This window comes from Streptomyces sp. NPDC001922, assembly GCF_042891165.1.
Taxonomy (GTDB): domain Bacteria; phylum Actinomycetota; class Actinomycetes; order Streptomycetales; family Streptomycetaceae; genus Streptomyces.
The window spans coordinates 1-56,246 of sequence record NZ_JBIASV010000002.1 but is presented as its reverse complement, the minus strand read 5'-3'; the positions used below and the strand labels follow the sequence as shown (position 1 = coordinate 56,246).

General features: G+C 71.9%; 53 protein-coding genes and 1 pseudogene (1 of these 54 running past the window's edge). 35 read left to right on the top strand and 19 right to left on the bottom strand.

Annotation, left to right across the window (positions count from 1 at the left end; all coding sequences use genetic code 11):
• Positions 1-8 carry the 3' end of an RDD family protein gene (locus ACFYYR_RS03730; RefSeq protein ID WP_388846544.1) on the top strand. Its footprint begins 448 nt before the window's first position, so only the last 8 of its 456 coding nucleotides appear in the window; the start codon falls outside the window, past its left edge; the stop codon is at positions 6-8.
• A 147-nt stretch (positions 9-155) separates the two neighbouring features.
• Here ACFYYR_RS03730 and ACFYYR_RS03725 read toward each other — a convergent pair whose 3' ends face one another.
• The 3 genes from ACFYYR_RS03725 to ACFYYR_RS03715 all read right to left on the bottom strand — a co-directional run bounded on the left by ACFYYR_RS03725 (position 156) and on the right by ACFYYR_RS03715 (position 2,940).
• The gene (locus tag ACFYYR_RS03725; protein ID WP_388846542.1) at positions 156-920 is read right to left on the bottom strand and encodes a MerR family transcriptional regulator; all 765 of its coding nucleotides are present in this window, start codon (positions 918-920) and stop codon (positions 156-158) included.
• Positions 921-1,066: 146 nt separating this feature from the next.
• A complete protein-coding gene (locus ACFYYR_RS03720; protein WP_388846540.1) occupies positions 1,067-2,200 on the bottom strand; it encodes an aminotransferase class I/II-fold pyridoxal phosphate-dependent enzyme in 1,134 nt (377 codons plus the stop codon).
• Entirely contained in the window at positions 2,197-2,940 is a 744-nt protein-coding gene (locus ACFYYR_RS03715; protein ID WP_388846538.1) for a transcriptional regulator, read from the bottom strand. The genes ACFYYR_RS03720 and ACFYYR_RS03715 overlap by 4 nt, the downstream gene beginning before the upstream one ends.
• A gap of 244 nt (positions 2,941-3,184) precedes the next feature.
• Between ACFYYR_RS03715 and ACFYYR_RS03710 the strand changes: the two genes are divergently transcribed.
• On the top strand, positions 3,185-3,664 hold the full coding sequence (locus ACFYYR_RS03710; protein WP_388846536.1) for a hypothetical protein: 480 nt from the start codon (positions 3,185-3,187) through the stop codon (positions 3,662-3,664).
• Positions 3,665-3,793: 129 nt separating this feature from the next.
• Complete coding sequence (locus ACFYYR_RS03705; protein WP_388847248.1) at positions 3,794-4,612, top strand: oxygenase MpaB family protein; 819 nt, start codon at positions 3,794-3,796, stop codon at positions 4,610-4,612.
• Between the two features lie 119 nt (positions 4,613-4,731).
• Here the strand turns inward: ACFYYR_RS03705 and ACFYYR_RS03700 are convergent, their stop codons facing one another.
• Entirely contained in the window at positions 4,732-6,255 is a 1,524-nt protein-coding gene (locus ACFYYR_RS03700) for a M1 family metallopeptidase (RefSeq protein ID WP_388846534.1), read from the bottom strand.
• Between the two features lie 257 nt (positions 6,256-6,512).
• On the opposite strand from ACFYYR_RS03700, the gene ACFYYR_RS03695 reads away from it, so the two are divergent.
• From ACFYYR_RS03695 to ACFYYR_RS03680, 4 genes are all read left to right on the top strand, one after another.
• Positions 6,513-8,525 (top strand): Xaa-Pro dipeptidyl-peptidase, encoded by a 2,013-nt coding sequence (locus ACFYYR_RS03695; protein WP_388847246.1) that lies wholly within the window; start codon positions 6,513-6,515, stop codon positions 8,523-8,525.
• Entirely contained in the window at positions 8,522-9,829 is a 1,308-nt protein-coding gene (locus ACFYYR_RS03690; RefSeq protein WP_388846532.1) for a M14 family metallocarboxypeptidase, read from the top strand. Before ACFYYR_RS03695 ends, ACFYYR_RS03690 begins: the two co-directional genes overlap by 4 nt.
• Before the next feature lie 172 nt (positions 9,830-10,001).
• The gene (locus ACFYYR_RS03685) at positions 10,002-11,681 is read left to right on the top strand and encodes a BCCT family transporter (protein ID WP_388847244.1); all 1,680 of its coding nucleotides are present in this window, start codon (positions 10,002-10,004) and stop codon (positions 11,679-11,681) included.
• Between the two features lie 267 nt (positions 11,682-11,948).
• Positions 11,949-12,491 carry an MOSC domain-containing protein gene (locus tag ACFYYR_RS03680; protein ID WP_388846530.1) on the top strand — a complete coding sequence of 181 codons (543 nt, stop codon included), beginning with the start codon at positions 11,949-11,951 and terminating at the stop codon, positions 12,489-12,491.
• 112 nt (positions 12,492-12,603) lie between these two features.
• Here the strand turns inward: ACFYYR_RS03680 and ACFYYR_RS03675 are convergent, their stop codons facing one another.
• From ACFYYR_RS03675 to ACFYYR_RS03660, 4 genes are all read right to left on the bottom strand, one after another.
• Complete coding sequence (locus ACFYYR_RS03675; protein WP_388846528.1) at positions 12,604-13,776, bottom strand: methyltransferase domain-containing protein; 1,173 nt, start codon at positions 13,774-13,776, stop codon at positions 12,604-12,606.
• The gene (locus tag ACFYYR_RS03670) at positions 13,773-13,910 is read right to left on the bottom strand and encodes a hypothetical protein (protein ID WP_388846526.1); all 138 of its coding nucleotides are present in this window, start codon (positions 13,908-13,910) and stop codon (positions 13,773-13,775) included. The genes ACFYYR_RS03675 and ACFYYR_RS03670 overlap by 4 nt, the downstream gene beginning before the upstream one ends.
• A 129-nt stretch (positions 13,911-14,039) precedes the next feature.
• Positions 14,040-14,231 carry a hypothetical protein gene (locus tag ACFYYR_RS03665; RefSeq protein ID WP_388846524.1) on the bottom strand — a complete coding sequence of 64 codons (192 nt, stop codon included), beginning with the start codon at positions 14,229-14,231 and terminating at the stop codon, positions 14,040-14,042.
• A gap of 101 nt (positions 14,232-14,332) precedes the next feature.
• Positions 14,333-14,614: a DUF6415 family natural product biosynthesis protein gene (locus ACFYYR_RS03660; RefSeq protein WP_388846522.1), complete on the bottom strand. Its 282-nt coding sequence runs from the start codon at positions 14,612-14,614 to the stop codon at positions 14,333-14,335.
• A 233-nt stretch (positions 14,615-14,847) separates the two neighbouring features.
• Between ACFYYR_RS03660 and ACFYYR_RS03655 the strand changes: the two are divergent.
• A pseudogene (locus ACFYYR_RS03655) lies at positions 14,848-15,165 on the top strand (transposase); the annotation flags it as partial.
• An 83-nt stretch (positions 15,166-15,248) separates the two neighbouring features.
• On the opposite strand, the gene ACFYYR_RS03650 reads toward ACFYYR_RS03655, so the two are convergent.
• The 3 genes from ACFYYR_RS03650 to ACFYYR_RS03640 form a co-directional block, all read right to left on the bottom strand.
• On the bottom strand, positions 15,249-15,596 hold the full coding sequence (locus ACFYYR_RS03650; RefSeq protein WP_388846520.1) for a hypothetical protein: 348 nt from the start codon (positions 15,594-15,596) through the stop codon (positions 15,249-15,251).
• A gap of 1,457 nt (positions 15,597-17,053) precedes the next feature.
• Positions 17,054-18,280: a multiprotein-bridging factor 1 family protein gene (locus ACFYYR_RS03645; RefSeq protein WP_388846518.1), complete on the bottom strand. Its 1,227-nt coding sequence runs from the start codon at positions 18,278-18,280 to the stop codon at positions 17,054-17,056.
• 443 nt (positions 18,281-18,723) lie between these two features.
• The gene (locus ACFYYR_RS03640; protein WP_388846516.1) at positions 18,724-19,197 is read right to left on the bottom strand and encodes an ArsI/CadI family heavy metal resistance metalloenzyme; all 474 of its coding nucleotides are present in this window, start codon (positions 19,195-19,197) and stop codon (positions 18,724-18,726) included.
• An 80-nt stretch (positions 19,198-19,277) separates the two neighbouring features.
• Here ACFYYR_RS03640 and ACFYYR_RS03635 point away from each other — a divergent pair, with 80 nt between their 5' ends.
• The 4 genes from ACFYYR_RS03635 to ACFYYR_RS03620 are packed head-to-tail and all read left to right on the top strand — an operon-like array spanning position 19,278 to position 21,499.
• Positions 19,278-19,679 (top strand): ArsR/SmtB family transcription factor, encoded by a 402-nt coding sequence (locus tag ACFYYR_RS03635; RefSeq protein WP_388846514.1) that lies wholly within the window; start codon positions 19,278-19,280, stop codon positions 19,677-19,679.
• Positions 19,680-19,708: 29 nt separating this feature from the next.
• Positions 19,709-20,794, top strand: coding sequence for an ACR3 family arsenite efflux transporter (gene arsB / locus ACFYYR_RS03630; protein ID WP_388846512.1), 1,086 nt, complete (start codon positions 19,709-19,711; stop codon positions 20,792-20,794).
• On the top strand, positions 20,787-21,197 hold the full coding sequence (locus ACFYYR_RS03625; RefSeq protein ID WP_388846510.1) for an arsenate reductase ArsC: 411 nt from the start codon (positions 20,787-20,789) through the stop codon (positions 21,195-21,197). The genes arsB and ACFYYR_RS03625 overlap by 8 nt, the downstream gene beginning before the upstream one ends.
• Positions 21,198-21,244: 47 nt before the next feature.
• Positions 21,245-21,499 carry a hypothetical protein gene (locus ACFYYR_RS03620; protein ID WP_388847295.1) on the top strand — a complete coding sequence of 85 codons (255 nt, stop codon included), beginning with the start codon at positions 21,245-21,247 and terminating at the stop codon, positions 21,497-21,499.
• A gap of 147 nt (positions 21,500-21,646) precedes the next feature.
• On the opposite strand, the gene ACFYYR_RS03615 is transcribed toward ACFYYR_RS03620, so the two are convergent.
• Positions 21,647-22,690 (bottom strand): SGNH/GDSL hydrolase family protein, encoded by a 1,044-nt coding sequence (locus ACFYYR_RS03615; protein ID WP_388846508.1) that lies wholly within the window; start codon positions 22,688-22,690, stop codon positions 21,647-21,649.
• A 576-nt stretch (positions 22,691-23,266) separates the two neighbouring features.
• On the opposite strand from ACFYYR_RS03615, the gene ACFYYR_RS03610 reads away from it, so the two are divergent.
• The 5 genes from ACFYYR_RS03610 to ACFYYR_RS03590 all read left to right on the top strand — a co-directional run bounded on the left by ACFYYR_RS03610 (position 23,267) and on the right by ACFYYR_RS03590 (position 28,172).
• The gene (locus ACFYYR_RS03610; protein WP_388846506.1) at positions 23,267-24,364 is read left to right on the top strand and encodes an oxidoreductase; all 1,098 of its coding nucleotides are present in this window, start codon (positions 23,267-23,269) and stop codon (positions 24,362-24,364) included.
• Between the two features lie 36 nt (positions 24,365-24,400).
• Positions 24,401-26,038, top strand: a complete 1,638-nt coding sequence (locus tag ACFYYR_RS03605; protein ID WP_388846505.1) for an ABC-F family ATP-binding cassette domain-containing protein — start codon at positions 24,401-24,403, stop codon at positions 26,036-26,038.
• Positions 26,039-26,357: 319 nt separating this feature from the next.
• The gene (locus tag ACFYYR_RS03600) at positions 26,358-26,981 is read left to right on the top strand and encodes a GNAT family N-acetyltransferase (protein ID WP_388846503.1); all 624 of its coding nucleotides are present in this window, start codon (positions 26,358-26,360) and stop codon (positions 26,979-26,981) included.
• 7 nt (positions 26,982-26,988) lie between these two features.
• Complete coding sequence (locus ACFYYR_RS03595; protein ID WP_388846501.1) at positions 26,989-27,669, top strand: hypothetical protein; 681 nt, start codon at positions 26,989-26,991, stop codon at positions 27,667-27,669.
• Positions 27,642-28,172, top strand: coding sequence for a hypothetical protein (locus tag ACFYYR_RS03590; protein WP_388846499.1), 531 nt, complete (start codon positions 27,642-27,644; stop codon positions 28,170-28,172). Before ACFYYR_RS03595 ends, ACFYYR_RS03590 begins: the two co-directional genes overlap by 28 nt.
• A gap of 173 nt (positions 28,173-28,345) precedes the next feature.
• On the opposite strand, the gene ACFYYR_RS03585 is transcribed toward ACFYYR_RS03590, so the two are convergent.
• The 3 genes from ACFYYR_RS03585 to ACFYYR_RS03575 form a co-directional block, all read right to left on the bottom strand.
• Complete coding sequence (locus ACFYYR_RS03585) at positions 28,346-30,787, bottom strand: Tex family protein (RefSeq protein ID WP_388846497.1); 2,442 nt, start codon at positions 30,785-30,787, stop codon at positions 28,346-28,348.
• A gap of 197 nt (positions 30,788-30,984) precedes the next feature.
• The gene (locus tag ACFYYR_RS03580; RefSeq protein ID WP_351514305.1) at positions 30,985-31,116 is read right to left on the bottom strand and encodes an LPFR motif small protein; all 132 of its coding nucleotides are present in this window, start codon (positions 31,114-31,116) and stop codon (positions 30,985-30,987) included.
• A gap of 129 nt (positions 31,117-31,245) precedes the next feature.
• A complete protein-coding gene (locus ACFYYR_RS03575; protein ID WP_388846495.1) occupies positions 31,246-32,112 on the bottom strand; it encodes a hypothetical protein in 867 nt (288 codons plus the stop codon).
• Between the two features lie 108 nt (positions 32,113-32,220).
• On the opposite strand from ACFYYR_RS03575, the gene ACFYYR_RS03570 reads away from it, so the two are divergent.
• Positions 32,221-33,309 carry a DJ-1/PfpI family protein gene (locus ACFYYR_RS03570; RefSeq protein WP_388846493.1) on the top strand — a complete coding sequence of 363 codons (1,089 nt, stop codon included), beginning with the start codon at positions 32,221-32,223 and terminating at the stop codon, positions 33,307-33,309.
• A gap of 2 nt (positions 33,310-33,311) precedes the next feature.
• Entirely contained in the window at positions 33,312-33,953 is a 642-nt protein-coding gene (locus tag ACFYYR_RS03565) for a DJ-1/PfpI family protein (protein WP_388846491.1), read from the top strand.
• Between the two features lie 159 nt (positions 33,954-34,112).
• On the opposite strand, the gene ACFYYR_RS03560 is transcribed toward ACFYYR_RS03565, so the two are convergent.
• On the bottom strand, positions 34,113-34,862 hold the full coding sequence (locus ACFYYR_RS03560; RefSeq protein WP_388846489.1) for an enoyl-CoA hydratase/isomerase family protein: 750 nt from the start codon (positions 34,860-34,862) through the stop codon (positions 34,113-34,115).
• Between the two features lie 391 nt (positions 34,863-35,253).
• Here ACFYYR_RS03560 and ACFYYR_RS03555 point away from each other — a divergent pair, with 391 nt between their 5' ends.
• A complete protein-coding gene (locus ACFYYR_RS03555) occupies positions 35,254-35,766 on the top strand; it encodes an ATP-binding protein (protein ID WP_388846487.1) in 513 nt (170 codons plus the stop codon).
• Positions 35,767-35,847: 81 nt separating this feature from the next.
• Here the strand turns inward: ACFYYR_RS03555 and idi are convergent, their stop codons facing one another.
• From idi to galE, 3 genes are all read right to left on the bottom strand, one after another.
• The gene (gene idi / locus ACFYYR_RS03550; RefSeq protein WP_388846485.1) at positions 35,848-36,441 is read right to left on the bottom strand and encodes an isopentenyl-diphosphate Delta-isomerase; all 594 of its coding nucleotides are present in this window, start codon (positions 36,439-36,441) and stop codon (positions 35,848-35,850) included.
• Between the two features lie 226 nt (positions 36,442-36,667).
• A complete protein-coding gene (locus ACFYYR_RS03545) occupies positions 36,668-37,612 on the bottom strand; it encodes a cation diffusion facilitator family transporter (protein WP_388846483.1) in 945 nt (314 codons plus the stop codon).
• Between the two features lie 424 nt (positions 37,613-38,036).
• On the bottom strand, positions 38,037-39,023 hold the full coding sequence (gene galE, locus ACFYYR_RS03540; protein ID WP_388846481.1) for a UDP-glucose 4-epimerase GalE: 987 nt from the start codon (positions 39,021-39,023) through the stop codon (positions 38,037-38,039).
• Between the two features lie 264 nt (positions 39,024-39,287).
• On the opposite strand from galE, the gene ACFYYR_RS03535 reads away from it, so the two are divergent.
• From ACFYYR_RS03535 to ACFYYR_RS03465, 15 genes are all read left to right on the top strand, one after another.
• Positions 39,288-41,123, top strand: coding sequence for a DUF5941 domain-containing protein (locus tag ACFYYR_RS03535; RefSeq protein ID WP_388847242.1), 1,836 nt, complete (start codon positions 39,288-39,290; stop codon positions 41,121-41,123).
• Positions 41,120-41,857, top strand: coding sequence for a sugar phosphate nucleotidyltransferase (locus tag ACFYYR_RS03530; RefSeq protein WP_388846479.1), 738 nt, complete (start codon positions 41,120-41,122; stop codon positions 41,855-41,857). Before ACFYYR_RS03535 ends, ACFYYR_RS03530 begins: the two co-directional genes overlap by 4 nt.
• The gene (locus ACFYYR_RS03525) at positions 41,845-42,906 is read left to right on the top strand and encodes an iron-containing alcohol dehydrogenase family protein (protein WP_388846477.1); all 1,062 of its coding nucleotides are present in this window, start codon (positions 41,845-41,847) and stop codon (positions 42,904-42,906) included. The genes ACFYYR_RS03530 and ACFYYR_RS03525 overlap by 13 nt, the downstream gene beginning before the upstream one ends.
• A complete protein-coding gene (locus tag ACFYYR_RS03520; RefSeq protein WP_388846475.1) occupies positions 42,884-43,669 on the top strand; it encodes a CDP-alcohol phosphatidyltransferase family protein in 786 nt (261 codons plus the stop codon). The genes ACFYYR_RS03525 and ACFYYR_RS03520 overlap by 23 nt, the downstream gene beginning before the upstream one ends.
• 11 nt (positions 43,670-43,680) lie before the next feature.
• The gene (locus ACFYYR_RS03515) at positions 43,681-44,589 is read left to right on the top strand and encodes a glycosyltransferase (RefSeq protein WP_351514282.1); all 909 of its coding nucleotides are present in this window, start codon (positions 43,681-43,683) and stop codon (positions 44,587-44,589) included.
• Positions 44,590-44,694: 105 nt separating this feature from the next.
• On the top strand, positions 44,695-45,624 hold the full coding sequence (locus tag ACFYYR_RS03510) for an ABC transporter permease (RefSeq protein ID WP_388846473.1): 930 nt from the start codon (positions 44,695-44,697) through the stop codon (positions 45,622-45,624).
• Entirely contained in the window at positions 45,617-46,399 is a 783-nt protein-coding gene (locus ACFYYR_RS03505; RefSeq protein WP_388846471.1) for an ABC transporter ATP-binding protein, read from the top strand. The genes ACFYYR_RS03510 and ACFYYR_RS03505 overlap by 8 nt, the downstream gene beginning before the upstream one ends.
• A 518-nt stretch (positions 46,400-46,917) precedes the next feature.
• On the top strand, positions 46,918-47,814 hold the full coding sequence (hpnC, locus tag ACFYYR_RS03500) for a squalene synthase HpnC (protein WP_388846469.1): 897 nt from the start codon (positions 46,918-46,920) through the stop codon (positions 47,812-47,814).
• 9 nt (positions 47,815-47,823) lie between these two features.
• Positions 47,824-48,765 carry a presqualene diphosphate synthase HpnD gene (gene hpnD / locus ACFYYR_RS03495; RefSeq protein WP_388846467.1) on the top strand — a complete coding sequence of 314 codons (942 nt, stop codon included), beginning with the start codon at positions 47,824-47,826 and terminating at the stop codon, positions 48,763-48,765.
• 136 nt (positions 48,766-48,901) lie between these two features.
• On the top strand, positions 48,902-50,380 hold the full coding sequence (gene hpnE / locus ACFYYR_RS03490; RefSeq protein ID WP_388846465.1) for a hydroxysqualene dehydroxylase HpnE: 1,479 nt from the start codon (positions 48,902-48,904) through the stop codon (positions 50,378-50,380).
• Positions 50,377-51,522: a polyprenyl synthetase family protein gene (locus tag ACFYYR_RS03485; protein WP_388846463.1), complete on the top strand. Its 1,146-nt coding sequence runs from the start codon at positions 50,377-50,379 to the stop codon at positions 51,520-51,522. The genes hpnE and ACFYYR_RS03485 overlap by 4 nt, the downstream gene beginning before the upstream one ends.
• Before the next feature lie 157 nt (positions 51,523-51,679).
• A complete protein-coding gene (gene shc, locus ACFYYR_RS03480) occupies positions 51,680-53,737 on the top strand; it encodes a squalene--hopene cyclase (RefSeq protein WP_388846461.1) in 2,058 nt (685 codons plus the stop codon).
• Positions 53,734-54,414, top strand: coding sequence for a 1-hydroxy-2-methyl-2-butenyl 4-diphosphate reductase (locus tag ACFYYR_RS03475; protein WP_388847240.1), 681 nt, complete (start codon positions 53,734-53,736; stop codon positions 54,412-54,414). The genes shc and ACFYYR_RS03475 overlap by 4 nt, the downstream gene beginning before the upstream one ends.
• A 5-nt stretch (positions 54,415-54,419) precedes the next feature.
• Positions 54,420-55,442 (top strand): adenosyl-hopene transferase HpnH, encoded by a 1,023-nt coding sequence (gene hpnH, locus ACFYYR_RS03470; RefSeq protein ID WP_388846459.1) that lies wholly within the window; start codon positions 54,420-54,422, stop codon positions 55,440-55,442.
• Between the two features lie 75 nt (positions 55,443-55,517).
• The coding region (locus tag ACFYYR_RS03465; RefSeq protein ID WP_388846457.1) for a 1-deoxy-D-xylulose-5-phosphate synthase N-terminal domain-containing protein at positions 55,518-56,246 on the top strand (729 nt) is incomplete at its 3' end.

Below are 56,246 nucleotides of genomic sequence, written 5' to 3'. Positions count from 1 at the left end.
CCTCCTGACGGCGTTTCCCGTGCCTTCCGCCCGGCACCCCGGCGGAAGGCACGGAGGGGTTCCGGCGGGATCCCCGCAGAGCGGGAGGGCGGCGGCCGGACAGAGCGGGCGGAGGGCCCGTCCCGGCGCTCCGGCGCCGGAGCCTCCCGGGGTGCTCAGTGCTTGCGCTCGGAGCCCTCCGTGCCCAGCCAGCCGCGGAGTTCCTCCTTCATCGAGCGCTGGAAGGCCGTGACCAGCGCCTGGACCACCAGCGGCTGCATGTGGGCCGACAGGGACTTCGTCCGGGCCACGCGCTCCGGATCCGGCGTCCCCTCCTGGGCCGGGCCCCACACCTCCTGCCGGAAGAGGTGGCTCAACTCGCGTGCCGCGGAGCGGGTGTGCTCCACCATCACCGCCCGGGCGGTCAGGATCGCCTCCGGCGATATCGGTACGTCCAGCAGCTGCACGCCGAGGTGGAGCAGGCCCGGGTCGGCCTGGAACACGTCCGGTTCCTCGGTCCGGACCAGGATGCTCATCGCCGTGAGCCGGTCGAGGTCCTCCTCCGTCAGGGCGCGTCCCGCCCTCCGTTCCAGCTGCTCCCGGGTCGTCCGCTCCGCGCTGTCCGGTACCCAGGACGCCACGAGCGCCCGGTGGATGGCGAGGTCGTGCGGGCTGAGGTCCGGCGGCAGCTGCTCCAGATAGCGTTCGATGGCGGCCAGCGTCATGCCCTGGTGCTGGAGCTCCTCGATCAGGGCGAGCCGGGAGAGGTGCTCGGGCCCGTACCGGCCCACCCGGCGCGGGCCTATGGCGGGCGGCGGCAGCAGACCGCGGGTGCTGTAGAAGCGGACGGTGCGGACGGTGACGCCCGCGCGGGCCGCCAGTTCGTCGACGGTGAGGGAGGGCTCCCCCGAGCCGACGTCCGGAGTGGTCTGCTGGGTCATCCGACGTACCCTTCATCTGCTGCACCGAACGAGTGCAACAGTATTGCTGTCTCACCGCCGATGTGAAACCGGTCGGCGGGGGACGGATCCGGCCCCGGGCCGGCGGCCCGCGACCGGCACCGTCCCGCTCCCCGGGCCGCCGGGTCTCACCGCCGGGCGCGCAGCCACTCCGCGAAGGTGTCCAGGGCCGGCTGCGGATCGCGCCGCCCGATGCCGATGCGGAACCGGTCGGTGGGTGTGGCGGTGAGCTCCGACCGGTAGATGCTCGCCGGCAACAGCAGGACACCGGCCTGCTCGACGAGCTCGGTGCAGAACGCCTCCACGCCGTCCGCGCCGAGATAGCGGGGGAACGCCACACAGCCGCCGTCGGGGGCCCGCCACTCGAACAGGTCGCCGAACTCGGCGAAGAAGGCGTCGAAGGCGGGGAGGTTGCCGGCGATCAGGGCCCGGTTGCGGTCCAGGATGCGGTCGCGGGCCCGCAGGGCGATCCGAGCGAGGAGCTCGCTCGGTGCGGAGTTGCAGATGGTGGTGTAGTGCTTGGCGCGCTCCAGCCGGGAGCGGAGTTCCCGGTCGCGGCAGGCGATCCAGCCGACCCGCAGGCCGGGGAGCCCCAGCGACTTCGAGGTGACGTTCAGCGACAGCGCCCGCTCCGACAGGTCGGCCGCCTGCGGAAGGGTGCGGGCGGTGTCGCGCTCCAGGCCGCGGTAGACCTCGTCGCTGAAGAGATGGATGCCGCGCTCGTCGCAGAGCTCGGCCAGGCGCGCGAAGTCCTCGGCACCGATCACCTTTCCCGTCGGGTTGTTGGGGAAGTTGACCGAGACGACCCGGGTGGTGGGGCGGAGGGCCGCCGCCACCCGGTCCAGGTCCAGCGCCCAGTCCTCCTGCGGGTCCAGGGCGACCCCGGTGACGTCGCACAGCGACAGCGGGACCGTCTCCGCGGCCTGGTAGTTGGGCGTGATCACCACGGCGTGGTCGCCGGGCTCCAGCAGCACCTGCATCGCCAGGTACAGCGCCTCCTCGGCACCGGCGAAGCAGATCACGTCGTCGGCGTCGGCGTGGGTGTACGTCTCGGCGATCACCCGGCGCAGCTCCGGGTCGCCGAAGGTCTCGGTGTAGCCCAGGGAGAGGGTCTCCCAGGCGCGCCGGTCCTCCTCGCCCGCCAGCGACAGCAGCTCGGCCATCGTCATCGTCTGCACGTCGGAGGCGGTCAGATGGTGGCGGGCGGTGAACTCCCAGCGGGAGAAGTAGGTTTCCAGACGGAAGTCCGGCAGCCGGGTCATGGGGAGTCCTTCCGGGCCTTGAGGTCGGCGAGCAGGGCATAGACGGTGGACCGGGAGGCCTTCAGCTCCCGGGCGACGACGGGGACCGCCCGGCGCACGGCGAAGACGCCGGCCCGGTCGAGTTCGGCGAGCACGGTGAGCCGGTCCTCGCGCCCGAGGCGCTCCACCGGCCGGCCGCGCTCGCGCACGAACGTGCCGATGATCTGCTGCACGCGCTCGGTCCAGTCCTGCTCGAAGAGCGGCTCCGGCCGCGGCGCGGTGGGCGCGGCGAAGCCCGCGAGCACGGCCGCCGCCCGGTCCAGCGGCGTCCGGTCCAGATTGACGCAGAGCACGGCGGACGGCTCGCCGTCGGTGGTGCGCAGGACCGCGCTGACGGACGACAGCCGCCGCCCGTCGGCCAGCAGCTTCTCGTACGGCCCGTAGACGTCGTGCGCCGACGGGTCCAGCGCGTCGAGCTCGCCGAGCAGCGACGGGTCGCCGGGCTTGCGCGGGCCCATCGGGTTCCACAGGGCCAGCACCCGGTCGGTCCCGGCGTCGTGCAGGACCACCTCCGCGTACGGGCCGAGGAGCAGGGCCACGGCCTGGCACACGGGGGCCCAGAGGCGGACCCGGGGGTCCGGGTGGTCGGCGTGGCCGGTGCCGGTGGGGCTCGTGGTCCCGGCCGGGGCGCCGGCCGGGGTGCCGGGGGCCGGGGCCGCGTCGTGGTACGCGGGGTCCGGCGGGCTGCTCTCCGTCGTCATGGCTGGATCGTATGTCCAATCTGGATTTTCTGTCCAGGCGGTCCGGGGCGGGGTGGCTGCTGGGGGGTGCGGCTGCGGGGAGGCGGTTCCGGGCCCCGGCGCTCGGACATCCGCCTGGTGCGTGCCTTCCGCGCTCGGGTGTCCGGGTGGAAGCCGGCGTCGGGGAAGGTAACTACCGTTACTGGCCGAAAAGTTGTCGCGTTCAGGTGTTCGATGCGGGGAGTCGGTCGGGTAGATCTGGAGTATGAAGCTGATCCCCACGGACGTCGGACCGCTCAACCCCGAACTGCTCGACGTCGTCCTCGGCCTGGTGTGTTTCGGCGTCGCCTACGGCGTCCTGTCCCAGGTGCTGCTGCCGCGCATCGGGAAGGTGCTGTACGAACGGGAGCAGGCCACCGAGGGCGTCCTGCGGTGTTCCGAACAGCTGGAGGCAGAGGCCGAGGAAGTGCGCGAGCGCTGTGTGCAGGCCCTGGCCGAGGCCCGGCACGACGCCGCGCGGATCCGCCAGGAGGCGACGGAGGAAGGCACCGAGCTCATCGCCGCGGCCCGCGCCGAGGGCATACGGGAACGCGACGAACTGATCGCCGCGGGCCGCGCCCGGATCGCCGCGGAGGTCACGGCGGCCGAAGCGGCGCTGAACGGCACGGTCACCGAGCTGGCCACCGAGCTGGCGGGCCGGATCCTCGGCGAACCGGCCGGCGTGGGCGGCAGCCGCGGGGCGTAACGCGGGCCGCCCGGCCCCGCGGAGGCGTCCCGCACCCCCGGGAGTCATCATGGACACGTGACCACCGCACACCGCGCATCCGCCTCCCCCGCCCGCGACGCCGATCCCGAGCCGCCGCCCGTGGGTGGCCTGCTGTGGGAGACGGCGGGGGAGATCCGTTCGGTGATGGCGCTGCCCGCCGCGCTCACCATGCAGGTCGCGCACCCGGCCATCGGTGCGGGCGTGGACGAGCACTCCGTCTTCCGCACCGACCCCTGGGGCCGCGGCGAGCGGTCGCTGTCCTCCGTGCAGCTGTGGGTCTACGGCGGTCCCGAGGCGGCCGAGGAGGGCCGCAGGCTGCGGGCCCTGCACCGGACCATCCAGGGGACGGACGCCCACGGGCGCAAGTACCACGCCCTCACCCCCGCCAACTACGGCTGGGTGCACGCCACCGGCTTCCCCGTCTACCGGTACGCGCAGGGCGTGCTGGCCCGCCGCCCGTACACCGAGGCGGAGGAGCACCGGCTGTACGCCGAGTGGCTCCAGGTCGGGCGGATTCTGGGCATCGCGGACCGGGACATGCCGCAGACGGTCGAGGAGTTCTGGCCGTACTACCGCAAGGTGCTCGACGAGCAGTTGGAGGCCACCGTCGTGGTCCGCGAGCTGCTGGACACCGACGCGCCCGTGCCCGCGCCCGACCGGGGCCCGAGGGCGGCCCGTCTGCTGCTGCGTGCCCTCTGGCCGCTGCTGCTGCCGCCGTTCCTGCGGCTGCGCCGGTTCCTCACCATCGGGCTCATGCCGCCGGACGCCCGGGAGGCGATCGGACTGGAGTGGACCGACCGGCAGGAGCGCCGGCTGCGGCGCTTCGGGCGAGTGGTGAGCGTCGTGGTGCCGCTGCTGCCCGAGCGGCTGCGCTACCTGCCCTACGCGCGCCGGGCCCGCCGCGCCGTGCGGCGCGGCGGGCTCTGATGGCCTGTGCAGGGCCCTGGACCTGAGGTCGGTGACCTCCCCAGGTCAGCGGCTCTCGGGCCGGTGACCCCAGGTCCGGGACGTTCGAGCCACTGCCCCGGGCCACCGGCTGCCCCACCTCAGTGACGACCCCCGGGCCGCGCGTGGTCGTGGACCGAGTGGGTGGCGCTGATCTGCTTCCAGGACTTCGGCTCCGCCGGGTGGCGCTTCGTGCTGAGCCCGGCGCGGGCCGCCGCGGGGGCGGCCGGCCTGGACTCGTCGTAGAGCCAGGTCTGGAAGAGGTCCGCGAGCGGCTTGCGCGACACCTTCTCCGCGTACCGGATGAAGTCGCCGACCTTGGCGTTGCCGTACGCCCGGTCCTTCTGCCAGCCCTTCAGGATCTTGAAGAACGTCTTGTCGCCGACCTCGGTGCGCAGCGCCTGGAGTGCGAGGGCGCCGCGGTCGTAGACGGCGTCGTCGAACTGCTTGTCCGGGCCCGGGTCGCCCGGTGCGACCGTCCAGAACGGGTCGTCGGCCGGGTGCTCGGCGTAGATGTAGTCGGCCAGCTCCTGTGCGGTGCCCTCGCCCTCCTTCTCGGACCAGAGCCACTCCGCGTAGCTGGCGAAGCCCTCGTTGAGCCAGATGTCCTGCCAGCCGCGGACCGAGACGTGGTCGCCCCACCACTGGTGGGCCAGCTCATGGACGATCAGGGAGGGGTTCGCGCCCCGGGAGAACTGCCGGGGGCTGTAGAACGGCCGGGTCTGGGTCTCCAGCGCGTAGCCGGTCTTGGTGTTGGGCACATAGCCGCCCAGCGCGTTGAACGGGTACGGGCCGAAGACCGTCGACGCCCACTCGACGACCTCCGCCGACCGCTCGACGCTCGCCCGGGCCGCGCCCGCGTTCTCGCCGAGGTCCTTGCTGTACGCGTTGAGCACCGGCAGGCCGTCGGCGGTCTTGTCGGTGGTGATGTCGAACTTGCCGACGCCGAGCGTGGTCAGGTAGGTGGCCTGCGGCTTGTCGGAGCGCCAGGTGCTCCGGGTCCAGCCCGACCGGGTGCTCTCCGAGGTGCGGACACCGTTGCTGACCGCCTGGGTGCCCTTCGGCACCGTGACGGAGACGTCGAACGTCGCCTTGTCGAGCGGGTGGTCGTTGCTCGGGAACCACCACCAGGCGGCCTCGGGCTCGTTCGCCGCCACGGCGCCGTCGGGCGTGCGGTGCCAGGCGGTGTAGCCGTCCACCTTCACCTTGGACGGCGTGCCGGAGTAGCGCACCACGACGCTGATCCGCTGCCCCTTCTCCAGGGCCTTGGCCGGGGTGATCTCCAGCTCGTGCTTCCCGGAGCGGGCGAACGACGCCTTCTTGCCGTTCACCCGCACCTCGCTCACATCGAGCGCGAAGTCGAGGTTGAAGCGGGACAGCGCCTGCTTGGTGGTGGCCACCAGGGTTGCGGTGCCGTCCAGCCGGTCGTTGGACGGCCGGTACTTCAGACGCAGGTCGTAGTGCGAGACGTCATAGCCACCATTGCCGTAGTCCGGGTAGTAGCGGTCGCCGATACCCGGGGCCCCGGGCTCGGCCGGCTCGGGGGCGGCGGTGGCCGCCGACGCCGGGATCGCCAGCAGCAGGCAGGAGGCGAGAGCGCTCGGGGCGAGGAGTCTGCGGTGCACGAGTCCTCCAACTCGTAGAAGCGGGGGAGCGGTTCGAGACTATTCGGCACCATGGACACCGGACGTGTCCATGGTCATTCCTGTCACATGATCGCCATACGGGGGACATCGTCGCGCCTGTCCACCTGGTCTCCCCGGTATCGACTCGCCCTCTTCTGCGCAGCAGTTGACCGGAGTACCGTCCGCCCGTGGCGATACGTGCGCGGGTCACCCGCATCCCGAGGAGAACGTTCGTTGCGGCGGTCTGTGCCGCCCTGATGGCCGTGTTCGTCCAGCCGGCCGGAGCCGAGACCACCCCGTCCGGAGCCGGGGCAGCCCCCCTGTCCCGGGCCGAGGCCACCCCGTCCGGGGGCCAAGCCACTCCGTCCCGGGCCGAGGCAGCCCCGTCCGGCACGAAGCAGAGCCGGCCCGTCTACTCCTACGACCGCGCCATCCGCGAGTCCGTCTGGGTGGACACCGGGCTCGACGGCGACGCGGACGGCCGGACCGACCGGGTCGCCGTCGACATCGTCCGCCCCCGGGAACCGGCCCGGCAGGGCCGCCGCATCCCGGTCATCATGGACGCCAGCCCGTACTACTCCTGCTGCGGGCGCGGCAACGAGAGCCAGAAGAAGACCTACGACGCCGCCGGCCGCCCGGTGCAGTTCCCGCTCTTCTACGACAACTACTTCGTGCCGCGGGGCTATGCGAGCGTGCTCGTCGACCTCGCCGGAACCAACCGCTCCGACGGCTGCGTCGACGTCGGCGGCCGCTCCGACGTCCTCTCCGCCCGCGCCGTCGTCGACTGGCTGAACGGCCGGGCCCGCGGCTACAGCTCCCGGACCGGCGGCCGGGCCGTCACCGCCCGCTGGTCCAGCGGATCCGTCGGCATGATCGGCAAGAGCTACGACGGCACGGTCGCCAACGGCGTCGCCGCCACCGGCGTCCGGGGCCTGAAGACCATCGTGCCGATCGGCGCCATCAGCTCCTGGTACGACTACTACTTCGCCAAGGGCGCCCCGCTCTACGACGGCGGCCCCGACTGGCTGTCCGACTACGTGGAGAGCCCCGACGCCAAGGCCCGCTGCGCCGCCGTCCAGAAACGCCTCGTCGACGGGGCCCCGCGCTCCGGCGACTGGACCGGGCTGTGGAGCGAACGCGACTACCGCCCGGACGCGGGCCGGGTGCGCGCCAGCGTCTTCGCCGTCCACGGCATGCAGGACCTCAACGTCCGCAGCCGGCACCTCGGAGCGTGGTGGCAGGCCCTCGCCCGCAACGGCGTCGAGCGGAAGATCTGGCTCTCCCAGACCGGCCACGTCGACCCGTTCGACTTCCGCCGCGCCACCTGGGTGAAGACCCTGCACCGCTGGTTCGACCACTACCTGCTGGGCATCGACAACGGCATCGAGCGCGAGCCGATGGCCGACGTCGAACGCGCCCCCGACCGCTGGTCCACCGACCGCGTCTGGCCCGCCCCCGGCACCCGGAACGCCACCCTCCGGCCCCGCACCGGCAGCGCCCCCGGCGTCGGCACACTCGGCCTGCGCCCCGCCCGCCCCGGCAGCACCGAGACCTTCACCGACGACCCGAAGCTGAGCGAGACCGACTGGGCGGAACAACTCGGCACCTCGACCCCCGCCAAGGCCGGCTTCAGCACCGGGCCGCTCCGCCGGGACCTGCGGCTCTCCGGCTCCGGCAAGGTGACCGTCACCGCGACCCCGTCGACCCGCAGCGCCCATCTCTCCGCCGTGCTGGTGGACCTGGGCCCGGACACCGTCCGCGACTACGCCGGTACCGGTGAGGGCATCAGCACCCTGCCCGAGCGCACCTGCTGGGGCAGCAGCTCCGACGGCGACAGCGCCTGCTTCAAGCAGACCCGGGCGAAGACCGCGGACGTCGGCCACACCGTCGTCAGCCGCGGCTGGGCCGACCTCGGCAACCACGCCTCGGAGCACACCGGCCGCCCGCTGACACCGGGGCGGACGTACACGATCACCCTGGACCTGCACGCGAGCGACCACGTCGTCCCGGCCGGCCACCGGCTCGCCCTGATCGTCGCCGGTACCGACGCCGGACTGATCGAACCCCCGGACACCACACCGCGCCTGGAGCTCGACCTCGCCCGGACCTCCGCCCGGCTCCCGCTCGTCGGTGGCAGCAGGGCCTTCCGGGAGGCCACCGCGGGCGGGTCGTCCGCGGCACCGGAGAAGGCTCCGTCGCGCGGCATCCGCATTCCGCACACCCTCCGCCCGGTCCCGTTCGCAAACAGCCAGGGAGGCACGACCTCGTGACACCGCGCGCTCTTCTGCTCGGCGCCCTCGGTGCCGTACTCGCCGCGCCGCTGATCGTCGTCCCGGCGCGGGCCGACTCCACCCCGGCGCCGCCGCGTACCGGGTTCGAGCGCAGCGGCGGCGCCCGCTGGACCACGCAGCCGGAGGAACAGGAGCTGCTGGCCCGGCTGGACCGGGACAGCCGGCGGGTGGCCGTCGACCGGATCGGCAGCACGGGGGAGGGCCGTCCGCTCCAGCTCGTCCGGATCGGTGCCGACACCCCGCCGGACGCCGCGCAGACCGCCCGCGGCAGCTCCGTGCTGCTGCTGTGCAGCCAGCACGGTGACGAACCGTCAGGCCGGGACGCCTGTCTGTCCACCGTGCGCGACCTCGCCTACACCGAGGACCGGGCGACGCTGCGCTTCCTGCGGCACACCTCCGTCCTCGTCGTCCCCACGGCCAACCCCGACGGGCGGGCGGCGGACACCCGCGGCAACGCCGACGGCACCGACATCAACCGGGACCACATCGCCCTGCGGACCCCGGAGGCCCGCGCCGTCGCGGCTGTGATCCGCGACCACCGCCCCGACCTCGTCTACGACCTGCACGAGTACGGCCCGACCGCGCCGTACTACGTCAAGGACCTGCTGTCGCTCTGGCCGCGCAACCTCAACACCGCCGGGCCGGTCCACCACGAGGCGCGCACGCTCTCCGAGCGCTACGTCCGCCCGGCCGCCGGTGCGGCGGGCTTCAGCACCGGCATCTACGGCATCTGGACGGACCCGGTGACCGGTGAGCCGGTGAAGCAGGTCGCCGGCGACGGCCAGGAACGGATCCTCCGCAACACCGCCGGCATCAAGCACTCCGTGGGTCTCCTGGTCGAGACCCGCACCGACCCGCTCACCGAGGATGAGCAGGCCGACCCGGCGCTCAACAACCGGCGCCGGGTCCACTCCCAGCAGGCCGCCCTCGCGGGGATGCTCGACTTCACCGGTGACCGGCGTCACCGCATCGAAGCGGCCACCACGGCGGCACGGCTCGCCGGATACGCCGACCGCGGGCCGGTGTACCTCGGTGGCGCGGACAACGAACCGGCCGGTGAGGAGCAGATCCTCCGGGACCCGCCGTGCGGCTACCGCCTCACGGGAGACCAGTACGCGGAGGTCCGGGACGAGCTCGCCCTGCACGGGGTGCGCTCACGGCCGGCGGCCGACGGCGGAGTGCTGGTGCCGCTGCGCCAGCCGCTGCGGGCCCTGGTGCCGCTGCTGCTCGACGAACGGGCCGCCTACCACCTCGCCGCGGGGAGGCCCGTGCCGAGCTGCTGAAGGGGTGCGCGAGGATGCCCGGGGGCGTGGTGGCCAAAACGTTACCAATAGCAATGGAATGATTTTCTGCAATCGGGTTAGGGGCAGCGAGCAGGAAAGTTTCAAGCCATGAAAGGGTCACCACGTGCCGGATCAAGAAAATGACGCGGGGAGTGCTGCCGATGCGGTGGTGGTGCAGGACTTGCCCGGTCCGCACGAGGCCCACCGCCCCCGCACCGACCGGACTGTGTTCGGTGTCACAGCTGTCCTGACGCTGGCCTTCGTCCTCTGGGGCGCGCTCGCCAGCGACGCCCTGGAGAGCGCGTCCAGCTCCATGCTCGACGGGCTGATGCACAACGCCGGCTGGGCCTTCGTCCTCGCCGCCTCCGGTTTCGTGGTGTTCGCGCTGTGGCTGGCGGTCAGCCGCTACGGCAAGATCACCCTGGGCAAGGAGGGCGAGGAGCCGGAGTTCCGCACCGTCTCCTGGGTCGCCATGATGTTCAGCGCCGGCATGGGCATCGGCCTGATGTTCTACGGCGTCAGTGAGCCGCTCTCGCACTTCACCGACCCGCCTCCGGGCACCAACCCGGCCGACGCGGCCGAGGCCATGGACACCGCCATGGCCACCACGCTGTTCCACTGGACGCTCCACCCCTGGGCGATCTACGCCGTGGTGGGTCTGGCGATCGCGTACAGCACCTTCCGCCGCGGCCGCCGCCAGCTGATCAGCTCGGTCTTCGAGCCGCTCCTCGGCAAGCGCCACGCGAACGGCTGGGTCGGCCAGGTCATCGACATCCTGGCGATCTTCGCCACGCTCTTCGGCTCCGCCGCGTCGCTGGGCCTCGGTGCCCTGCAGATCGGCAGTGGTCTCAAGGAGCTCCACTGGATGGGCACGGTCGGCACCGGGGTCCTCGTGGCCATCATCGCCGTGCTGACCGTGGCGTTCATCCTGTCCGCCGTGTCCGGTGTGGCCAAGGGCATCCAGTGGCTGTCCAACATCAACATGGTGCTGGCGCTGGTTCTCGCGCTCTTCGTGTTCGTGGCCGGTCCGACCATCCTGATGCTCGACCTGCTGCCCACCACGATCGGCACCTACCTCGGTGACCTGCCGCAGCTCGTCGGCCGCACCGAGGCGTCCAGCGGCAAGGGCGTCGCGGACTGGCTGTCCAGCTGGACCGTCTTCTACTGGGCCTGGTGGATCTCCTGGACGCCGTTCGTCGGCATGTTCATCGCGCGCATCAGCCGCGGTCGGACGATCCGGCAGTTCATCGGCGGTGTGATCCTGGTCCCCAGCGCCGTCAGCCTGGTCTGGTTCGCCATCTTCGGCGGCTCGGCCATGAAGCTGCAGCAGCTCGGCAAGCTCAAGGACGAGTCGACGCCCGAGGGCCAGCTGTTCGGCGTGCTCCAGCAGTACCCGCTCGCCAGCGTCATGTCCCTGCTGGTGATGGTCCTCGTGGCGATCTTCTTCGTCTCGGGTGCCGACGCCGCCTCCATCGTCATGGGCACGCTCTCCCAGCGGGGCTCCTTCGAGCCGACCAAGCCGGTCGTCGTCTTCTGGGGTGTGCTCACCGGCGCCGTCGCCGCGATCATGCTGTTGATCGGCGGTGGTGAGGGCGACGCCCTCACGGGCCTGCAGAACCTCACGATTCTCGTGGCCGCGCCCTTCACCCTGGTGATGATCGGACTCTGTTGGGCCCTGCTGCGCGACCTGCGCACGGACCCGCTGATCGTCCGTGGCGAGATCGGCGAGGAAGCCGTGGAGACCGCGGTGATAGCCGGACACGAGAAGTTCGGCGGCGACTTCGAGATCCGCATCGGCCCCGCGCCGACGGACGACGGGCCGGCCGAGAAGGAGCCCGTGAAGAACGCCTGACGCGTCCGGGGCCGGCGGACCACCGCTGTCCGTCGCCCCGCCGCCCGCAACACGGCGCCGCGGTCCCCGCTCGGGGGCCGCGGCGCCGTGTTGTGCGGGACACCCCGGTGGCGCAGGCGGCCCGTAGTGTCGTCGACCACGCGGGGGACCGGCGCGGCAGGGCGGGAGTAGGCTCAGCAGCGGATCATCAGTGACTCACCTGTGCTCACCAGCGGGGCATCGGGTGGGTGTCGGTGGGTCATCGCCACTCAGGAGGGGGAACCGGGGATGAGCGGATCGGTCACCGCGGTCAGCAGCAACAGTGCCTACTCGTTCACCAAGCCGAACCGGAGCAGCATCCAACTGCTGGCCGGGCTCGGCGTGGAGGGGGACGTGCACGCGGGGGTGACGGTCAAGCACCGCTCGCGCGTCGCCCAGGACCCCACCCAGCCGAACCTGCGGCAGGTCCACCTCATCCACGAGGAACTCTTCACCGAGCTCCGGGCGGCCGGTTTCACGGTGGCACCCGGCGACCTCGGAGAGAACATCACCACCAGCGGCATCGACCTGCTGGGCCTGCCCGTCGGCACCCTGCTGCACATCGGCGACGAGGCGGTGGTGGAGGTCACCGGACTGCGCAACCCCTGCCTGCAGATCGACATCTTCCAGGAGGGGCTGCTGAAGCAGGTCGTGGGCCGTGACGAGGCGGGGAACGTCGTGCGCAAGTCCGGAATCATGAGCGTCGTGACGGCCGGCGGCACGGTGCGCCCCGGAGACGTCATCGAGATCGAACTCCCCGCCCGGCCCCACCGGCCGCTGGAACGGGTCTGACGCACTTCGGGGATGCGCCCTCAGGCCGAGGGCCGGTTCCCGCAGATGCGGACGATCGTGGGCCCGGCCCTCCGCCACTGAACACGGCGGACAGCCGGGCCGACGCCGTTCCTCACACCGGCCAGGAGTCGTCCGGCGTGTCCAGCCAGGCCCGGTGGCCCTCCGGCGTGACCGTGAGGCCGAAGCGGGTGTGGTCCGGCTCACCCCGGGCGGCCCACCACCGGCAGGCCGCCTCCACTTCGTCCCACAGCCGGCGCGGCCCCGCCTGCCAGACCCGCGCCGCGCCGCCGTCCCGGAACACCGTGCAGGCCCACGACTTGTCCGTCAGGCCGTAGAACCACACCGGCTGCGCCCCGTCGTCCACGGGGGCCACGACCTGCACGCAGTTTCGCACCCGGAGCCCGAGCACGAAGGGGAGCGCGGTGTACGGGCCGGTGACGAACTCCGCCGCCGTGACGTCCGTACCGGACCGGTCGGCGGACTCCTGCGCATCGGCCGGGACATACGCGCTGTGCCCCGGCAGGCGTAGCCGTTGCGCGCGGAGCTTCATGAACTCCACCGGGCGGGTGAAGCGGCCACTGGCCGTCTCCCCCTGCACCACCAAGCGGGCCACGGCGTCCGCGTGGGTGAAGTGCGTTCCCCACGGCGCCACGACGATGCCGCCCGGACGCGTCTGTTCCACCCATGCCCCGGGGATCCTCCGGAGCCCGACCGTGGCCAGAACGCGGTCGTACGGTGCGCTGTCCGCGTGCCCCGCGAACCCGTCGCCCACCACGATCCCCGGATGCAGCCCGGCCGCGCCCAGCCGTTCGCCCGCCAGCCGTGACACGGCGGGGTCCACCTCGACCGTGGTCACCGCCCGGCCGCCGCAACGGTGGGTCAGCGCACCGGCCGTCTCGCCCGTACCGGTACCGACATCGAGGACGGCCATGCCCTCGTCCACATCCAGGTCCCGGAGCAGCCCGTAGACGACGGACGGCATGGAGGAGGAACTCGTCGACACCTGTCCCGGCTCGGTGCCGGTGTGTGCGCCGTCGTCCCACTGGGTCACGATGGGCGCGTCGCGGTCGGCCGCCGCGTACCAGGCATCCGGCTCCCGCGCCTTGTCGACGGGCACGGTGGCCTGTTGCTCGGCGCCGAACGGCCACATGAGGTCCGGCAGGAACGCCGCCCGGTCCACGGCGGCGAACGTCGGAGCCCAGTCCGGCGCCATCACCCCGGTGTCCTGAAGGACGCGCCCCAGCTCCTTGCGGCCGGGGCGCTCCTGAGCCGTACTCGTGGTCATGCGCTCTTGGGCGGGTTGGGCACGCCGGGGCCGCCGTCGGGCGTGGGCGGCGGGTGCGGTCCGGGGTACGGCTGCCCGGGAAGCTTGTCGCCTTCCCCGCCGTCGGTGGCGGTGGTGGTGACGATGTGCGGCATCACGGTCTCTCCTTTGCTCGGATGGTGTTCTTCACTGGGACCCGCCTGGGGCGTGTGACCTGTCCACGGAGTTGAGGCACCGGGCGGGGGATGTGTGGTCCGTCGGCGGGTGCGCCGCCGGGCCCTGTCTCAGGCGCGGTGCCGCTGGTACACGGGGCAGCCGCTCAGGGCGGGGTCGAAGGGCCGGAGCCGGTAGATGCGCATGCAGTCCGGACAGGCGTACTGGATCGCGCCGGGTCCGCTGCCGGTTTCGATGACCGCGATGAGGGTGGGCTCCGGGGTGTATCCGGTGCACCAGGTGCACCACTGGAGTGCCGTCATCGCCTCTCCCGGTGCTCGGCCAGGAGCCACTGACAGTCGTGGGCGAGGGCGGTCACCTGGATGTGCGCGGCGAGTGGGCCCTCGCCGAGGCCCTGCTCGGCCTAGCGCCGGATGCCGTCGAGGCGCGCCCGCCGGGTGTACCACGCGAGACTCCCGCGCCAGAGCCGGTCGGTGACGGCTTCGGCGGCGGGGAGAAGGGAAGCGATGTGGCCACGCAACAGCGCTTCCAGGTCTACCAGTTCGCCTGTGTCGATGCGGCCGGTGCTGGTGCGTAAGGCGCGGTCGATCGTTGCCTGGATAGTGATGATGTCGACGGCAGCGGCTCCGACTTGTGCTGATCCGTCGTCCACGTTGCCGCTGCTGCCGCTGAATTTGGTGTGCACATGAGCCCCTGGGCTTCATCGGTGATCGGATGATGACTGACCGTAATGGGGCTACTGGCGGGTAATGGGTATCGCGTCTCCCCCCTTGCCGCGGGGTACAGTTTGTACCCCCCTTAAGCGGCGTTTCTTGTGGCGTTGACGCTCGTTGAGCAGTGCCTGACGGATCTGGTTGAGCGGTTGGTTCCGGCTGAGTTATGGGTTCCGGCGGGTGGTGCCTCAGACGGAGGTGAAGCGTCCGTGGCGTTCCGCCCATCCGTTCCCGCCGTGGCCTACACCGCCGCAGGCCGGCGAAGCTGTACGCCGACAAGGGCTACGACTACGACCACCCTCGCTGGTGGCTGAGCAAGCGTGGCATCCGGCACCGTATCGCCCGCAAGGGCATCGAGTCCTCACAGCGGCTGGGCCGCCACCCCTGGGTCGTCGAGCGGACCGTTTCCTGGCTCGCTGGCTGCCGCCGACTCCACCGCCGCTACGAGCGCAAAGCCGACCACTTCCTCGCCTTCGTCGGCATAGCCGCAACCCTCATCTGCCACCGCCGCATCACCAAATAAGACGACGTCTAAACCGGGAAGCATCGTTGGGCCCCGCTCCCAACCAGATGGAAGCGGGGCCCAACGTGAAGCAAGTCAGCAATTCAGGAGAGTCGCCGCCCCATTTTTGCCGATTTCTGGTTGCCGCCCTTGGTGTACCACCACTCCTCGATGTGGGCGCGGACAATGTGCACGAGCATCTTCAGCCGTTCTGGGTCGGGAGCCGAGGAAGTGAACAGATCCACGAAGGACTTGTCATCCCACAGCATTGTGAATTCCCAATCCTCCGCCGGGCGCCCGCTGCTGCGCACAGTGAGAAGGTACGTCAGCGTCACCTGTCGGTTGAGGTGATGCTCGACCAACAGATCAGATACGTCGAATTGATACCGGCCGTCGCTGTAGGAGCGAGCTAGGGACTCTTCGGCCGGAGTTCGCGGCACCATCGATACCATCTCCCTGCTTCATCTGCGCTGCAATTCAGGAACTGCACTCTGCTTCCGCTAGCACCTGCTGGAAGGCATGGTAACGCGGTACGCAGTGAGGATGTCGTTAGGGCCTCTCGGGGTACCAATGACAGTGCGGAATGTTTCGTAGCTCGGGCACGAGGTGGAATAGGTGGAGTAGCCCCCAGCGTTGTTGGGGCGGCCGCTGTCGATCGCGCGTCCTATCTTCCTGTCCATGGTGCTGTTCCAGCGGTGGCGCCTGTGAAGGTGCTTCCATCCCCAAGATCTTGTGCCGCAGCGCAGTGTGTACCTGCGCGGCCCGCGAAAATACTGTCGGACGACGTAGTTGCGCGAGTGGCGCCGGTATGTGTCGCTGAGGCTGCTGGCGGAGAGTTCGGCAGGGCTGCTGACGGGTGAGGCCGCAAGCCTTGCGGACCCGGCGTAGGCCGGAGCGGCTGTGGGGAGTGCCATGACCGTCGTGAGGACGGCACAGGCCAGGCTCGCTTGTATCGTTCGAGGTAGGTTGAAACGCAAATGAATCCCCCCTTGGTTTAGAGCCTTCATGGTCATTGAAGACTCGACTATTTGACCCTCTCCACCTTGGGTCGATGACATCTGATCAAGGAGCCCTAAGTGCCGTCAAAGGGCTAATGTGCGTGTCGTTTCGGATTTCTGTCAGACGTGGGGTTGGCTGATTCTGGGCCCTGCGGTGCTGTGGCACACCTGAACGCTCTTGACCTCGTGATGGCTTCAGCCGATGAAGCGGAATGTCGAGGACGGGGCTGGGGTGCTGATCAATTCCGCCGTTACGGGAAAGCGGAGCGGCGGACTCGCCTCCCCTTGTGAAAAGCGGCATCCTTGCTTCCGGCCGCTACACCTGCGGTTTGTTGTGTGACCGGCCATTGAGTCACACGGAATAAATTTGCGAGCTCGACTTTGTGTCGCTGGTCCGGCGGGCAGGTCATCCTCGCCAGTCGGCGAGGATGTCGTCCGGGGTCCACAGCAGTCGAGCGGGGCGGTGTCCAGGTCTGTGGCGGCGCCGGAGAGGGTGGCGGCGGCGAGGCCGGTGCGGGTGGGATCGAAGCTTGGTACGCGGAGGCGGCGCGGCGTAAGAATGCGGACAGGCCGTGGGCATCGAAGGGGGTGCCCAGCCGCTTGACCGAGCCGACGAGTCGGGCCTCGCGAGCCACCGGTGCGCGGTCCGCGCCGACCAGGTTGAGTTTCGGGCCGAATTGCCGGTTCCACCAGCCGCCGACCGCCTTGACCCCTGCCCGGGGCAACCGGTCGGAGGGCACGGCCAGTTCGAGAGCTTCCCGGATCACCTCTTTAGTGACTTGTCGCGCCGCGTCGTCCAGCGGCGCCCGATGAGGCGGAAGGCCGCCTCGGGGCCGCCGCGGCGGGCCTGCTCCTGGCAACGCGGAGCGCGGCGAGGCCCCGACCAGCAAGATCACTATCTAGCTGGAGTGCTAAGCGGGTATGCCCAATTCCTGGGAAAGGAGGGTGACGTCGTCTCGGATCATCGGGCCGGCGGTTTCCCGGAGTTCGGTCACGGCCGAGCGCGCGAACAGATTGAACCGGGCGGTTTCGGGAGACGCCGTGACCGCCTTCTTCAGCAGATGGACCACGGCGACGCTCTCGCCCTGCATGCTGTGCGCCCGAGCCGACTCGATCAGGTGCCCACTGCGACGGGTGGCTGAAGGGATGGCTGAGAGGTCGACGCGCCCCACTGTCTCAACCGCCTCGCGGCCTCGCATCAAGTCGACCTTCATGGTGATGGCGTAGGCGTCCACGACGCCTCGGCCGAACAACAGCCAAGGGTGGACGTACCCCTCGCCAAGTCGACGTGCGGCTTCGTCCGCACGGTCCCAGTGTCGTTCGGCATCTCCCTTGCTGCCGGATTTCGCATAGGACAACGCGGCAGCCAGATGCATCAGCCCCCACAGGGCCTGATCTTCGGTGTCGCGGCTGGGCTGGAGTAGTTCCGCGGCGCGCATGGTGAGCTCGATGCGGGCCTCGTTCCGTTCGCCTCCCGAGCGGAAGACGTGGTTCATGTACCAGGCGGCGGCGGCAATGGCGTGCGGGCTGTCTGCGTCCTGCGCCGCGTTCATGGATCGGTCCCCGGTCAGATAGACCAGCTCAGGGGTGGGCTGGTAGGCGAGGAAGAGCTGTGCGAGGTGGTAGGTCTGTGCGAGTGCCACCAGGGCCTGCCGCCGCTGTCGGCCCTCCAGGGTTCGTGCGGCGTGCTGCGTGTCGCGCAGGAGATCGGGCAGCACCTGGGCGATACGGGTGCGGTGCGGCCCGGGGCTGTGCCACATGTGCCATGCATGCCGCAGGCGTGTATCGAGTTCAGCGGGCGTGCACGGCTCCTCGTCGCCTCGGCAGAACCGATAGCTGGTCAGGGCCTGCTTGACGCTGTCCAATGAGCTGTGGGCGGTCTTGGTGTAAGTGGCAGCGGTCAAGCGCTCATTGCCGGTGAGTTCGGCCAGATCCTCGATGCCCAAGGCGTCGGCCATGCGGAGCAGCAGTGGAAGTCGGGGGGCCTGCAGGCGACCGGTCTCGATCGCCTTGACCCACTCTGCCGAGCGGCCGACCAGTCCGGCAAGGACGGAACGAGTCTGGCCCTTGCGCTCGCGTGCCCTACGAACGCGGCTGCCGAAGGTGCTGTCTGGAGGAGTGCGCATAGGGTCGGGCATAGAGAACTCCATTCTGACTCGACACCAGAAACCGTACAGCGAACGGCCTCTGCGGCGGCGGGGATCGAGGTGCGTTCGAAGCTGACGGAGGTCGCGGGGTGCCGGGGCAGCCGCACCTCTCTGTGAGGTGCACGCTGTCCGCCTCCACCGCAGCCCGATCCAGTTCGCGAAGGCGGCGAGTTGGATGCTGCGCGACCGTGCATGCGCCCGCAGTGCGGTCACTGCCCTGTGCGCCGTGGGGCGGCAGCGCGTCTGCTGGGGCGCAGTCCCTCGCGCTCGCTGGAGGCGCGCTGAGCACCGGACCGGCGTGGTTGGCCCACACGTTGGCCCTTCCGCGATAGCCGGACGGCCGCCGGACCTGGTCGTGCGATGCCAGTCCGCGCGCCGTGTCCGGCGGGAGAGAGGGGCGGCGCGCGGAGTCGCCATCGCTTCGGGCCCGGAGGTCAGCCGCCGCAGGTGCAGCCTGCGCCGGCCCCGGCGGGCTCGGTCGCCTGGGTCTCGCCGCCGCAGCAGGCGTCGCCGCCCAGTGCCGGGGCCTTGCCCAGTTGGTCGGCGTCGGCCTTGACGACGTAGACCTCCCACGGCTCCTGGCCGGGGCCGTGGACCCAGACCTTGTCCTGGAGGGCGTAGCAGCAGGAGGTGTCGTTCTCCTCGAAGGTCGCGAGGCCCGCCTCCTGGAGTCGGCCGGTGGCTGCGGTCACCTCGTCGGTCGAGGTGACCTCGACGCCGAGGTGGTCCAGGCGGGTCTCCTGGCCTGCCTCTCCCTCGATCAGCACGAGCTTCAGCGGAGGTTCGGTGATGGCGAAGTTGGCGTACCCGGGGCGGCGCTTGGCCGGCTCGACACCGAAGAGCTTGGAGTAGAACTCCACCGACGCTTCGACGTCGGCGACGTTGAGGGCGAGCTGAACGCGTGACATGACATCCTCCCTGATCTCACTGCATTGATGTTCTTCGATTCAAGCTTGCGCCTTGAATCGAAAAACGTCAACATAGAACCATGCCGAATCAAGAGCTGGCGGTGCTCGGCCAGGACGAGAGCGGGTGCTGCCCGGCGCTGCTGGCCGCACCGATGGATGAGGGCCGGGCCGACGAGCTGGCCAAGGTGTTCAAGGCCCTGGGTGATCCTGTGCGGCTGCGACTGCTGTCGATGATCGCTACGCGGGAGGGCGGGGAGATCTGCGTCTGCGAGCTCACACCGGCCTTCGGCCTGTCCCAGTCGACGATCTCGCATCACCTCAAGCTGCTGAAGCAGGCAGGGCTGATCGCGTCGGAGCGGCGGGGGACATGGGTGTACTACCGGCTGCTGCCGGCGAGGACCGACATGCTCGCCGCGGTCCTCGCCCGCCCGGGGGCCGCGACCTCTCCGTCCTTGGACGAGCCTGCCGGAACCGCTTCGTGAGCCGGCCGCGAACCGCCGCGGAGGGGTCGGTGGCAGGGCGGCTGTCGCTGGTGGACCGGTTCCTGGCCGTGTGGATTCTGGTCGCGATGGCCGCCGGTCTGGGGCTGGGGCGCTTGGTGCCGGGGCTCGGGGATGCGCTGGCGAAGGTCACCGTCACCGGTGTCTCACTGCCGATCGCGCTGGGTCTGCTGGTGATGATGTATCCGGTCCTGGCGAAGGTCCGCTACGACCGGCTGGAGACCGTCACCCGTGACAAGCGGCTGCTGATCCCCTCCCTGGTGATCAACTGGGTGATCGGCCCGGCGGTGATGTTCACCCTCGCCTGGGTCTTCCTGCCCGACCTGCCGGAATACCGGACCGGGCTGATCATCGTGGGCCTTGCCCGCTGCATCGCCATGGTCATCATCTGGAACGACCTGGCCTGCGGCGACCGCGAAGCAGCCGCGGTCCTCGTCGCGCTGAACTCCGTGTTCCAGGTGATCGCCTTCTCCGCCCTGGGCTGGTTCTACCTCTCCGTCCTGCCCGGCCGGCTCGGCCTGGACCAGGCCGCGCTGCATGTGTCGGTGTGGGACGTTGCCCGCAGCGTGCTGATCTTCCTCGGCATCCCCCTGGCCGCCGGGTTCCTCACCCGACAGCTGGGCGAGAGGATCAAGGGGCGCACCTGGTACGAGTCTGAGCTGATCCCGAAGATCGGCCCGTTCGCCCTCTACGGCCTGCTGTTCACCATCGTCGTGCTCTTCGCCCTCCAGGGCGACGCGATCACCTCCCGGCCGTGGGACGTCGCCCGGATCGCGCTGCCCCTGCTGGTCTACTTCGCCGTGATGTGGGCCGGGTCCATGGCGGTCGGCAAGGCGGCCGGCCTGGACTATCCGAGGGCCACGACGCTGGCGTTCACCGCCGCGGGCAACAACTTCGAGCTCGCCATCGCGGTCGCCATCGCGACCTTCGGCGCCTCCTCCGGACAGGCCCTGGCCGGAGTCGTCGGCCCCCTCATCGAGGTGCCGGTGTTGATCGGCCTGGTCCATGTCGCTCTCGCCGCCCGCCACTTCTTCCCCGACACCCCCTCCCCGGCCGCCCAGCAGGCCGCCGTCCCGGAAGGTGCCTCCCATGACTGACACCCCCAAGCCGTCGGTGCTGTTCGTCTGCGTCCACAACGCCGGACGCTCGCAGATGGCCGCCGCCTTCCTCACCCACCTCGGCCAGGGCCGTGTCGAGGTCCGCTCCGCCGGATCCGCCCCCGCCGACGCGGTCAATCCGGCCGTCGTGGAGGCGATGGCCGAAGCCGGCATCGACATCTCCACCGAGACCCCCAAGGTGCTGACCACCGAGGCAGTGCAGACGGCCGACGTCGTGATCACCATGGGCTGCGGCGACGCCTGCCCCGTCTTCCCCGGCAAGAAATACCTCGACTGGCAACTCCAGGACCCGGCAGGACAAGGCCTCCAGGCCATCCGCCCGATCCGCGACGCGATCGAGCGCCGCGTCCAGGCGCTGCTCGAGGAGTTGCTCGCCGCGTAGTCCGGCCCCGGGGAACATCGGTACAGCGGTTGGCGCTGAGATCGATCATGGTCGACCAGCACACCGGCTGGGGCTCCGCTGGGGTTCGCGGAAAGATCGCCGGGCGGGTGCCGGGGCCGGCTGCGGTCCGCCTCGTGCGACCCGTTCCATCGACCGCCGTCGCCCAGCTCCAGGCCGAGGGCCACGAGATCCGCGAGGAGGACATCACCCGGCTCTCCCCGCTCGAGCACCGCAACCCGAACCTGCTCGGAAATCGCAAGCGCCGGCAGGCTGATGTCAGGCTGCCTGGTATTTCTGACTAAGCCTTGATGGGTGCGGCCGACCTGGCGGCCTGCTCGATCTGACCGCGTACCCATGGCCGCTTCGAACTCGGCGTGACCGCGTGGACGCCCCGACGCCGGAGCCGTCGGCCGGGGCCGGGCTCCGGCGTCAGGGTTCGGGCCGGTGGGTCAGTGTTGGCGGAGGGCGATGCGGATCGCTCGCTCCACCTGGACCGCGGTGTTGGCGTGTCCCGCCGCGTTGGGGTGGATCATTGTGGCGCGCTTCTCGATGGGACCGCAGTCCACCGACGTGCCGGGGAACGTGGCGGGCCAGTAGTCCGCGGCGTCGCCGCAGATTCCTTCGATCCACTTGGTGCCCTCGGGCTGACAGACGTCGTGGCCCTGGCTGGAGGAGTGGACGTCGACGTAGCGGTCGCCGAAGTGCGACGTGACCTGCTTGATCGTTTTGTTCAGCGGCTTGAGGACGTCGTCACGAAGCCATCCGATGTCGGCGTGGGTGGTCGCGCCGAGTTCGGTGATGGACCTGCGGTCGCAGTCACTGGCCTTGGCCGGCATGATGGCCGGGTAGCCGACGGTGATCACCTTGGCGTTGGGCGCGGCCCGGTGCACCTCGGCCAGCATCTCGGTGTACTCGTTTTGGACCCGGGCGAGCCTCTCCCGGACGCTCTCCTCCCCCTCGGGCGGGTCGGTGAAGTGCTCGCGGCAGGACTTGCCGATCGTGCCCTGGTCGAGGCACTTGGAGAAGATGTCGCCGAAGGGCAGGCTGTTGCCGCCGATGGCGATGGTGACGACGTCGGTCTCGTCGTCGAGCCCGGCCCGCTTGATCTGCGTGTCCACCGCGGGCCAGCCGCCGGCAGGGGTCTGGACCGGGCTGATCGGCGTCTGCTTGACCTTGGCGATGTTCGCGATGACGGCGCTGCTGCAGCCGACGTTGGTCAGGCGGACGTGCTTGCCCGGCGGGAACTCGGCGAGTTCCCGTTCGACCACGCTGGGGTAGGAGTCGCTGGTCCGGGCGCAGCCGTCCTGCGACGGATCCCCCAGCGGGGGCTGCGGGTCGCCGACGAAGACGCCGGCGGTGTACGAGTCGCCGAGCGCGGCCCACTCGTACTGGTCGGCCGCACCGGCGGAGCCGGAGGGTAAGAGCGTGGACGCGGCGAGCGCGAGCCCGACAGCCAGGGCTCGCGTGCGCGGGCGGGAAACAGGGTGTCGCATGGATCCTCCAGGATCAGTGGAAGACGCCCGGACGGCCGGAACACGACGCCCGGGGCGGAACGCACCTCAGCCAAGATCATCCGTGCCGTCGCCCCGCCCTGTCCGGCGAAACGGCCGCCATCACCCGATCGGGTGAACTGGTCGGATCTTTCGCGTCGGCTCCGGCGCAGCCTGCTAACCTCGCGCGCGCGACAGACGGGGCAACCGGGGCCGGCGGACGCAGAATTCGTTGCCCGTGGGTCCGTCATGACCGTCCAGGAGCCGCCCTGTTCCGTGACCGCGCGGACGAGGGCGGCGCCCAGGGACTCCAGGCGGGCGACCTCCTTCTTGCGGGTGCCGGGTGCCGGGTGCCGGGTGTCGGGGGACGGGGGGACGGGTGGAGGTCGAGGCAGAGGCGGTTCCTGCCGGCCGGCTTCGGCTCCGGGACGCGCCCCCGAGCATCCCCGCAAATCCTTGAAGCCGCACCAAGCTCACACCCGCTGCCCCAGCAAGTGGAATACAACATTCCTTCACCGAACTGTGTGTATATATGGGCTGCTGTGCTCCAAAGCCGGACGACATAGCGATACTCGTGACATGTCCTATGCGACCTTCGGTCTGAAACCGGCGATGCGCGCCGGTGGTCTGCTGCCGGGCGGTGGCCGCCGACGCCACCGGGAATTCCTGGACTTCACGGTCGACGGCCGGCCCCTGCTGCTCCGGCTCACCGCCGGTGACACCGTCACCCCGCTCGTCCGGGGTATGGCGCCCGCCCGGTTCACCGCGCAGGTCCGGCGGTTGCTGCTGGAGTCCGTGCCGCCGCTGGCCGGCGGGCGGTACGTCCTCTACGGCTGCGCCGAGTGCACCGCCCTCGACTGCGGCGCGGTGACCGCCGTCGTCGAGCGGCAGGGGCCGGACGTCGTCTGGCGGGACTTCGCCTGGCAGTGCAATGAGGTCCCCGACTTCGTGCGGCACGGGTACCCGGACATCGGGCCGTTCCGCTTCAACAGCGATCAATACCGGTATGAACTCGAACGATTACTCGCCCGGAACGAACCCGACCCCGGCCCTCGAGTGCTCCTCATCGGTCACCGTGCCGCCCTCCTCGCCCGGCTCGCCGCCGCGCTGCGCGGCATCGGCATCGGCGCCGAGATCTCCCGCGAGGCGGTCCGGGCGCACCCCGCCGAACTGCTCCGCTACGGTGCCGTGCTCTTCGGCGACACCGTGGACGCGGCCGAGCGCGCCGCCGTCCGCCGGGCCTTCGAGGCCGCCGGTTCGGGCGCCGTCCTCCTCGAACCGCTCGCCCCGGTCCTCCCCGTGCTCGTCGCGCAGCTGACGCGGGCCCTCGACCCGGACCCCGCGGCCCCGCGGAGCCTGACGGGCCTGTCCGCCGACGAGCGGGAGATCACGCTCGACGTGGCCTCGGCCTGCCGGGTCCGGCTGGTCGTCCACCGGCTCGGCCCGCTGAGCCGGAACCGGGACCACGACGTCCTCGACGGGATCCTGGAACCGGGCCGCCAGGTGATCACCCCGGACCGCGGGGTGCTGCGGGCCCGGTCCTTCGTGGTCGCCCACGCCGCCGGCGGCGTCCTCACCGCACCGGTGGAGAGCCTGGTCGAGGGGCCCCGGCAGGCCCGTACCGCCGTACCGCCCGGCTGGGACGCCGGGCCCGTGCCCCGCCCCACCACACCGTGACCGCACCGCAGGACCGCACCGTAGGATCGACGCCTGATGACTGCCACGCTTGTCGCCAAGGACCTCGCCGCCGGCCATGGGGAGCGCTCCCTGTTCGCCGGCCTCGATCTGGTCGTCGCCCCCGGTGATGTGATCGGCCTCGTCGGGGTCAACGGCGCCGGCAAGTCGACCCTGCTGCGGCTGCTCGCCGGGCTCGACACCCCCGAGCACGGCAGTCTGCGGCTCAGCCCGCCGACCGCCGCCGTCGGCCATCTGCCCCAGGAGCCCGAGCGCCGGCCCGGCGAGACCGTGCGGGACTTCCTCGCCCGCCGCACCGGGGTCGCCGCCGCGCAGCGCGCCCTCGACACCGCGACCCAGGCCCTGATGGACGGCGCGCCCGGCGCCGACGACGCGTACGCCGAAGGCCTGGACCGCTGGCTCGGCCTCGGCGGGGCCGACCTGGAGGAGCGCACCGAGGAGGTCATGGCGCAGCTGAACCTCACCATTGGCCCGGACCAGCCGATGACCTCCCTCTCCGGCGGCCAGGCCGCCCGCGCGGGTCTCGCGTCGCTGCTGCTCAGCCGGTACGACGTCTTCCTGCTGGACGAGCCCACCAACGACCTGGACCTCGACGGCCTGGAACGGCTGGAGGCCTTCGTCACCGGCCTCCGGGCGGGCACCGTCGTCGTCAGCCACGACCGCGAGTTCCTCACCCGCACCGTGACCGGCGTGCTCGAACTCGACCTGGCCCAGCAGCAGGTGAACCTCTACGGCGGCGGCTACGCGGCCTACCTGGAGGAACGCGAGATCGCCCGGCAGCACGCCCGCCAGGAGTACGACGAGTACGCCGGCACCCGCGCCTCGCTGGAGGCCCGCGCCCGGATGCAGCGCGGCTGGATGGACAAGGGCGTCAAGAACGCCCGGCGCAAGGCCGGGGACAACGACAAGATCGGCCGGAAGTTCCGCTCCGAGGCGAGCGAGAAGCAGGCCGCGAAGGCCCGCCAGACCCAGCGCATGATCGAACGGCTCGATGTCGTCGAGGAGCCGCGCAAGGAGTGGGAGCTGCGGATGGAGATCGCCGCCGCGCCCCGGGCGGGCGCGGTGGTGGCCACCCTGGACGGGGCGGTGGCGCACCGCGGTCCGTTCGCCCTCGGGCCGGTCGACCTGCAGATCGACTGGGCGGACCGGGTCGCGATCACGGGAGCCAACGGCTCCGGCAAGTCCACCCTCCTCGCCGCCCTGCTCGGCCGGCTGCCGCTCGACGCGGGCCGGGCCGCCCTGGGCCCCGGCGTCGTGGTGGGCGAAGTGGACCAGGCGCGGGCGCTGTTCCTGGGGGACACCCCGCTGCTGGAGGCGTTCGGCGCGGCGGTGCCGGACATGGAGCCCGCCGACGTCCGCACCCTGCTGGCCAAGTTCGGGCTCAAGGCCGCCCATGTGCTCCGCCCGGCGTCGACGCTCTCGCCGGGTGAGCGCACCCGCGCCGGCCTCGCGCTGCTCCAGGGGCGCGGGGTGAATCTGCTGGTGCTGGACGAGCCCACGAACCACCTGGACCTGCCCGCCATCGAGCAGCTGGAGTCCGCGCTCGCGGGGTACGAGGGCACGCTGCTGCTGGTGACGCACGACCGCAGGATGCTCGACGCGGTGCACACCACGCGCCGGCTGGACGTCGTGGACGGCAAGGTCACCGAGGTCTGATACGCCGTCGCCGCGGACCGGCGCCGGGCCACCGCTGTCGACGGCGGTGACAACCACGGCGGGGCAAGGCGGCCGCTCGATCCCTGAGGTACCGCCGGACCTGTCGTTTCGCCCGTGGCGCCCGTCCGTGGTGCGATGGAACCGGGGGCGGAAAGGAGAGCGATCATGCCCGCAGCGAAGCGACCGGGTGTCGCCGCCTCGGTGTCGGTCCGCCCGCTGGTCGAGCCGGACCTGGACCGGGCCGACGAGATCTTCAGGGTCGCCTTCGGGACCTTCCTCGGGGCCCCTGAGCCGGAGACGTTCTTCGGGACCGCCGACTATGTCCGCACCCGCTGGGCGGCAGATCCATTGCGCGGCCTTCGCAGCGACCGTCGAGGGCGAGGTCGTCGGATCGAACTTCGCCGCCAACTGGGGCAGCGTCGGGTTCTTCGGCCCGCTGACCGTACGTCCGGATCTGTGGGACCAGGGCATCGGCAGGCGCCTCATGGAACCGGTCTTGGCCTGCTTCGACACCTGGGAGAACCGCCACCTCGGCCTGTTCACCTTCTCGCACAGTCCCAAGCACCTCGAGCTCTACCGCCGGTACGGCTTCTGGCCCCGATTCCTCACAGCCATCATGAAGAAGCAGGTCGCCGTCAGTGCCGAAGTCCCCGGCCGAGTGCTCTACGGCGAGCTGCCGGCCGCTGAGCGGCCGGAGGCACTGAGCCTCAGTCGCGCACTGACGGGGGCCGTGTACGAGGGCCTGAGCCTGGAGCGCGAGATCATGGCCACAGAGGCGCAGGGACTCGGTGACACCGTCCTCCTCGAAGGCGCCGGCTCCGGCCTCGACGGTCTGGCCGTCTGCCACTGCGGAGCGGGGTCGGAGGCCGGTGAGGACGTGTGCTTCGTCAAATTCGGCGCCGTACGGTCCGCAGCGCGCCGGCAGGGGAATCCACATGCGTAGAGCACCGATGCGACGCTTACTCATTCCGGTCACAGTTCTGGCCCTCAGTGCAATGATGGCTCCTACTTCCTACGCGGTTGAGGAACCGGCTGGTTCGGCTCCTGAGGAAGTCTTGCCGGAACAAGTAGCCAGCCAGGAAGCGAGTAGTGACGCAGTCGAGGGTCCTGTGATGTCGGACCAAGAGATAGCCGTCGATGAAAAGCTCAACGCTCTGCCAGAAGTGACCGATGATGGTGATGTCGACACAAAGCGTTGCGACAATCCGTATAAGAAGTGGTACACGGTCTCTGGTAAGAAAAACTATCACGTCCCGTCCTGGTGGCATGGCACCTCATACAAGGACGGCCCGGGTGGGACGATGACCGTCGAGGTCCTGAAATCAGGCAAGATCGTGGTCGAGTTGAGCGGGAGCGTCTCCGCCGATGCCGGCGTCATCCTCGCGAAGGTCAAGACGGAGTTTGGTGTCAAGGTGGTTGCCGAAGTCGGCGTCACAGTAGGGCACAAGTACGCCCGCGACATCAAGAGAGGGCGCTACGGGCACATGCAGTACGGTTCATGGGGCTACAAGACCAAATGGACCAAGTACGAAACGAGTGCCAACCGCTGTGGCAAGAAGAAGCTGGGGTCCGGCACCGCGAAGCTTCCTACCAAGGAGGTCGGATGGCGTTACTGGGAAACCCGGACATGATCCACGATCTACGGCTCACACGCCGTTGCGCCACCCTCCTCGTCCCAATCCTTTCCGTTGCTTTCATCGTGGGATGCAGTAGCGGCTCTGCGGATAGGGGCAAGCCGTCAAAGGATCCTAAGCCGAGTGCTTCACCATCTCCGACGAGTGACCGGACGAAGGTTCTGGAAAGAAGGGCAGAAGAAGCGCTAGGAATTGGGGAGGCGGACGATACCGGCGACCGGTTCGTAGAGTCGGGATTGGAGCGTGCAAGCGACGGAATCCACACCTACTCGGCCCTCTCGAACGGCGAATCCTACACGCTGTCAGTTGTCTGCTCGGGAGCAGGGCAGGTCCGTCTCGCCGTGACGGTGAAACGCTCGGTGCGGCAGACCGTGCCGTGCGACAATGTCCCCGTCCGTCAACGTATTACGAATGCCCCGGCACAGCTCAAGATTGACGTCGACGGCCTTGCTGGATCATCCGGGATCGTTGGTTGGCGGATCGATGAACTGACCACATAGGCGTCTGGAACGACTCCGCTCCGCACCGGGTCCATTGGTGCGGAGCGCAGTTGCGTGCACGCTGGCACTGGCGAATAACATGGCTCGCCGAGCTGGAGGTTCCCGCGTACAGCAGGGCTGCTGGACGGGGACCGGCGGTCGAACAGCACCGCCGGTCCCCGTCGTTCACCCGCTCAGCGCTTCTTCGGGTCGAGCAGCCCCGCCCGGCGCAGCGCGTCTGCCATGGCGCCGTTGGCGGGGGCCGCGTCGCGGCCGCCGTTCCCGCCGCGCCCCTGAGGCTGCTGCGGAGCACGCCGGCCCTGACCGCCCTGGCCGCGCTCGCCGCCCCGGCCCTGACCGCCCCGGCCGCGTTCGCCGCCCCGGCCCTGGCCCTGACCACCGCGGCCGCGCTCGCCGCCCCGGGCACCGCCCGAGCGGCCGCCACCGCCCTCGCCGGACGCGGCCTCGTCGTCCAGCCGCAGGGTCAGCGAGATGCGCTTGCGCGGGATGTCCACGTCCATGACCTTCACCCGCACGATGTCGCCGGGCTTGACCACGTCCCGCGGGTCGTTCACGAACGACGTGGACATCGCCGAGACGTGCACCAGCCCGTCCTGATGGACGCCGACGTCCACGAACGCGCCGAACGCCGCCACATTGGTGACCACGCCCTCCAGGATCATCCCGGCGGCGAGGTCGCCGATCTTCTCCACGCCCTCCTTGAAGGACGCGGTCTTGAAGGCGGGCCGCGGGTCGCGCCCCGGCTTCTCCAGCTCCTTCAGGATGTCGGTGACGGTCGGCAGACCGAAGGAGTCGTCCACGAACTCCTGGGGCCGCAGCCCGCGCAGCACCGCCGTGTTGCCGATCAGCGTGGCGACGTCCGCACCCGCGGAGGACACCATCCGCCGCACCACCGGGTACGCCTCGGGGTGCACGCTGGAGGCGTCCAGCGGGTCGTCCCCGCCGGGGATGCGGAGGAAGCCGGCGCACTGCTCGTACGCCTTGGGGCCCAGCCGCGACACGTCCTTGAGCGCCTTCCGGGTGCGGAACGGGCCGTTGGCGTCGCGGTGCGCCACGATGTTCTCCGCCAGGCCCGCGCCGATGCCCGAGACCCGGCCGAGCAGCGGCGCGGACGCGGTGTTGACGTCGACGCCGACGCCGTTCACACAGTCCTCCACCACCGCGTCGAGCGAGCGGGAGAGCTTCACCTCGGACAGGTCGTGCTGGTACTGACCGACGCCGATCGACTTGGGGTCGATCTTCACCAGTTCGGCCAGCGGGTCCTGGAGCCGGCGGGCGATCGACACCGCGCCGCGCAGCGACACATCGAGCTCCGGCAGCTCCTGCGAGGCGAACGCGGACGCCGAGTACACCGACGCCCCGGCCTCCGAGACCATCACCTTGGTGAGCTTCAACTCCGGCTGCCGCGCGATGAGATCGGCCGCCAGCTTGTCGGTCTCGCGGGAGGCGGTGCCGTTGCCGATGGCGATCAGCTCCACCGAGTGCTCCCGGGCGAGCCGCGCCAGCCTGGCGAGGGCCTCGTCCCACTTCTGCTGCGGCACGTGCGGGTGGATGGTGTCGGTGGCGGCGACCTTGCCGGTCGCGTCGACCACGGCCACCTTCACCCCGGTGCGGAAGCCCGGGTCCAGGCCCATCGTCGCGCGGGTGCCCGCGGGCGCCGCCAGCAGCAGATCCCGCAGGTTCGCCGCGAAGACCCGGACGGCCTCGTCCTCGGCGGCCTGCCGCAGCCGCAGCCGCAGGTCGATGCCGAGGTGCACCAGGACGCGGGTGCGCCAGGCCCAGCGGACGGTGTCCGCGAGCCAGCCGTCCGCCGGCCGCCCCCGGTCCACGATGCCGAAGCGGTGCGCGATGGCCTGCTCGTACGAGGTGGGGCCGGTGCGCTCGGTGGGCTCCTCCGGTTCCAGGACGAGGTCGAGGACCTCCTCCTTCTCACCGCGGAACATCGCCAGCACCCGGTGCGAGGGGAGCTGGGTGAACGGCTCGGCGAAGTCGAAGTAGTCGGCGAACTTGGCGCCCGCCTCCTCCTTGCCCTCCCGGACCGTGGCGGCCACCCGGCCCTTCGTCCACATGCGTTCCCGCAGCTCGCCGATGAGGTCGGCGTCCTCACCGAACCGCTCGGTGAGGATCGCGCGGGCGCCCTCCAGGGCCGCGGAGGCGTCCGCCACGCCCTTGTCGGCGTCCACGAACGCCGCTGCCGCCGCCTGCGGTTCGACGGACGGATCCGTCAGCAGGCCGTCGGCCAGCGGTTCGAGCCCCGCCTCCCGGGCGATCTGTGCCTTGGTGCGGCGCTTGGGCTTGTAGGGGAGGTAGATGTCCTCCAGCCGGGCCTTGGAGTCCGCGGCCCGGATCTGCGCCTCCAGCGCCTCGTCGAGCTTGCCCTGGCTGCGGACCGACTCGATGATCGCCGTGCGGCGCTCCTCCAGCTCCCGCAGATAGCGCAGCCGCTCCTCCAGCGAGCGCAACTGCGCGTCGTCCAGCATCTCGGTCGCTTCCTTGCGGTAGCGCGCGATGAAGGGGACGGTCGACCCGCCGTCGAGCAGCTCGACGGCTGCCTTCACCTGCCGCTCCCGTACGCCGAGCTCCTCGGCGATCCTGCTCTCGATCGACGTCGTCACGATCCCGTTCCGCCTTGTCGTTGCGCTGGTCTCTGCATTGTGGCAGGTGGCGCCGGTGAGCGGCCTCCGGGACGCGGCGGGACTCCGGGGTGTGCCCCGGGGAGCCCGCCGCGCCGGACGGGATCGGACGTTCCGGCCGGACGGCGCCGGCCCTCGTCTCGCCGGCCCTGTTCACCGCCGGCCGGCGGAGCCTCCCGTCAGACGCGGCGGGACCGGGCGGAGTCGGACACTCCGCCGAAGAGCCGGGCGACGGCGCGGAAGGGCAGGGTCACCACGGCGGCGAGGGTGCTGCCGATGGCACGGAGTACATCTGCGATGGCACGGAACACGGTTCCTCCAGGAGTGCGTCACGGTCGGTGTCGTGTCCCGGCGCGTTGCCCTGCACGGCGCCCCCAAACATCCGCCACCCCTCCGGTTCCGCTTCCGGTTACCGCCGCCCGGCGCGTGCCCGCGGTGCGTCAGCCCTTGCCGAAGAGGTCCTGCGGGAAGGCACCGGCGGCGAGCGCTGCGCTGGTCAGGCCGCCCGCGAGTTCGGTGAGCCGGGCGACGCCGGCCGCGCCGAGGTGCTCGTACGGTGCCAGGTCCAGCCGGTCGGTGTCCCGCTCCAGTTGCTTGCGCAGGCCGGTGCCCTCCTCGGTCAACCCGCCCTGCGCGTCGAGCAGTCCGCGCTCGCGCAGCCGCTCCTCGGCGGCGGCCCACTCCTCCTTCGTCCAGCCGCGGGTGAACAGCAGCCAGGAGGGCGACATGCTGTGGCCGCTCGCGGCGTGGCTGACGATCGCCTCCAGCGCGTCCAGCCCGGCCGCAGCCAGCAGCGCCACATGCCCGTCGCCGCGGTGCTCGCGCAGCAGGGTCGCCGCGTGCCAGAGCGCCAGGTGCGGCGCCTCGGGCACCGGCAGATCGGCGTGGGCCGCGTAGAGCGGCCGGGCGGGACGGACGCAGCCCTGGGTGGCGCGCAGCGCCAGCTCCGCGGCCTCCGCCATCTCGGGCGAGGCGACGGTGTCCTCGCCCAGCAGCCGGCGCAGCATCGTGTCGACGGCGCGCTGCCGCGCCGCGAGGATCTGCTCCGGCGACGCGGTCTCCCACACCTGCGGCACGTGGCGGGCGACGGTCTCGTACCGGAAGTTGTAGAAGGTCGCCGTCACCACCGACGCGCCCACCGGCCCCAGCGCCGCGGCCCGCGACGCGAAGTAGACCGCCGACGGGTCGTCCAGCCCGATGGCGGCCATCTCCCCCTTGTGCTCGGGGGAGAAGTAGACGGCCGAGTGCAGCGGGTTGAGGGCGTTGTGACAGTGGCGGCCGGCGCGCGGGGGCAGAGGTGTGGTCATGCCCGCACGCTACCCACAGGTAGCCGGTGCCGGAAGAGGCGGCCCCATGGCAGGAAAGGTGGGAAATTCGTCGTTGCCGACGCGCGAGGGCGGTCGCAGGATGGAGTCATGGCTCCTCACACCGTGCTCCTCGTCCTCTTCGAAGGCGTGCAGAGCCTCGATGTCACGGGCCCGCTGGAGGTGTTCACCGGCGCCTCGAAGGCCGCCCGGAACCCGGACTTCTACCGGGTCCGCACCGCCTCCCTCGACGGCGCCCCGGTCCGGACCTCCAGCGGCCTGCTGATCACCCCGGACACCGCGCTCACCGGGGCCGGGGCGCCGCACACCCTGGTGGTGCCCGGCGGCGACGGCACCCGCAGCCCCGGCCCCGGGCTGATCGCCTGGCTGCGGGAGACGGCGCCGCACGCCCGCCGGGTGGTCTCCGTCTGCACCGGCGCCTTTCTGCTCGCCGAGGCCGGTCTGCTGGACGGGCACCGCGCCACGACGCACTGGACGATGTGCGACCAACTGGCCGGGCGCTTCCCCGCGGTGGACGTCGAGCCGGAGCCGATCTACGTGCGCGACGGCCGCGTGGCCACCTCGGCGGGCGTCACCTCGGGCATCGACCTCGCGCTCGCCCTGGTCGAGGAGGACCTGGGGCGCGACGCGGCGCTGACCGTCGCCCGCCACCTGGTCGTCTTCCTGCGCCGCCCCGGCAACCAGAACCAGTTCAGCAGCCAGCTCGCCGCACAGACCGCCCAGCGCCGCCCCCTCCGGGACGTCCAGCAGTGGATCGCCGAGAACCCGGGCGCCGACCTGTCGGTGGAGCGGCTGGCCGGGCGGGCCGGGCTCTCGCCCCGGCACTTCGCCCGCGCCTTCCAGGCCGAAGTCGGCTGCACGCCCGGCCGGTACGTGGACCGGGTGCGGCTGGAGACCGCCCGGCGGCTGCTGGAGGACTCGGTGGACGGCGTCGAAGGGATCTCCCGCGCCTGCGGCTACGGCACCCCGGAGGCGATGCGCCGCGCCTTCGTCCGCACCCTCGGCACGGCACCGGCCGAATACCGGCGCCGCTTCCGGCCGATGACTCCGGCCGGCCCCATGACTCCTGTCGCCGGCCCCGAGACCCCGGCCGGCCCCGAGACCCCTACCGGCCCCAAGGCCCCTACCGGCCCCAAGACCCCTACCGGCCCCAAGACCCCTACCGAACAGGGACAGTGACCATGCAGATCGCCATCCTGCTCTTCGACCGGCTCACCGCTCTCGACGCCGTCGGCCCGTACGAGGTGCTGAGCCGCCTCCCCGGAGCCGAGACCGTCTTCGTCGGCGAGCGCACCGGCCCCGTACGCAACGAATCGGGCAGCCTCGGTCTCGTCGCCGACGCCCTGCTGGGCGAGTTGCCCGCGCCGGACGTCGTCGTGGTGCCGGGCGGTCCGGGGCAGACCGCGCACATGCAGGACGGGCCGGTGCGCGACTGGCTGCGGTCGGCCGACCGGGCCAGCACCTGGACGGCGTCGGTGTGCACCGGCTCGCTGATCCTGGCCGCCGCGGGCCTGCTCACGGGCCGCCGCGCCACCTCGCACTGGCTCGCGCTGGACCAACTGCCCGCGCTGGGCGCCGAACCGGTGCGGGAGCGGTACGTCTTCGACGGCAAGTACGCCACCGCGGCCGGTGTCTCCGCCGGGATCGACATGGCGCTGGCGCTGGCCGGGCGGATCGCCGGGGACACCGTGGCCCAGGCGATCCAGCTGGGGCACGAGTACGACCCGCAGCCGCCCTACGCCGCCGGCTCGCCGGACACCGCGCCGCCGGAGGTCGTCGAGGCCCTGCACGCCCGCAGCCGCTTCGTCCTCCAGGGGGAGTGACCGAGCTCCAGGGGGAGTGACCGGGCGGAGCCGGCCAACGGCCTGCTTCAGCGACCGGGAGCCGGGCGGGTGCGCCTGGGCACGGCGGAGTTCGACCGGCCGGGTCCCGGGCGGGTGAGCCTCGGCCCGGCCTGCCGGGAGGGCGCCGCCCGGACGGCCTCAGCCCGCCCAGGTGAAGCGCGGTGCACGCCGCTCCAGGAAGGCGGCGACGCCCTCCGCGGCGTCGCCGCTGCCGTGCGCCTGCTCCGCCCAGTGGGACACCCGCCCGGCGTCCGCGGGCCCGTTCGCGAACTCCTTCGCCGCGGCCTGGGTGAGCAGCGACCGGGAGGTGAGGACCCGGGTGAACTCCGCGACCCGCCGGTCCAGGGCGTCATCCGGCAGCAGTTCGTCCACCAGCCCGGTCCGCAGCGCCCGCTCGCCGTCGATCAACTCCGCTGAGAAGAGCAGGTACTTGGCGGTGGCGGGGCCGACCAGGGCGGTCAGCCGGCGCGTGGCGGAGGCCGGGTAGACGATGCCGAGCTTGGCCGGGGTGACGCCGAAGGACGAGCCCTCGGCCGCGAACCGCAGATCGCACGCGGCGGCGAGCTGGCAGCCGCCGCCCACGCAGTAGCCCCGGATCGCCGCCAGAGTCGGCTTCGGAAAGGCGGCGAGTGCCTCCTCGGCGGCCACCGCGAGGCCCTGGGACTCGCCCGCCGACCGCCGCAGCGAGCCGATGTCCGCGCCCGCGCAGAAGGTCTCCCCGGCGCCGGTCAGCACCAGGGCGCGGACGTCCCCGTCGTCCGCGAGCCGCGCCAGCAGCCGGGGCAGCTCCTGCCACATGGCCGTGGTCATGGCATTCCGCTTGGCGGGGTGGTCTATGACGAGGGTCGCGACACCGTCGGCGACGTCCAGGTGCAGTCCGGGCTCCATGCGCCGGATGCTATCCGGACCGTCTCGGCGGACGATCAGGCACCGGGGGTACGCCGCCGCGCCCGGTGGGCCCGGCCTCCGCCCGGCCCCTCTTCGCACGTCGGCCGACGAGCCGATGTCAGAGGGGCGGATGGCAAGGGGGCGGATGGCAGAGGGGCGATGGAACGGAACCGGACGGGCAGGAACAGTCAGCGATCCGGCAGCATCACGCACAGCCGCGCAGTATCCGTCGATACCCGCCGACTTCCTGTCAGCACTTCGGTACGGACCAATGGATTACCAACACTTGACCCGTGAGGCGGAACCGGCCGCTGTCCCGGCGGGCTCGCACCCGCCGGAGCGGTGGGCGGCGCTGCGGAATCGTCGCCTGGGTCGAGAGTGGGTGCCGGACATGGAGTTCCGCGGGAGCGTTCCGCACGACCCGGGACAGCCCACCGCGACCCCCGTGGCGGACGGACCGCCGAGCCGGCCGCCCTACGAGGGGATCTGGCGCTTCACCGTTCCCGCCCTGGACTCCTCGGTGCCGCAGGCCCGGCACGCCGTCCGCGATCTGCTGCAGGACCAGCGCGTTCCGGCCCTGCACGACATCGTCGAGGGCCTGCTGCTGATCGTCTCCGAGCTGGTCACCAACTCCGTCCGGCACGCGGCGGTGCTCTCGCCCGAGGTGGGCGTGGAGGTCGCGGTCGGCGCCGGCTGGGTGCGGGTGGCGGTGGAGGACAACCACCCCTACCGGCCCACGGCCCTCCAGGCCGACCAGGGCGGAACCGGAGGGCGGGGGCTGCTGCTCGTCCATGTGCTCACCGCAGAGGCGGGCGGCGTCTGCGACGCGGAACGCACGGCGGGCGGCGGCAAGGTGGTGTGGGCCGCGCTGCCGCTGGCGGGCCCCGGCCCCGCGCTGTCGTGACCGACGGGCCCACCGGCCGCACTCCGTCTTCACCGGCCGCCCGTCTTCACCGGCCGCGCTCCGGACCGACCAGCTGCGGCTTCACCAGCCGGCCGATTCCCCCGTCAGCTCCCTGATCGCCGGACGGGCGGCGTCGAGCACGGTCATGAACCAGGCGGAGAACGGCCGCTCGGCGTGCAGCCTCGCGAGCTCCTCCGCGCTCACGAAGGCCGTCCCGCCGACCTCCTCGGGGTCGGGCTGCGGCGGTGCCTGGACCAGCCCCACGAAGAGGTGGTTGAACTCCTGCTCCACCAGCCCCGACGCCGGGTCCGGGTGGTTGTAGCGGACGGTGCCGGCCTCGCACAGCAGCGACGGGGAGACGCCCAGCTCCTCCGCCGTGCGACGGGCGGCGGCGGCGAACGGCGCTTCCCCGGGGTACGGGTGGCCGCAGCAGGTGTTGGACCAGACGCCGGGGGAGTGGTACTTCCCCTCGGCCCGCTGCTGGAGCAGCAGCCGGCCGGAGGAGTCGAAGAGGAAGACCGAGAAGGCGCGGTGCAGCCGGCCGGGCGGCAGATGGGCGGAGAGCTTCTCCGCGGTGCCGATCGTCGTGCCGCTCTCGTCGACCAGTTCGAGCATGATCGGTTCTGCGGCGCCGTTCGGCGAGACGTCGGCCGCGGAGGCTGGTGTGGTCGGCATGGCCATCCTTCGGTTGGGCTGCGAACCTCCAAGTCTGCCGCACCGGCCGGGAAAGGCTCCAGCGCCGCCCTCGCGTTTCCCCGATCCGCGGCGCGATCGGTCGCCCGGGAGGCCGCCGCGCGCCCCGCCGGGCGTCGTGCGCGGCGGAGCGGCGGACTCAAGGGCGCGGCGGGCTCCAGGGCGCGGCGGACTCAAAGGCGCGGCCGGCTCGGTGGTGCGGCCCGGCTCAGTGGCAGAGCCGCGCCTCGTGCACGGCGTGCCCCGAGGGCTCCAGCTGGAAGGTGCAGTGCTCCACGTCGAAGTGCTCCCCGAGACAGTTCCGGAGCTCGTGCAGCAGCTTCTCGTGGCCGACGGCGTCGAGCGCCTCCTGGCTGACCACGACATGCGCGGAGAGCACCGGCAGGCCGGAGGTGATCGTCCAGGCGTGCAGGTCGTGCAGCCCCTCCACCCCGGGGAGGCCCAGGATGTGCCGCCGGACCGCCGCCATGTCCACGTCCTTCGGCGCCGCCTCCAGCAGCACGTCCAGCGCCTCGCGGAGCAGCTTCCAGGTGCGGGGGACGATCATCAGGCCGATGAGCAGCGAGGCGATGGGGTCGGCCTGGCTCCAGCCGGTCGCCATGACGACCGCCGCCGAGACGATGACCGCGAACGACCCCAGGGCGTCCGCCACCACCTCCAGGAAGGCCCCCCGGACGTTGAGGCTCTCCCGCTGGCCGTGCAGCAGGACGGCCATCGAGATGAGGTTCGCGACCAGACCCACCAGACCGAAGACGACGGTGAGCCCGCCCTCGACCTCGGTGGGCGCGATCAGCCGCCGGACCGCCTCGTACAGGATGTAGCCGCCCACGCCGAACAGCAGCAGGCAGTTCGCGACCGCCGCCAGCACCTCCGCCCGGGCGTAGCCGAAGGTGCGGCGTTCGCTCGCCGGGCGGTTGGCGAAGTGGATGGCGAGCAGCGCCATCGAGATCCCGACGGCGTCCGTGGCCATGTGCCCGGCATCGGCGAGCAGGGCCAGCGAGCCGGTGACGACCGCGCCGACGATCTCGGCCAGGAGCACGGTCAGGGTCAGGCCCAGCGCGATGCGCAGCCGCCCTCGGTACGCCGTCGCCGCGGTGCCGGTGGCGCCGGGCGGCGGCCCGTGGGTGTGTCCGTGATCGTGCCCTGCCCCCATACCCGCTGCCTCCAAGGGTCGCTGACGCTGTGGTGTGCGGTGCCGGCGTGGCCCGGTCGAATGCCCGCCGTGATCACAGTGAACTACTGCTGCACGGTGCCCGGCAACACGGCACTGAACACCGTTGTCATTGCCTCTGACCTGCTGTTATGTCATCGGCGCAGGACCTGCGGGAACGTCCTTCCGGGGGCTGTCCGGGACCCACGCCGGGCCCGCCCGCGGGTCCCCGCCCCGCGGCCGGAAGCCGCTCGACGGGAGCGGGTCCCGCGACGAGGGGGCGGACAGGTGCGGGCGGACAGGAGCGGTCCCGACGCGGCCGTCACGAGCGGCCAGGGACGGTCGGGCGCGGGGGCGCGTCCGGGGCCCGCCCCCCGTCAGCGGCAGCCAGGCGCCCCGCCCCGCTACCGGCGGCCCGGCGACACCGTCAGCGGCTGCGGGCCTCCGGGTGCCGCAGGCACCAGCCCTCCCAGGCCGACTCGACCATGTCCCGCACATCGTGCCGGGCGCTCCAGCCGAGCTCCTTGGCGATCAGGTCGGCGGCGGCGACCACCCGGGCCGGGTCGCCCGCGCGGCGCTCCACGACCCGCGCGGCCGGTTCCGTCCGGCCGGTGACCTCCGCCACCAGGTCGGCCAGCTCGCGGACGGACACCCCGTGGCCGGTACCGATGTTGACCGTCAGATCGCCCGGCCGCTCCTGCGCGGCCAGCCGGCGGGCGGCCACCAGATGGGCGTCGGCGAGGTCGGCGACATGGATGTAGTCGCGGATGCAGGTGCCGTCCGGGGTCGGGTAGTCGCCGCCGAAGATCAGCGGGGCCTCGCCGCGGGTCAGCGCGTCGAAGAACATCGGGATGACGTTGGACACGCCGAGGTCCGACAGCTCCGGACGGGCCGTGCCCGCCACGTTGAAGTAGCGCAGACAGACGGTGGCCAGACCGTGCGCCCGCCCGGTGGCCCGCACCAGCCACTCACCCGTGAGCTTGGTCTCGCCGTACGGGTTGATCGGCAGGCACGGGGTGTCCTCCGTGACGAGGTCCACATCCGGCATCCCGTAGACCGCGGCCGAGGACGAGAACGCGAACCGCTTCACCCCGGCCGTCACCACGGCCTCCAGCAGCACCGTCAGCCCGTGCACGTTCTCCGTGGAGTAGCGCAGCGGCTGCTCGACGGACTCGCCGACCTGCTTCCGGGCCGCGAGGTGCACCACCCCGGTGACGTGGTGCTCGGCGAGGGTCCGGTCCAGCAGCTCGCGGTCCAGAACGCTGCCGCGGACCAGGGGGACGCTCTCCGGCAGGCGCTCCGGGAGACCCGAGGAGAGATCGTCCAGCACGACGACGTTCTCACCGGCCTCCGTCATGGCGCGCGCCACGTGTGCTCCGATGTAACCGGCTCCACCGGTGATCAGCCATGTCATGCGCGGCAGCGTAACGCCGCTGCCGTTTGTCGTGGGGCGCCGTGATCGACCATGATGCTCCGGACGGATCTTCATCGGTCGTCGCCAACCCTTCTGCTGCCTTGTCCGGGCGTAAATGGGCGATGAACGATCGCTTCCGAGGATCCGATAGCCTCTGCCGACGTGCCGCCCGCCCGTGACGGAGCCGGGGCGAGTCACGACCCCGTCTGCCGGACACGCCAGTGCTCCGCGGCGGCCACGCCAGCAGTCAAGGAGTGAATTCGTCTGTCGACCGCCATCCTCACCGGTCCGCCGGTCGCCGGGTCGCAGCTCGAGGGTGACCTGCGATCGCTGGGCTTCGACGTGGTCGCGGCCCCGGCCGGTGACGACCTGGCGGCCCTGGCCGCCGCACTGCCCGCCGCCGAGCGCGTCGCCGTGGTGGACTCCCGGCTGGTCGCCCACCGGCACGCCCTGCGGATGGCGCTGACCGACCCCCGCTTCCCGGCCGCCGCGGTGAACGGCGCGGTCACCGTCCAGCCGGAGGACCGCCCGGCCCTGCTGCGCGCGCTCGCCGAGGCCACCGCCCCCGCCACCGTGGGCCCGGACACCACCGGAGCCCCGGAGCCGGCCGCCGGACCGGGCGCCGTGCCCGAGCGCACCGCCGCCGCCCTGGACGCCGCGGGCGTCGCCGTCCACCGCCCCGAGCTGGGCGTTCTCGTGGCGCGGGTGCCCGCCGACGACGCCGAGCTGGCCGAGACCCGCGCCGCCCTGGACGCGGTCGACGACGAGCAGGTGCGGCTGCGCACCGCCGTGAAGGCCCGCGACGGCTTCTTCACCACCTACTGCATCAGCCCGTACTCGCGGTACGTGGCCCGCTGGTGCGCCCGGCGCGGCCTCACCCCCAACCAGGTCACCACCGCCTCGCTGCTCACCGCGCTGATCGCGGCCGGCTGCGCGGCGACCGGCACCCGCCCCGGCTACATCGCCGCGGGTGTGCTGCTCATCGCCTCCTTCGTGCTCGACTGCGCCGACGGGCAGCTCGCCCGCTACTCGCTGCAGTACTCCACGATGGGCGCCTGGCTGGACGCCACGTTCGACCGGGCCAAGGAGTACGCGTACTACGCCGGGCTGGCCCTCGGCGCGGCCCGCGGCGGCGACGACGTCTGGGCGCTCGCGCTCGGCGCGATGGTGCTCCAGTCCTGCCGGCACATCGTGGACTTCTCCTTCAACGAGGCGAACCACGACGCCTCCGCGAACACCAGCCCCACCGCCGCCCTCTCCAGCCGGCTCGACAGCGTCGGCTGGACGGTCTGGCTCCGCCGGATGATCGTCCTCCCGATCGGCGAGCGCTGGGCGATGATCGCCGTCCTGACCGCGCTGACCACCCCGCGCGTCGTCTTCCTCGCGCTGCTCGTCGGCTGCTCGATAGCCGCCTGCTACACCACCGCGGGCCGGGTGCTGCGCTCCCTGACCCGCCGGGCCGAGCGGACCGACCGCGCCGCGCATGCCCTGGCCGATCTCGCCGACTCCGGTCCGATCGCCGAGGCCGTCGCCGGCAAGCGGGACGGCACCGCGCGCGCCGGGTCGTTCGCCGCGCCCGTCTGGGCCGCCGTCGGTACGGCCGCCCTGCTGGCCACGCTCGCCCTCCGCCCCTTCGGCGACTGGACGACCGTGCTCGCCGCGCTCGTCTACGCGCTCTGCGCGGGCCGGGCCGTGGCCCGTCCGCTCAAGGGCGCCCTCGACTGGCTGGTGCCGCCCCTCTTCCGGGTCGCCGAATACACCGCCATTCTGTTGCTTGCCGCCCGTTCCGGGGAGCAGGGCGCCTTGCCTGCGGCTTTCGGGCTGGTGGCCGCCGTCGCCTACCATCACTACGACACGGTGTACCGCATCCGCGGCGGCACCGGCGCGCCCCCGCACTGGCTGGTGCGGGCGATCGGCGGGCACGAGGGGCGGGTCCTGGTGGTTACGATCGCCGCCGTCCTGCTGCACCACACAGGTTTCACCATCGCGCTGACGGCCCTTGCAGTGGCCCTGGCGCTGGCGGTGCTCATCGAGAGCATCCGTTTCTGGGTGTCCTCCGGGGCGCCCGCTGTACACGACGAATCAGGAGAACCCGCATGATCGGCCTCGTGCTGGCAGCCGGCGCCGGACGGCGTCTGCGCCCCTACACCGACACCCTGCCCAAGGCACTGGTGCCGGTCGACGGCGACATCACCGTCCTCGACCTCACGCTCGGAAACTTCGCCGAGGTGGGCCTGACCGAGGTCGCCATCGTCGTCGGCTACCGCAAGGAGGCCGTGTACGAGCGCAAGGAGGCCCTGGAGCAGAAGTACGGCCTCAAGCTCACGCTGATCGACAACGACAAGGCCGAGGAGTGGAACAACGCCTACTCCCTGTGGTGCGCCCGTGACGCGATCAAGCACAGCGTGATCCTCGCCAACGGCGACACCGTGCACCCGGTCTCCGTCGAGAAGACCCTGCTCGCCGAGCGCGGCAAGGGCCAGAAGATCATCCTCGCCCTCGACACGGTGAAGCAGCTCGCCGACGAGGAGATGAAGGTCGTCGTGGACCCGGAGAAGGGCGTCCAGCGCATCACCAAGCTGATGGACCCCGCCGAGGCCACCGGCGAGTACATCGGCGTCACCCTCATCGAGGGCGAGGCCGCCGAGGAGCTCGGCGACGCCCTGAAGACCACCTTCGAGCGGGACCCCGACCTCTACTACGAGGACGGCTACCAGGAGCTCGTCAACCGTGGCTTCAAGATCGACATCGCGCCGATCGGCGACCTCAAGTGGGTCGAGATCGACAACCATGACGACCTGGCGAAGGGCCGTGAGATCGCGTGCCAGTACTGACCCGACTCATCCCGTCGCCGCTCGTCGTCGACATTCGGGCCGGGGCACTGGACGATCTGGCGGGCGTCCTCGCCGACCAGCGCATCTCCTCCTCGGGGAAGCTGGCCATCGCCATCAGCGGCGGCTCCGGGGCGGTGCTGCGCGAGCGGCTCACCCCGGCGCTGCCCGGCGCGAGCTGGTACGAGGTCGGCGGCGGCACCCTCGACGACGCGATCAAGCTCGCCGATGAGATGAAGTCCGGGCACTACGACGCGGTCGTGGGCCTGGGCGGCGGCAAGATCATCGACTGTGCGAAGTTCGCCGCCGCGCGCATCGGCCTGCCGCTGGTCGCCGTGGCGACGAACCTGTCGCACGACGGCCTGTGCTCGCCCGTCGCGACGCTGGACAACGACGCGGGCCGCGGCTCGTACGGCGTGCCCAACCCGATCGCGGTCGTCATCGACCTCGATGTGATCCGCGAGGCCCCGGTCCGCTTCGTCCGCTCCGGCATCGGTGACGCGCTCTCCAACATCTCCGCCGTGGCGGACTGGGAGCTCGCCCACCGCGAGACCGGCGAGCAGATCGACGGACTGGCCGCCGCGATGGCGCGCCAGGCGGGCGAGGCCGTGCTCCGGCACCCGGGCGGCGTCGGCGACGACGGCTTCCTCCAGGTGCTGGCCGAGGGCCTGGTGCTCACCGGCATCTCGATGTCCGTGGCGGGCGACAGCCGCCCGGCGTCCGGTGCCTGCCACGAGATCAACCACGGCTTCGACCTGCTCTTCCCCAAGCGCGCCGCCAGCCACGGTGAGCAGTGCGGCCTCGCCGCCGCGTTCGCCATGCACCTGCGGGGTGCCCAGGAGGACTCCGCTCTGATGGCGCAGGCCCTGCGCCGGCACGGACTGCCCGTCCTGCCGGAGGAGATCGGGTTCAGCGTGGACGAGTTCGTCCAGGTGGTGGAGTACGCACCGCAGACCCGGCCCGGGCGCTACACGATCCTCGAGCACCTGGACCTGTCCACCGACCAGATCAGGGACGCATACGCCGACTATGCCAAAACCGTCACTAGCTGAACTCCGTCCGGTCGTTCACCCCGGTGGGCTGAAGGACCGGCGCAGCGGGGAGCACTGGGCCGGGCGCATCTACATGCGGGAGATCTCGCTGCGGTGCACCCGGCACCTGGTCAACTCCCGGATCACGCCCAACCAGTACACCGGCCTCATGATCGTCGCCGGTGTGGCCGCGGGCGCGGCACTGCTGGTGCCCGGCCTGGCCGGGGCGGTGCTCGGCGCACTGCTGATCCAGGTGTACCTGCTCCTCGACTGCGTGGACGGAGAGCTGGCCCGCTGGCGCCAGCAGACCTCGATCACCGGGGTCTACCTCGACCGGGTGGGCCACTACCTGAGCGAGGCCGCGCTGCTGGTCGGCTTCGGCCTGCGCGCCGCGGACCTGTTCCACCGGGACGGCCCGGCCACCGAGTGGCTGTGGGCGTTCCTCGGCACGCTCGCCGCGCTCGGCGCCATCCTGATCAAGGCGGAGACGGACCTGGTCGACGTCGCCCGTTCGCGCAGCGGCCTCCCGGCCGTCAAGGACGAGGCGTCGGTGCCGCGCTCCTCCGGCCTGGCCCTGGCCCGCAAGGCCGCGGCCGCGCTGAAGTTCCACCGGCTCGTCGGCGGCGTCGAGGCGTCGCTGGTGATCCTGGTCGCGGGGATCGCGGACTTCGTCCACGGCGACCTGCTGTACACCCGGATCGCCGTGGTCCTGCTCGCCGCGATCGCGGTGCTGCAGACCGTGCTGCACCTCGTGTCGATCCTGGCCTCGAGCAGGCTCAAGTGAAGGCGGCCCCGATGCACCGGAACCCGGGGGAGAGCTCCCCGCAGACCGCGAAGGTCGGAGCGGTCGTCCTCACCATGGGCAACCGCCCCGAGGAGCTGCGCGCCCTGCTCGACTCGGTCGCCAAGCAGAACGGCGACCGGGTCGAGGTGGTCGTCGTCGGCAACGGCTCCCCGCTGCCCGAACTCCCCGACGGCGTCCGGACGGTGGAGCTGCCGGAGAACGTCGGCATCCCGGCCGGCCGGAACGTCGGCATCGAGGCCTTCGGGCCCGGCGGCGGTGACGTCGACATCCTGCTCTTCCTGGACGACGACGGGCTGCTGCCGGGCGTGGACACCGCTCAGCTGTGCCGTGAGGCGTTCGCCGCCGACCCGGAGCTGGGCATCATCAGCTTCCGGATCGCGGACCCGGACACCGGCGAGACCCAGCGCCGGCACGTCCCGCGGCTGCGCGCCTCGGACCCGATGCGCTCCTCCCGGGTCACCACCTTCCTGGGCGGTGCGAACGCCGTGCGCACCACCGTCTTCCAGCAGGTCGGCGGACTGCCGGACGAGTTCTTCTACGCCCATGAGGAGACCGACCTCGCCTGGCGGGCGCTCGACGCGGGCTGGATGATCGACTACCGCTCCGACCTGGTGCTGTTCCACCCGACCACCGCCCCCAGCCGGCACGCGGTCTACCACCGGATGGTCGCCCGCAACCGGGTCTGGCTGGCCCGCCGGAACCTCCCCGCGCCGCTCGTCCCCGTCTACCTCGGGGTCTGGCTGCTGCTCACGCTGGCGCGACGGCCTTCCCGCCCCGCGCTGCGGGCCTGGTTCGGCGGCTTCAAGGAGGGCTGGACCACTCCGTGCGGCCCCCGTCGCCCCATGGGGTGGCGTACGGTGTGGCGTCTGACCCGACTGGGCCGACCTCCCGTGATCTGACAAGCTCGGGTCTGAGAGCATCGGGCGTGCCCCGGGACCGGCAGCCGCCGGCGTCGGTGCCACGCCCGATCCGGCTGCGCATCTCGAAGACGAAAGTTTCCATTAGTGAGTGAGACAACGCATGACGGTGCGGTCGCGGTGAGCGCCCCGCCATCACCTGACGAGGGACTGTCCCCGGCGGAGCTGGCGGACAAGTACGGGCTGTCCGTCAGCGGTGCCCGTCCGGGCCTCGGCGCCTACGTGGGCCAGCTCTGGGGGCGCCGTCACTTCATCCTGGCCTTCTCGCAGGCGAAGCTCACGGCTCAGTACAGCCAGGCGAAGCTCGGTCAGCTGTGGCAGGTGGCGACCCCGCTGCTGAACGCCCTCGTCTACTTCCTGATCTTCGGCCTGATCCTCGAGGCCGGCCGGGGCATGGAGATCAAGGTCTACATCCCGTTCCTGGTCACCGGTGTCTTCGTCTTCACCTTCACCCAGAGCTCCGTGATGGCCGGTGTCCGCGCGATCTCGGGCAACCTCGGACTGGTCCGCGCGCTGCACTTCCCGCGCGCCTCACTGCCGATCTCGTTCGCCCTCCAGCAGCTCCAGCAGCTGCTGTTCTCGATGATCGTCCTCTTCATCGTGGCGGTCGCCTTCGGCAGCTATCCGTCCATGTCGTGGCTGCTGATCGTCCCGGCGCTGGCGCTGCAGTTCCTCTTCAACATGGGGCTCGCGCTGATCATGGCCCGGATGGGGGCCAAGACCCCCGACCTGGCCCAGCTGATGCCGTTCGTCATGCGGACCTGGATGTACGCGTCGGGCGTCATGTTCTCGATTCCGCTGGTGCTGGAGGGCAAGCCCGCGTGGATCGCCGACGTCCTGCAGTGGAACCCGGCAGCCGTCTACATGGACCTCATCCGCTTCGCGCTGATCGACGGCTACAGCGGTAAGAACCTGCCGCCGCACGTCTGGGCCCTCGGGCTCGGGTGGGCCGTGGTCGTCGCCGTCGGCGGCTTTGTGTACTTCTGGAAGGCGGAGGAGCGGTACGGCCGTGGCTGAGCAGGAGACGGGGGCACGGATCCCCACCGTCATCGCGGACGAGCTGCACATCGTCTACCGCGTCAACGGCGCCCGGACGGGCAAGGGCAGCGCCACCGCGGCCCTGAGCCGCATCGTGAAGCGGGGCGGCGAGTCGCCGGGCGTCCGCAAGGTGCACGCGGTGCGCGGGGTGACGTTCACCGCGTACCGGGGTGAAGCGATCGGGCTGATCGGGTCGAACGGCTCCGGGAAGTCGACCCTGCTGCGGGCCGTCGCGGGGCTGCTGCCGCCGGAGAGCGGCAAGGTCTACACCGACGGCCAGCCCTCGCTGCTGGGTGTGAACGCGGCGCTGATGAACGACCTGACCGGTGAGCGGAACGTCATCCTCGGCGGCCTGGCCATGGGCATGACCCGGGAGCAGATCCGCGAGCGGTACCAGGGCATCGTCGACTTCTCCGGCATCAACGAGAAGGGCGACTTCATCACCCTGCCGATGCGCACGTACTCCTCAGGCATGGCGGCGCGGCTGCGGTTCTCGATCGCCGCGGCCAAGGACCACGACGTGCTGATGATCGACGAGGCGCTGGCCACCGGCGACCGGAAGTTCCAGAAGCGCTCCGAGGCCCGCATCCGGGAGCTCCGCAAGGAGGCCGGCACGGTCTTCCTGGTCAGCCACAACAACAAGTCGATCCGGGACACCTGCGACCGCGTCCTGTGGCTGGAGAAGGGCGAGCTGGTCATGGACGGCCCGACCGACGAGGTCATCAAGGCCTACGAGAAGGAGACGGGGAAGTAGCCCGTCCGACGCTCTGCCCGTGGTGAAGGCCCCGTCGGAGCAACGACCGGCGGGGCCTCCGCGCGTCCGGGACCGGTTCACGCGCTCGCCCGGGACCGTGCCGCGCACCGCCGGGACCGGTCCAGTGGCGGCACCGGAGTGACCCCCTCCGTTCGACGGACTGCTGTACGGCGTAAGCTGTGCCGGTGCGCAATTGCGGCAAGTCGGGCGTATTGCCCGGGGTGTCGTCGTCGGGTGGTGCGCATCGTCGCAGGCGAGCGGGCGGCGTGTCCGAAATAGGATGTTCTGGGTCAGCAGTGTAGAACGGGAGATGTGACGGCTATGGCTACGGGTACTCTCCGGCTCCGGGGTACGTGCGCCGTCCCCCGCCCGGGTTCACCCCTGGCATCCGGCACGGACGGCACCACCGTCCCCGGCACGGACGGCAGCTCCGCCCCGGCCTCCGGCACGCACCGCCCCCCGGCATCCGTCCCCGACGGCACGGCCGTCCCCGACGGCACGGCGCCCGGCGGGCGGCGATGACGGCGGGCACGGCCGAGCACACCCGCGCGGTCCTCGACAAGGCGCGCCGGGAGAACTTCCCCGTGGCGCCCCGGTTCCTGCCCCGCGCCTGGCGCAGCGACCTGATGGCCGTCTACGGCTACGCCCGGCTCGTCGACGACATCGGCGACGGCGACCTCGCCCCCGGCGGCACCGACGCGGTCCTGCTCGGCCTCGACCGCGCCCGTGCCGACGACCGGCTCGCCCTGCTCGACGCCCTCGAAGCCGACCTGAACCGCGTCTTCGCCGCCGGCGGGGAGCCGCGCCACCCGCTGCTGGCCGCGCTCCGGCCGACCGTGGACCGCTGCGGCCTCACCCCCGACCCGTTCCGCGGCCTCCTCGAGGCGAACCGGCAGGACCAGCGGATCCGCCGCTACGCCACCCACGACGACCTCCTCGGGTACTGCGAGCTGTCCGCGAACCCCGTCGGCCGGCTCGTCCTCGCCGTCACCGGCTCCACCACCCCCGAGCGGGTGCGCCGCTCGGACGCCGTCTGCACCGGACTGCAGATCGTCGAACACCTCCAGGACGTCGCCGAGGACCTCGGCCGCGACCGCGTCTACCTGCCCGCCGACGCCATGAAGCGCTTCGGCGTCACCGAGGCCGACCTCGGCGCCGCCCACGCGAGCACCGCGGTGCGCGAACTGATCGCCTTCGAGGCGGCCCGCGCCCGGGAGCTGCTGGACGAGGGCACACCGCTGGTCGGCAGCGTCCGCGGCCGGCTCAGGCTGCTGCTCGCCGGATTCCTGGCCGGCGGCCGCGCCGCGCTGCGGGCCCTTGCCGCGGCCCGGTACGACGTCCTCCCCGGCCCGCCCAGGCCCACCAAGCTCGACCTCGTGCGCGAGCTGGGGGCGACACTGCGAAGAGAGGGGTGAGCCGGAACCGTGAACGGATCCGTACCCGCGTCCGCCCCGGTGCTCGCTGCGTACAGCTACTGCGAGACCGTCACCGGACAGCAGGCCCGCAACTTCGCCTATGGCATCAGGCTGCTGCCGGCCGACAAGCGGCAGGCCATGTCGGCGCTCTACGCCTTCTCCCGCCGGGTCGACGACATCGGCGACGGCAGCCTGGCCCCCGAGGTCAAGCAGGCGCGGCTGGAGGACACCCGCGCGCTGCTCGGCCGTGTCCGGGACGGCCGGATCGAGCCCGACGACACCGACCCCGTCGCCGTGGCCCTCGCCGATGCCGCCGCCCGCTTCCCCATCCCCCTCGGCGGGCTCGACGAGCTCATCGACGGCGTCCTGATGGACGTGCGCGGCGAGCGGTACGAGACCTGGGACGACCTGCGCGTCTACTGCCGGTGTGTGGCCGGGGCGATCGGCCGGCTCTCCCTGGGGGTGTTCGGCACGGCGGGCCGCGGCGCGCCCGAGGCGGACCGCGCCGCCGAGTACGCGGACACGCTCGGCCTCGCCCTGCAGCTCACCAACATCCTGCGGGACGTCCGGGAGGATGCCGGCAACGGCCGGACGTACCTGCCGGCCGAGGACCTCGCCAAGTTCGGCTGCTCCGCGGGGTTCCACCAGGAGCGGCCCCCGGCCGGCGGCGACTTCACCGGTCTCGTCGAGTTCGAGGTGCAGCGGGCCCGGGCCCTCTTCGCCGAGGGGTTCCGGCTGCTGCCGCTGCTCGACCGGCGCAGCGGAGCCTGCGTCGCGGCGATGGCGGGCATCTACCGGCGGCTGCTGGACCGCATCGCCCGCGACCCGCAGGCCGTGCTGCGCGGCCGGGTCTCGCTGCCGGGACGCGAGAAGGCGTACGTCGCGGTCCGCGGCCTGTCCGGTCTGGATGCCCGGCACATCACCCGGCAGTCGGTCCGGGGGCGCGCCTGATGTCCCCGGCCCGCACCCTGCCGACGGCACCCCGGACGGCTGCCGTCCGTCCCCGGGCAACCCTCGGGCGGCTCACTGCGTCGTGGAGGGCGGTGGCCGAAAACCACCACGGCACCGCACCGGCTCAGGAGGGCAGATGACACCGGACAGCACGCCGTCCGGCCTGCCCCGCCAGGTCGCGCCGGACGCCCCCGCGCGCACCGCCGTCGTCGTCGGAGGGGGACTCGCCGGCATCACCGCGGCGCTCACGCTCGCCGACGCCGGAGTGCGGGTGACCCTGGTCGAGGGCCGGCCGCGGCTCGGCGGACTCGCCTTCTCCTTCCGCCGCGAGGGCGGGGCCGGGGAGCTCACCGTCGACAACGGCCAGCACGTCTACCTGCGCTGCTGCGCCGCCTACCGCTGGTTCCTCGACCGGGTCGAGGGCAGCCGGCTCGCGCCGCTCCAGGACCGCCTGGACGTCCCCGTGCTGGACGCCGGGACCGGCGGCGCCCCACGGCTGGGACGGCTGCGCCGCACCGCGCTGCCGGTCCCGCTGCACCTGGCCGGCGGCCTCGCCCGCTACCCGCACCTCTCGCCGGCCGAGCGGGTCGGCGTGGCGCGGGCCGCGCTCGCCCTCAAAGGGCTCGATCCGGCCGATCCGGCCCTGGACGGCACCGACTTCGCGAGCTGGCTGCGCCGCCACGGCCAGTCGGACCGCGCCGTCGAGGCGCTCTGGGACCTCGTCGGCGTCGCCACGCTCAACGCCCGCGCCGCGGACGTCTCCCTCGGCCTCGCCGCCATGGTCTTCCGGACCGGACTGCTCTCCCGGCCGGGCGCCGCGGACATCGGCTGGGCCCGGGTGCCGCTCGGCACGCTGCACGACACCCTCGCCCGCACCGCGCTCGACGCGGCCGGCGTGACGACCGTGCTGCAGGGCCGCGTCCGGTCCGTCACCCCGGCCGCGGACGGCGGCTGGCACGTGGCTCTGCGCCGCGGCGGCGAACCGGAGGAGCGGCGCCGCACCGACGCGGTGGTGCTCGCCGTCCCGCAGGACGAGACCGCCGGGCTGCTCCCCGAGGGCGCCCTCGACGACCCCGGCCGGCTCCGCGCGATCGGCACCTCGCCGATCCTCAACGTCCATGTCGTCTACGACCGTCCGGTGCTGCGCCGCCCGTTCTTCGCCGCGCTCGGCACCCCGGTCCAGTGGGTCTTCGACCGGACGGACGTCTCCGGGCTCACCGGCGGCGGCCAGTACCTGGCGCTGTCCCAGTCCGCGGCGCACGACGAGATCGACACCCCGGCAGGGAACTTGCGCGAGCGCTATCTGCCGGAGCTGGCACGGCTGCTGCCCGCGGCCCGGAGTGCACAGGTGAGAGACTTCTTCGTGACCCGGGAGCGAACAGCGACGTTCGCCCCCGCTCCGGGCGTCGGACGGCTCCGCCCCGCGGCCCGTACCCGGGCACCCGGCCTCTACCTGGCCGGTGCGTGGACCGACACAGGCTGGCCCGCGACCATGGAGGGCGCCGTCCGCAGCGGGATCACCGCGGCGCGGGCAGCACTCTCGGAACGGGGCCGCCCGCATCTCGACCCTCCCCCCGCCTTCCGGCGGGGGAACCCGCAGCAGGAGGCGGCATGACCGCGTTCGTAACGGGGGCGGAGCCCCGAACCCCCGGGACCACGGGACACACCCCCGGGACCACAGGACACAGAGGAGAGACCGTGTCTTCGGAAAGCCCGGCGATCGACACCGCAGGCGTCACCGCGCTGCTGGAGCGCGGACGGACGCTCGCCACCCCGGTGCTGCGTGCCGCCGTGGACCGGCTGGCGCCGCCCATGGACACGGTCGCCGCTTACCACTTCGGCTGGATCGACGCCGCGGGCCAGGCCGCGGCGGGGGACGGCGGCAAGGCCGTACGCCCCGCCCTCGCCCTGCTGTCCGCCGAGGCGGCCGGCGCCCCGCCCGAGACGGGCATCCCCGGCGCCGTCGCCGTGGAGCTGGTGCACAACTTCTCGCTGCTGCACGACGACCTGATGGACGGCGACGAGCAGCGCCGGCACCGGGACACCGTCTGGAAGGTTCACGGACCAGCCCAGGCGATCCTGGTCGGGGACGCGCTGTTCGCCCTGGCCAACGAGATCCTGCTGGAGCTCGGCACGGTCGACGCGGGGCGCGCCACCCGGCGGCTCACCACCGCCACCCGCAAGCTGATCGACGGCCAGGCCCAGGACATCTCCTACGAGCACCGCGAGCGGGTCACCGTCGAGGAGTGCCTGGAGATGGAGGGCAACAAGACGGGCGCCCTGCTGGCCTGCGCGGTCTCCATCGGCGCGGTGCTCGGCGGCGCCGACGACCGGATGGCCGACTCGCTGGAGGCCTACGGCTACCACCTCGGGCTCGCCTTCCAGGCCATCGACGACCTGCTCGGCATCTGGGGCGACCCGGAGGCCACCGGTAAGCAGACCTGGAGCGACCTGCGGCAGCGGAAGAAGTCCCTGCCGGTCGTGGCGGCACTCGCGGCCGGCGGTCACGCGTCCGACCGGCTCGCCGAGCTCCTCGCCGCCGACGCCAAGAGCACCGACCTCGACAACTTCGACGAGCAGGCGTTCGCCAACCGTGCCGCGCTCATCGAGGAGGCCGGCGGCCGGGAGTGGACCTCCCAGGAGGCCCGCCGGCAGCACGCCACCGCCGTCGGGGCGCTCGACGGCGTGGACATGCCCCCGCGCGTCCGCGAGCAGCTCGTGGCCCTCGCGGACTTCGTGGTCGTCCGGCAGCGATGAGCCGCCGCCCGACGGAGATCCACCACAACCTCATATAGAGCGCAGTCGCCGGCCGGCCGCCCCTCCCGCCCTGTTCGCAGGCGGGCCGGGGCGCCGGCCGACGGCAGGCCCCAGCACAGCAGAGAACCCACCGGACTCACTGCACGAAGGGGAAGCCATGACTGCGACGACCGACGGCGGCAGCGGGACCGTACCGCCCGGCGCGCCCTCGGCCACCCGGCCGCCCGCACCCGCCCCGGCCACGGGACACGCCCCGGCGGCCGCTCCCGGAGCGCCCGCGGTGCGGGAGGCGGCCGAGCGGGCCGCCGGCCGGGCCGTACGGGACCTGCTCGGCCGGCAGGACCCGCAGGGCTGGTGGAAGGGCGACCTCCAGACCAACGTCACCATGGACGCCGAGGACCTGATGCTCCGGCAGTTCCTGGGGATCCGGGACGCGCGGACCACCGAGGCCGCCGCCCGCTTCATCCGCTCCGAGCAGCGCGCCGACGGCCCCTGGCCCACCTTCCACGGCGGCCCCGGCGAACTCTCCGCCACCGTCGAGGCCTATGTGGCCCTGCGGCTCGCGGGCGACGCGCCCGACGCCCCGCACATGGCCGCGGCGTCCGCCTGGGTCCGGGACCGGGGCGGCATCGCCGCCACCCGCGTCTTCACCCGCATCTGGCTCGCCCTCTTCGGCTGGTGGCGCTGGGAGGACCTGCCCGAACTGCCGCCCGAGCTCATCGCGCTGCCCCGCTGGTTCCCGCTCAACATCTACGACTTCGGCTGCTGGGCGCGGCAGACCATCGTGCCGCTCACCGTGGTCTCCGCGAAGCGGCCGGTGCGCCCCGCTCCGTTCCCCCTGGACGAGCTGCACGCCCCGGCCGGCGCCGCCGCGTCCGGCCGCCGGGCCCCCGCCACCGGCTGGGACGCCCTCTTCCAGGGGCTGGACCGGGCCCTGCACGCCTACCGCAGGGTCGCCGTCCGCCCGCTCCGCCGGGCCGCCCTCAACAGCTGCGCCCGGTGGATCGTCGAGCGCCAGGAGAACGACGGCTGCTGGGGCGGCATCCAGCCGCCCGCCGTCTACTCCGTCATCGCCCTGCACCTCCTCGGCTACGACCTGGACCACCCGGTGCTGCGCGCGGGACTGGAGTCGCTGGACCGCTTCGCCGTGTGGCGGGAGGACGGCAGCCGCATGATCGAGGCCTGCCAGTCCCCGGTCTGGGACACCTGCCTCGCCGTCATCGCGCTGGCCGACGCCGGGGTGCCCGCCGACGACCCGGCGCTGGTGAAGGCCGCCGACTGGATGCTCGCCGAACAGGTCGTCCGGCCCGGCGACTGGGCCGTGCGGCGGCCCGGACTCCCGCCCGGCGGCTGGGCGTTCGAGTTCCACAACGACGTCTACCCGGACATCGACGACACCGCCGAGGTCGTCCTCGCGCTCCGCCGGGTCCGGCACCCCGACCCGGCCCGGGTCGACGACGCGGTCCGGCGCGGGGTGCGCTGGAGCGCCGGGATGCAGTCCCGGAACGGCGCGTGGGGGGCCTTCGACGCCGACAACACCAGCTCCCTGCCGGGCCGGCTGCCGTTCTGCGACTTCGGCGAGGTCATCGACCCGCCGTCCGCCGACGTCACCGCGCACATGGTGGAGATGCTGGTGGGGGAGGGCCGGGCAGCCGGCCCGCGCACCCGGCGCGGCGTCCACTGGCTGCTCGCCGAACAGGAGTCCAACGGCGCCTGGTTCGGCCGCTGGGGCACCAACTACGTCTACGGCACCGGGTCCGTCGTCCCCGCACTGATCGCCGCGGGCGTCCCCGCCTCGCACCCCGCCGTCCGCCGCGCGGTCGGCTGGCTGGAGCGCGTCCAGAACGAGGACGGCGGCTGGGGCGAGGACCAGCGCTCCTACAGCGACCCCGAGTGGGCGGGCCGCGGCGCCTCCACGGCCTCGCAGACCGGCTGGGCCCTGCTCGCCCTGCTCGCCGCCGGGGAGCGCGACGGCACGGCCGTCACCCGCGGAGTGGAGTGGCTGGCCCGGACCCAGCGCGAGGACGGCACCTGGGACGAGCCGTACTTCACCGGCACCGGCTTCCCCGGGGACTTCTCGATCAACTACCACCTGTACCGGCAGGTCTTCCCGCTGACCGCCCTCGGCCGCTACCTGCACGGCACCGGCGACGTCCGCGGAACGGGGCCGGAGCCCCGCCTCCCGCGGCGCACCGACCTCCACCGGGCCCCCTGATGGCCGCCCCCGCCACCGGACCGCTGGTCATCGCCTGCGCCCTGGGCATCGAGCGCTTCGCCCTGCGCAGCGGCGACCGCAGCGGCGCGGCGGGACCGCTGACCGTCCTGCGCACCGGGATGGGCCCGGCGGCGGCGGAGCGCACCGTACTGCGCACACTGCGTGATGATCCGGCCCACCGGGGCGCGGCGGTCATCGCCACCGGCTTCTGCGCCGGCCTCGCCCCCGGCATGCACCCGGGGGACCTGGTCCTCGCCGACGAGACCCGGGACGCCGAGGGGAGCATCCCCTGCTCCGGCACGGAGGTGCTGGCCGGGGCGCTCACCCGGCTGCTCCGGGACCGGCCCGGCGTCGGCCTCCACCGCGGCCCGCTGACCGGCTCGGACCACGTGGTGCGCGGCGCCGAGCGGGCCACGCTGCGCGCCACCGGGGCCATCGCGGTGGACATGGAGTCGGCCGCGACCCTGCGCAGCGCCACCCGGGTGCCCCGCGAGGCCGCGGACGGGCAGGCCGGGCCGCGTCCGGTTGCGGCCGTACGGGTGGTCGTGGACGCTCCAGAGCATGAGCTCGTCCGTGTCGGGACGCTCCGCGGTGGAATATCAGCCTTCCGTGTACTGCGCGCTGTCCTTCCGGCTTTCTTCGAATGGCACCGATCTCTGCTGCTCCCCTGGAGGTGAGCTAGATGGCCATGCCGCTCCGCCAGTCCATCCGGGTCGGGACGTACCTTCTGGAACAGAAGCTACGGCGGCGGGCGAAGTTCCCCCTGATCGTCGAGCTCGAACCGCTGTACGCCTGCAATCTGAAGTGCGAGGGCTGCGGGAAGATCCAGCACCCGGCCGGGGTGCTGCGCCAGCGCATGCCGGTCGCGCAGGCGGTCGGCGCCGTGCTGGAGTCCGGTGCCCCGATGGTCTCCATCGCGGGCGGCGAGCCGCTGATGCACCCGCAGATCGACGAGATCGTCGACCAGCTGGTGGCCAAGCGGAAGTACGTCTTCCTGTGCACCAACGCGATGCTGCTCCGCAAGAAGATCGACAAGTTCACCCCCTCCCCCTACTTCGCCTTCGCCGTGCACATCGACGGCCTGCGCGAGCGGCACGACGAGTCCGTGGCCAAGGAGGGTGTGTTCGACGAGGCGGTGGCCGCGATCAAGGAGGCCAAGCGCCGCGGCTTCCGGGTCACCACCAACTCGACCTTCTTCAACACCGACACCCCGCAGACCGTGGTGGAGGTGCTCAACTACCTCAATGACGACCTCCGCGTCGACCAGATGATGATCTCGCCCGCCTACGCCTACGAGAAGGCCCCCGACCAGGAGCACTTCCTCGGGGTGGAGCAGACCCGCGAGCTGTTCAAGAAGTCCTTCTCCGGCGGCAACCGGCGCCGCTGGCGGCTCAACCACAGCCCGCTCTTCCTGGATTTCCTCGAGGGCAAGGCCGACTTCCCCTGCACCGCGTGGGCGATCCCCAACTACTCGCTCTTCGGCTGGCAGCGCCCCTGCTACCTGATGGCCGACGGCTATGTGCCCACCTACCGGGAGCTGATCGAGGACACCGACTGGGAGGCCTACGGCCGGGGCAAGGACCCGCGCTGCGCCAACTGCATGGCGCACTGCGGCTACGAGCCCACGGCCGTGCTCGCCACCATGGGCTCCCTCAAGGAGTCGCTGCGCGCGGCACGGGACACGGTCTCCGGAAACCGCGGGTGAGTGGAGGCGGCGGGGACGGCCCCCGGGCCGCTCCCGCCGCCATCCGGTTCAACAGATCAGAGAGGGGGCCCGAACGTGACACTTCTGGAGCCCCTCCGGGGGCCGCGTGATCTCAAGGCGCTGTCAGAAGCGGAACTCGACGAACTGGCCGAGGACATCAGGGACTTCCTGATCCACGCCGTGGCCAGAACCGGTGGCCATCTGGGACCCAATCTCGGGGTGGTGGAGCTCACCATCGCCCTGCACCGGGTCTTCGACTCGCCGAAGGACAAGGTGCTGTTCGACACCGGTCACCAGAGCTATGTGCACAAGCTCCTCACCGGCCGCCAGGACTTCTCGAAGCTCAAGAGCAAGGGCGGCCTCTCCGGCTACCCCTCCCGCGCGGAGTCCGAGCACGACGTCATCGAGAACTCGCACGCCTCCACCGTGCTCGGCTGGGCCGACGGCCTCGCCAAGGCCAACGAGCTGCTGGGCAAGGACGACCACGTCGTCGCGGTCATCGGTGACGGCGCGCTCACCGGCGGCATGGCCTGGGAGGCGCTGAACAACATCGCCGCCGCCAAGGACCGCCCGCTGGTCATCGTCGTCAACGACAACGAGCGCTCCTACGCGCCGACCATCGGCGGCCTCGCCAACCACCTCGCGACGCTGCGCACCACCGACGGCTACGAGCGTTTCCTGGCCCGGGGCAAGGACATCCTGGAGCGCACCCCCGTCGTCGGGAGGCCGCTCTACGAGACGCTGCACGGCGCGAAGAAGGGGCTGAAGGACTTCATCGCCCCGCAGGGCATGTTCGAGGACCTC

Coding starts and splice junctions, on each gene's coding strand:
- ACFYYR_RS03530 (WP_388846479.1), top strand. CDS start 41,120: ATGATCGGCCTCGTGCTGGCAGCCGGCGCCGGACGGCGTCTGCGCCCC.
- ACFYYR_RS03575 (WP_388846495.1), bottom strand. CDS start 32,112: ATGACCACACCTCTGCCCCCGCGCGCCGGCCGCCACTGTCACAACGCC.
- shc (WP_388846461.1), top strand. CDS start 51,680: ATGACTGCGACGACCGACGGCGGCAGCGGGACCGTACCGCCCGGCGCG.
- ACFYYR_RS03725 (WP_388846542.1), bottom strand. CDS start 920: ATGACCCAGCAGACCACTCCGGACGTCGGCTCGGGGGAGCCCTCCCTC.
- ACFYYR_RS03715 (WP_388846538.1), bottom strand. CDS start 2,940: ATGACGACGGAGAGCAGCCCGCCGGACCCCGCGTACCACGACGCGGCC.
- ACFYYR_RS03610 (WP_388846506.1), top strand. CDS start 23,267: ATGTCCTATGCGACCTTCGGTCTGAAACCGGCGATGCGCGCCGGTGGT.
- hpnC (WP_388846469.1), top strand. CDS start 46,918: ATGACGGCGGGCACGGCCGAGCACACCCGCGCGGTCCTCGACAAGGCG.
- ACFYYR_RS03635 (WP_388846514.1), top strand. CDS start 19,278: ATGCCGAATCAAGAGCTGGCGGTGCTCGGCCAGGACGAGAGCGGGTGC.
- ACFYYR_RS03570 (WP_388846493.1), top strand. CDS start 32,221: ATGGCTCCTCACACCGTGCTCCTCGTCCTCTTCGAAGGCGTGCAGAGC.
- ACFYYR_RS03640 (WP_388846516.1), bottom strand. CDS start 19,197: ATGTCACGCGTTCAGCTCGCCCTCAACGTCGCCGACGTCGAAGCGTCG.
- ACFYYR_RS03695 (WP_388847246.1), top strand. CDS start 6,513: ATGGCCGTGTTCGTCCAGCCGGCCGGAGCCGAGACCACCCCGTCCGGA.
- ACFYYR_RS03485 (WP_388846463.1), top strand. CDS start 50,377: ATGACCGCGTTCGTAACGGGGGCGGAGCCCCGAACCCCCGGGACCACG.
- ACFYYR_RS03600 (WP_388846503.1), top strand. CDS start 26,358: ATGTCCGCACCCGCTGGGCGGCAGATCCATTGCGCGGCCTTCGCAGCG.
- ACFYYR_RS03560 (WP_388846489.1), bottom strand. CDS start 34,862: ATGGAGCCCGGACTGCACCTGGACGTCGCCGACGGTGTCGCGACCCTC.
- hpnE (WP_388846465.1), top strand. CDS start 48,902: ATGACACCGGACAGCACGCCGTCCGGCCTGCCCCGCCAGGTCGCGCCG.
- galE (WP_388846481.1), bottom strand. CDS start 39,023: ATGACATGGCTGATCACCGGTGGAGCCGGTTACATCGGAGCACACGTG.
- ACFYYR_RS03520 (WP_388846475.1), top strand. CDS start 42,884: ATGCCAAAACCGTCACTAGCTGAACTCCGTCCGGTCGTTCACCCCGGT.
- ACFYYR_RS03675 (WP_388846528.1), bottom strand. CDS start 13,776: ATGACCACGAGTACGGCTCAGGAGCGCCCCGGCCGCAAGGAGCTGGGG.
- ACFYYR_RS03595 (WP_388846501.1), top strand. CDS start 26,989: ATGCGACGCTTACTCATTCCGGTCACAGTTCTGGCCCTCAGTGCAATG.
- ACFYYR_RS03515 (WP_351514282.1), top strand. CDS start 43,681: ATGCACCGGAACCCGGGGGAGAGCTCCCCGCAGACCGCGAAGGTCGGA.
- ACFYYR_RS03615 (WP_388846508.1), bottom strand. CDS start 22,690: ATGCGACACCCTGTTTCCCGCCCGCGCACGCGAGCCCTGGCTGTCGGG.
- ACFYYR_RS03680 (WP_388846530.1), top strand. CDS start 11,949: ATGAGCGGATCGGTCACCGCGGTCAGCAGCAACAGTGCCTACTCGTTC.
- ACFYYR_RS03545 (WP_388846483.1), bottom strand. CDS start 37,612: ATGGGGGCAGGGCACGATCACGGACACACCCACGGGCCGCCGCCCGGC.
- ACFYYR_RS03565 (WP_388846491.1), top strand. CDS start 33,312: ATGCAGATCGCCATCCTGCTCTTCGACCGGCTCACCGCTCTCGACGCC.
- ACFYYR_RS03590 (WP_388846499.1), top strand. CDS start 27,642: ATGGCGTTACTGGGAAACCCGGACATGATCCACGATCTACGGCTCACA.
- hpnH (WP_388846459.1), top strand. CDS start 54,420: ATGGCCATGCCGCTCCGCCAGTCCATCCGGGTCGGGACGTACCTTCTG.
- ACFYYR_RS03555 (WP_388846487.1), top strand. CDS start 35,254: ATGGAGTTCCGCGGGAGCGTTCCGCACGACCCGGGACAGCCCACCGCG.
- ACFYYR_RS03605 (WP_388846505.1), top strand. CDS start 24,401: ATGACTGCCACGCTTGTCGCCAAGGACCTCGCCGCCGGCCATGGGGAG.
- ACFYYR_RS03720 (WP_388846540.1), bottom strand. CDS start 2,200: ATGACCCGGCTGCCGGACTTCCGTCTGGAAACCTACTTCTCCCGCTGG.
- ACFYYR_RS03620 (WP_388847295.1), top strand. CDS start 21,245: ATGGTCGACCAGCACACCGGCTGGGGCTCCGCTGGGGTTCGCGGAAAG.
- ACFYYR_RS03650 (WP_388846520.1), bottom strand. CDS start 15,596: ATGGTATCGATGGTGCCGCGAACTCCGGCCGAAGAGTCCCTAGCTCGC.
- ACFYYR_RS03670 (WP_388846526.1), bottom strand. CDS start 13,910: ATGCCGCACATCGTCACCACCACCGCCACCGACGGCGGGGAAGGCGAC.
- idi (WP_388846485.1), bottom strand. CDS start 36,441: ATGCCGACCACACCAGCCTCCGCGGCCGACGTCTCGCCGAACGGCGCC.
- ACFYYR_RS03665 (WP_388846524.1), bottom strand. CDS start 14,231: ATGACGGCACTCCAGTGGTGCACCTGGTGCACCGGATACACCCCGGAG.
- ACFYYR_RS03710 (WP_388846536.1), top strand. CDS start 3,185: ATGAAGCTGATCCCCACGGACGTCGGACCGCTCAACCCCGAACTGCTC.
- ACFYYR_RS03645 (WP_388846518.1), bottom strand. CDS start 18,280: ATGCCCGACCCTATGCGCACTCCTCCAGACAGCACCTTCGGCAGCCGC.
- ACFYYR_RS03625 (WP_388846510.1), top strand. CDS start 20,787: ATGACTGACACCCCCAAGCCGTCGGTGCTGTTCGTCTGCGTCCACAAC.